Genomic DNA, 55,247 nt, shown 5'->3' on the forward strand with positions numbered 1-55,247 from the left:
CGCTCGGCCACGTGGCCGGCGCGGGGCGCGGAGATCACCGGGTTGGAGCCGAACAGCAGCAGCCCGCGCGGCCCCCCGGCGGTGCCGAGGGCGTCGAGCAGCTCGTAGGCCGAGCGCCCGGGGCCCGGGAGATCGTCCGGGTCGATCCCCCAGACCCGCGCGACGTGCTCGCGCGCGGCGGGATCGTCGATCTTCCGGTATCCCGGCAGCTGGTCGGCCTTCTGGCCGTGCTCGCGACCGCCCTGGCCGTTGCCCTGGCCGGTCACGCATCCGTAGCCGGATCCGGGACGGCCGGGCAGCCCGAGGGCGAGCGCCAGGTTGATGAACGCGGTCACCGTGTCGGTGCCCTTCGCGTGCTGCTCGACGCCGCGCCCGGTGAGGATCACCGCCCGCCGCGCGTTGCCGAGGATCGCCACGGCCCGGCGCATCTGGGAGACCGGGACCCCGGTGATCCGCTCCACCCGCTCGGGCCACCAGGCCGCGACCGAGGTGCGGACCGCGTCGAAGCCGTTCGTGCGCTCGGCCACATACGCCTCGTCCGCGTGCCCTTCGGCGATCGCCAGGTGGAGCAGGCCGAGGGCGAGCGCCAGGTCCGTGCCGGGGGTGGGCTGCAGGTGCAGGTCCGCCTGGCGGGCGGTGGCGGTGAGGCGGGGGTCGGTGACGATGAGGCTGCCGCCGTTCTGGCGCATCGCGGCCAGGTGACGGACGAACGGGGGCATGGTCTCGGCCATGTTGCCGCCCGCGAGGAGCACCGCGTCCGCCGCGGCGAGGTCGGTGATCGGGAAGGGCAGGCCGCGGTCCATGCCGAAGGCCCGGTTGCTCGCGGCGGCGGCCGACGACATGCAGAACCGGCCGTTGTAGTCGATCTGGCTGGTCCGCAGCACCATCCGGGCGAACTTGCCCAGCAGGTAGGCCTTCTCGTTGGTGAGCCCGCCCCCGCCGAACACGGCCACGCCGTCGGGGCCGTGTTCCGCCTGCAGGGCGCGGATCCGGGCGGCGACGAAGTCGAGCGCCTCGTCCCAGCTCGCGGGCTCGCCGTGCAGGAGCGGGGTGGTGAGCCGGCGCCCGCCGGTGAGCAGCTCACCGGCGGTCCAGCCCTTCTGGCAGAGGCCACCGGCGTTGGCCGGGACGTCCTCCCGGGGAGTGATCGTCACCGTCCGGTCCGCGCCCTCCTCCGGGGCCCCTGCGGCGACGTTCATGCCGCACTGCAGTGCGCAGTACGGGCAGTGCGTCGCCGCCGGCGCCTTCACAGGCGCGGGAGCGGAAAGTGAGATCGGCATGCGTCCGATGGTGCTTTCAAGCGGTTTCACCGCTGGGTCCCTTCTGTTACCGCTGTGCTACAAGCGGCCAACCGGGTTCACATTCGCTGTCAGACCGCGGTGAAGCCGGTGGCGCACCGGTGGGGTCGCCGGGCCGGGGCCGTCAAGCCGGAACCCACCGGGTCCGGGCGCGGGCCGCGCTCAGATCCGGGCGGCGGCCAGGCTCGGCACCGGGCCGACGGTCCGCAGGTAGCAGGCCCAGGTCAGCAGCGCGCACAGCGCGTAGAAGCCGGCGAAGGCGGCCAGCGCGGTGCCCGCTCCCCCGGTCGCCGCGATGGAGGTGCCGAAGCCTCGGTTGATGAAGAAGCCGCCGAACCCGCCGATCGCGGCGATGATCCCGACCGCGGCGGAGGCGTCCCGCTTGCCCACCGCCAGAGCGGCCTCGTAGGCGGGCGTGCCGGGGGCGACCCCGGCGGTGGCCTTGGCCCGGAAGATCGCCGGGATCATCCGGTAGGTGGAGCCGTTGCCGATGCCGGTGGTGCCGATCAGCAGCATGTACGCGGCGAAGAACAGGGTGAAGCTGCGCTGGGCCAGCCCCTGCCAGACCAGCAGCAGCGCGGCGGCCATCGCGCCGAAGTTGACCAGCGTCACCCGGGCCCCGCCGATCCGGTCGGCGAGCCAGCCGCCGGCCGGGCGGATCAGCGAGCCGACGAGCGGGCCGAGGAAGGCCAGCGTGATCAGGGAGGCCTGCTCGGGGAACTGGCTCTTGATCAGTAGCGGGAAGGCGGTGGAGTAGCCGATGAAGGAGCCGAAGGTGCCGATGTACAGCACCGCCATGATCCAGGTCTGGGCCCGTCCGGCGATCTTCAGCTGCTCGCGGGGGTTGGCCCTGGCCACGGTCAGGTTGTCCATGAAGAAGTAGGCGCCGACGGCGGCGGCCACGATGAACGGGATCCAGAACAGGCCCGCGGCGGCCAGCCCGAACGCGCCGATGACCAGCGGCATGAGGAGCTGGACGGAGCTGACGCCGATGTTGCCGCCCGCGGCGTTGAGGCCGAGCGCGGAGCCCTGCTTGGACTGCGGGTAGAAGTAGGTGATGTTCGCCATGCTGGAGGCGAAGTTCCCCCCGCCCAGGCCCGCGGTGGCCGCGATCACCAGGAACACCCAGTACGGCGTCGCGGGGTCGCCGACCGCCACGGCCAGCAGCACCGCCGGAACGAGCAGCATCAGGGCGCTGAACACCGTGAAGTTCCGGCCGCCGAACCTGCCCGGGCCGAACGTGTAGGGGATGCGCAGGGCCGAGCCGATCAGGTTGGGCAGGGACACGATCCAGAAGAGCTGGTCGGTGGAGAACTTGTAGTCGCCCATCTTGACGGTCACGATGCTCCACACCGTCCAGAGCGTGAACCCGAGGTGCTCCGCGAAGATCGAGAAGATCAGGTTCCGCCGGGCGACCTTCTTGCCGTCGCTCTCCCAGAAGCCGGGGTCATCGGGTCGCCACTCGCTGATCCAGCGCTTCGCCATCGTTCCTCCTGCAACGGTTTCCGGGGGTCGTCCGGAAATGTAGGAGGCGGGCATTACGCACGTTCACGCATCGTGATGGTGCGGAGTTACGTGGGCCTAACCGATGTAATCAGCGATGAACACGTCGCACAGGCGCAACATCGCCGAAACATGACCGCATTCCTGGGCGGGATTGAAGGCAGGCGACAATGGGAATCATGCGCACACAACTACATCACCTCGGGGAGTGCGCGTGACCGTCCAGACGATCCGCCTGTTCGACGACCCCTCGCTACGCACCGTGGCCGAGCCCGTGACCGTCTTCGACCGCGAGCTGCGCAGGCTGGTCAAGTCCCTGCAGATCACCATGCGGGCCGCCGCCGGCCGCGCGGGCCTGGCGGCCCCCCAGATCGGCGTCCCGCTCCGGGCCGTCGTCTACGAGTTCGACGGCAAGTCCGGTCACCTGATCAATCCCCGGCTGGAGTTGTCCGAGCGCAGGGTCGTGGCCGACGAGGCCTGCCTGTCCGCGCCGGGCCTGTGGTGGCCGCTGGAGCGCTCGTACATGGTGACCGCCCGGGGCCGCGACATGTTCGGCAAGCCCGTCACCGTCCGCGCCCTCGGCACGCTGGCCCGGGTCCTGCAGCACGAGGTCGATCACCTCGACGGCGTGCTTTTCGCCGACCGCCTGCCCGAGGAGGAACGCGAGCGCTTCCTGCGGGCGGCCGGGACAAAAAATTTGTCCTGCCAGCCGTCCGGAAGATAGTGTGGTCGGGTTGTTGCCGGCGGGCCCGAAAAGGTCCTGGCGTCTGCGCGACGGGAGGCTCACGCCTCCCGGGTCCACGCGCTCAAGGCGCCACGGCGGCGGACGTTACGGCTTTCTCCGGTTGGTTCCGCGGATGCGTAGTAGGGTCCGCAGTGCAGCCCCGCATCTCCGACCTGGTGGTGCGGTGAGGCTCCCAATGAGGAGAAACAGTCTTGTCTGAAGGCACCGTCAAGTGGTTCAACGCCGAAAAGGGCTTCGGCTTCATCTCTCCGGATGACGGCAGCGCCGATGTGTTCGTGCACTTCTCGGCCATCAACTCCAGCGGCTACCGCAGCCTGGAGGAGAACCAGCGGGTCAGCTTCGTCACCACCCAGGGCCAGAAGGGCCCGCAGGCTGAGCAGGTCCAGCCTCTCTGACACGGTCAGATGCCTGATCTGAGCCCGCACCGCTCCGGCGGTGCGGGCTCAGTCCTTTTCCGGGGCTCTCGCCTTCCCGGGACTCTTGCGGGACGCCCTCCGGTCAGAGCTCGACGCCGAGCAGGGCGTCGGCGACGTCCTTGACCAGGGCGGGAGCCTGCGGGTCGGTGCCGCCCGACGACAGCGCCCGCTCGGCCCAGGCGTCGATGACGGCCAGGGCCCCGGGGGCGTCCAGGTCGTCGGACATCCGGGCGCGGACCTCCCGCAGCACGGCCTCCGCGCCGGGGCCGGTCTCCAGGCCGGTCGCCGAGCGCCAGCGCGCCAGCCGCACCTCGGCGGAGGCCAGCTGGCCGGGGGCCCACTCCCAGTCGGCCCGGTAGTGGCGGGCGAGCAGGGCCAGCCGGATGGCCATGGGGTCGGCCTCCTGGCGGAGCCGGGAGACGAAGACCAGGTTGCCCTTGGACTTCGACATCTTCTCGCCGTCGAGGGCGACCATGCCGGCGTGCACGTAGGCCTTGGCGAAGGGCCACTCGCCGGTGGCGACGTGCCCCTCGTGGGCTCCGCACTCGTGGTGCGGGAAGATCAGGTCGGAGCCGCCGCCGGCGACGTCGAACCCGCTGCCGAGGTTGGCCAGCGCGATCGCGGTGCACTCGACGTGCCAGCCGGGCCGGCCCTGGCCGAACGGCGAGGGCCAGGACGGCTCGCCGGAACGCTCGGCGCGCCAGAGCAGCCAGTCGAGCGGGTGCTTCTTGCCCGCCCTCCCGGGGTCGCCGCCGCGCTCACCGAACAGGGCGAGCATGTGCTCCTCGGAGTATCCGGAGACCGCGCCGAACTTGGGGGCCGCGGCGACGTCGAAGTAGAGGTCGCCGTCGAGCTCGTAGGTGGCGCCCTTGTCGCGCAGGCGCCCGATCAGCTCGGCGACCTGGTCGATCACCTCGGTGACCCCGACGTACTCGCGCGGCGGGAGGATCCGCAGCGCCTCCATGTCGGTCCGGAACAGCTCGATCTCGCGCTCGGCCAGCTCCCGCCAGTCCTGCCCGGTCTGCTCGGCACGCTCCAGCAGCGGGTCGTCGACGTCGGTGGCGTTCTGGGTGAAGTGAACCTCGTGGCCGGCGTCCCGCCAGACCCGGCCGACCAGGTCGAAGGCGAGGTAGGTGTTGGCGTGGCCCAGATGGGTGGCGTCGTAGGGGGTGATGCCGCAGACGTATATCCGCGCGGTGGAGCCGGGCTGGGTGGGGACGACCTCTCCGGCGGCGGTGTCGAACAGCCGCAGCGGAGTACCGGCACCAGGGAGCCGAGGGACCTTCGGCGCAGACCACGATCTCATGTGACGAGCCTATCCAGCAGACAGACCGCTCGGATCACCCCGGGGCGGTCGATATGAGGGCATTCACCACAACCTCCGGACCGGCCCCCGTCATTCCGGCGGGAGACGGCCGGGGAAGGACCCCGCGTCAGCGGGGCAGGACGCGGTGGAAGGAGCCCGGGTCGCGGGGGGCGCCGGTGAAGTCGTAGCGGATCCCCGACGGGGTCAGGGCCAGCATGGTGACCGACAGGGAGGCGAAGACCCTCCCGTCGGGGAGTTCCCTGCGGATGACCATCGCCCGCGGGTCCTCGGGCGGCAGTCCCGCCCCGGTGGCCAGGAACGCCCACTCCTCCCAGGGGCCCTCGACCGTCAGGGGACGCGCGGCCTCGGCGAACAGGGGGCGGAAGAACGCCACCCGTTCGTTCTCCTCGCCTTCCTCCCAGCCGCTGTTGACGATCATGTGGGTGCCGGGCGGGAACTCCGTCACCCGCAGGCCGGAGCCGTCCCAGCTCCACATGCGCGCTCCCCCGGCCTCGCCCAGGACGAGATGGAAGGGGTCGTAGCGGCTCAGGTCCAGATCGGGCAGGCGGCCCTGGGCCGCCGCCAGCAGCGGCAGATCGCCCCGGGAACGGCGGCGCCGCTCGTCGGCGAGCACGCCGTGGCCGTTGAGCAGCGCCCCGGCCCGCCCGGAGGCCGGGTCGACCGCCAGCCACGTCCCGCCCGCCTGCAGGTCGCGCCCGCCGACCAGGCCGGGCCAGTGCTCGTCCGGGGGGACCCACGGGCGGCCGGTGAACTCGTCGCGGACGCCGACCATGATCAGGGGTATCGCGGCGTCCGGTTCGACGCTGAGGGCAACCGTGCACATGCCCGGCAGGGTACGCCCGGCCCGCGAGCGCCTCGCGGGAGGGGGCGCTCCCGGCGGCGGAGGGCGATCGGGGACGGGCGGGGATCGCGAGTCAGGGGTGTGATCGGGGATCGGGGGTCAGATCAGGGGCCGAAGGTGACCAGGGGCCGAGGTCGGATCGGGATCCGGGGGTGATCGGGGGCCGGTGTCAGATGGGGGGCCAGGGGATGGCGGGCCAGTCCTGGGAGGGACGGGGATGCAGGCCGGTGTCGAGGAGCCGGCGGACCCGCGCCCAGGTCGCCTCGACCTCGGCCAGGGTGACGAGCTCCCGCAGGCGGCGGCCGAGGCGGCCGTGCTCCAGATCGCGTTCGAGGCGGGCCAGGACGTTCATGGCCTCTCTGGGCAGGGGCTTGCCCCGCCACTGCCACAGCACGGTGCGGAGTTTGTCCTCCGCGGAGAAGCAGACGCCGTGGTCGACTCCGTAGACGTGGCCGTCGGCGAGCGGGAGGAGGTGGCCGCCCTTGCGGTCGGCGTTGTTCACCACGGCGTCGAAGACGGCCATCCGCCGCAGGGCGGGCTGGCGGCTGCGGATCAGGGCCATCAGATCGGCCTCGGGGTCGGCGTCGATCCACAGCTGGCACATCCCGGGACCGAAGGGGCCGTCCCGGTAGACCGTCGGCGGGACGATCCGCCAGCCGGTCGCGACCGAGACCTCGAAGGCGGCGACCTCGCGGGCGGCGAGGGTGCCGTCGGGGAAGTCCCAGAGCGGACGTTCTCCCCGCACCGGCTTGTAGACGCAGGCCGCCGCGAGCCCGCCCAGCCGGACCGAGCAGTAGAGGGTCATGTTCGTCGCCTCGACCAGCCTGCCCGCGACCTCGATGTGGCCCTCACTGAGCAGCCGCAGGGCAGCCTGGTCGTCCAGTCCCGTCGCGGGGACCGCACTCAGCGTCGGATCGCTTTCCGCGCTCATTCGCCTCCTTCAGCAGATGAAGCGCTCCTACCCCGGTAACCGTTGAGCCGCACGCAGATGTGCCCCTCGGCGTCGAGCGGTTGCCCGCACAGCGGGCACGGAGGGCGCCCGGCCGCGACGAGGGCCAGGGCACGCCTGCTGAAGGCCCTGGCCGCCGCGGGGCTGATGCGGACCCTCAGCACCGCGCGCTCGGTGAGGGCCGGGGACTCGAACAGGTCGTCCGCCTCCGGAGCGATCTCCTCCGCCTCGATCACCACCTGGGAGGTGATGTCGTCCCAGGCGAGCGCCATCGTGCCGACCCGGAAGTCCTCGCTGATCGGCGTCTCGAGGGGAGCGGTGTCGGCGGGCCCCACGGGGACGGCGGGAACCTCGGCGCCGCCGCTGCGCACCACCTCGTCGAGCAGGTCGTCGAGACGGTCCGCGAGCGCGGCCACCTGGAACTTCTCCAGTCCGACGGTGGTGAGGCGGCCCTGCCCCCGCGCCTGCAGGAAGAAGGTCCGTGCCCCCGGCTGCCCCACGGCACCGGCGACGAACCTCTCGGGTGAGTCGTAGTCGAACACCGGCATGTCCCGACCTTACGTGGTCCCGGATCCGCCGCCGACAGCGGCGTCGCTCCCGGTGAGGTTTTCTCCCCCGTCCGCGTCCTCCGAACCCTCCGCAGGCCTCAGACCGGTAACGTCTCCGCCCATGTCGTTGAGCCTGAGGACGAAGGGGCGCATGGGGGTGTAGCGAATGACGGTGAGCGAGGCGGGATCAGCCGCTATGCGCTGAAAATGATCCAAATGGATCCCCATCGCGTCGGCCACGAGCGCCTTGATGAGATCCCCGTGGGTGCAGACGAGATAGACGGCCCGCGGCCCCAGGCGGTCGTTCCACTCGCGGACGGCGGTCACCGCGCGGTGCTGCACCGAGGACAGGGATTCTCCCCCGGGGAACGTCACCGCGCTCGGATGGTTCTGGACGACGGGCCAGAGGGGGTCCTTCGCCAGATCGGCGAGCCGGCGGCCGGTCCAGTCGCCGTAGCGGCACTCCCCGAAGCGGTCGTCGGTCAGCGGCTCCGCGTCGCGGCCCTCGGCGATCGCCGCGGCGGTCTCCCGGCAGCGTTCCAGCGGGCTCGAGATGATCGCGTCCAGCCTCAGCGGCGCCAGCCGCGCGGCGAGGGCTTTCGCCTGGGCCCGTCCCGCCTCGTTGAGATGGACACCGGGGGTCCAACCGGCCAGCACCGGACCGGTGAGCGGGGTCAGACCATGTCGTGCCAGGAGAAGCGTCGTCACGGCACCAAGTCTTGCAGTGGTCACTCCCTCATTTTTAACCTCCCTGACGGTAATCTGGCCGGATCATGGAGCATCGCTATGTCGGCCGGAGCGGCCTGTCGGTGTCCCGCCTCGGGCTGGGGACGATGACCTGGGGACGCGACACCGGCGCCGAGGAGGCCGCGGCGCAGCTTCGCGCCTTCGCCGAAGCCGGCGGCACCCTCATCGACACCGCCGACGTCTACACGGCCGGGGAGGCCGAGCGGCTGCTGGGGCGGCTGATCCGCGACACGGTCCCGCGCTCGGAGCTGGTGCTGTCGACCAAGGCCGTGCTCACCCCGGCCGGACGGCGGCCGCGCGACGCCTCCAGGAAGCACCTGATATCCGCCATCGACGCCTCCCTGTCCCGCCTCGGGGTCAACGAGGTGGACCTGTGGCAGTTGCACGCCTTCGACCCGGACGTCCCGATCGAGGAGACCATGGCCGCGGTGGACGCCATCGTGTCCTCCGGCCGGGCGGCCTACGCCGGGGTCTGCGACTACACCGGCTGGCAGCTCGCCGCGGCGGCCGTCGGCCAGCTGGCGGTCCCCGGCCGGACGCCGCTCGTCGCCGCCCAGGTCGAGTACTCCCTGCTGGCCCGGGAGCCCGAGCGCGACCTGCTGCCCGCGGCCGAGCACGTCGGCGCCGGGGTGCTGGCCTGGTCGCCGCTGGGCCGGGGAGTGCTCACCGGTAAATACCGCACGGGCATCCCCGCCGACTCCCGGGCCGCGACCCCGCACTTCACCGACTTCGTCACGCCCTACCTGGACGAGCGGTGCCGCCGGGTCGTGGAGTCGGTGACGACCGCGGCCGAGGGCCTCGGCGTCTCACCGCTCTCGGTGGCGCTGTCGTGGGTCCGGGACCAGCCGGGGGTGGCGGCGGCCATCGTGGGGGCACGCACCCGCGGCCAGCTGGCCGGGATCCTCGAGACCGAAGACCTGACGCTGCCGGTGGCGATCCGGGAGGCCCTCGACGACGTGTCGGCGGACTGATCCGCCGGTTCGGAATGAGCGGCGGAGCCCGGTGAATGAGAGCGGATTGTAATGGCCACGTGTGGATCTGCACCTAATAAGAGCAGACCATATGGTCAGAAGGAATAAGAATTTTTCTCACGTGTCACTAGTCGATACCGAATCGCAACTTTCTGTGGAAAAGCCTGGCCTTCACACAAAACTGTCATTCAGGTGACAGGAGGGGTCAGCCGGGTAGCGGCGCGGTTCCGTCATTGATGTGCGGAGGGGGAAAGGTGCGATCTGTGATCTCAGCCGGCGCGCTGGCACTGGCCCTGGGGGGAGGCGTCCCCGCTGCGGGGGCCGCGGGCGCGGCCCAGCTGGACGACTGCCGGCAGGGGAACGGGCTGCTGGGCGGGATCACCAGCGAGGTCTGCAAGGCCGTGGACACCGTCACCGACGCCGTGGACGAGCTGACCTCCGATTCCCTGAGCCCGGTGACGGAGAGCGTGGACGACGCCGCGGACACGACGCTGGGAGGCGTCGGCGAGGCCGTCCCCACCAAGAAGCCGAGCGCCACCGCGGCCCCCTCCGCGACGTCCTCGCCCCGTTCCACCGCCACCGAGGAGTCCCGGAAGAAGGGCCTGCTGCCCACGGTCCTCAGCACCTGCCTCCCCCTGGTCGCCTCGCCCGAGTGCGGCGCCGAGGAGGCGCCGGCGGCCCAGAAGCCGCGGCCGTCCGCCTCGCCCCGTCCCTCCCGGAGCGCCGACCCCGGGAAAGACGCCGGGCGGAGCGGTTCGGAGGAGGACGAGAACCCGGTGGCGGCCCCGCCCTCCGAACCTCCGCACCGGCCGGAGACCCGGATGCACACCACGGAGGTCAGCGACCCGGTGATCCCCGAGCCGGCCGTGGTCGACATCGAGGCGCCCCGGCTGGACCCGCTCTGGCCGGGGCCGCTCCTGGAGGAGGTCCAGCGGCGGCTGCCGGGCAGGCAGACCGTCACGGCGACCCGCCGGTCCGACCCGCTGGGCACCGCCCTCACCACCACCCTGCTGGTGGCGGCGATCCTCGCCGTGCGCATGATGTACGCCAAACGGGGCACCGAGGAGTCGATCCCGCTCGAACCGGTCCGGGTGGGCCGGCACCGCACGGCGTAGCGGCAGGCCGGCGCCGTACGGAATGAACCGTACGGAACGGGCGCCGTACGGGACGGCGGCCCGGAGCGCCCGGGCCGCCCGGGCGTCAGGCGCCGATGGCGTGCACACCGCCGTCGACGTGCACGATCTCCCCGGTCGTGGCCGGGAACCAGTCCGACATCAGCGCGAGGCAGGCCTTGGCCGCGGGCACGGTGTCGGCCAGGTCCCAGCCGAGCGGCGCCTTCTCCGGCCAGCTGTCCTCGAACTCCTGGAAGCCGGGGATGCTCTTGGCCGCCATCGTGCGCAGCGGGCCGGCCGCCACCAGGTTCACCCGGATGCCGTGCTTGCCGAGATCGCGGGCCAGATAGCGGGCGCAGGACTCCAGGCCCGCCTTGGCCACGCCCATCCAGTCGTAGACCGGCCAGGCCTTGGTCGCGTCGAAGTCGAGGCCGACGACCGCGCCGCCCTCCTTCATCAGGGGCAGGCAGGCGACGGCCAGCGACTTGAACGAGTAGGTCGAGATGTGCAGGGCGGTGGCGACGTCCTCCCACGGCGTGTTCAGGAAGTTGCCGCCGAGGCAGCTCTGCGGGGCGAAGCCGATGGAGTGCACCACGCCGTCGAGGCCGTCCAGGTGCTCGCCGACCCGGTCGGCCAGCGAGTCCAGGTGGGCGGTGTCCTGCACGTCCAGTTCGATCACCGGAGGCGGCTCGGGGAGCCGCTTGGCGATGCGCTCGACCAGGCTGAGCCGGCCGTAGCCGGTCAGCACGACCGTGGCGCCCTCCTCCTGGGCCAGCTTGGCCACCGAGAAGGCGATCGAGGCGTCGGTCAGGACACCGGTGACCAGGAGTCGCTTGCCTTCGAGAATTCCCATCATGCTCCCTGGAGTGTGTCCGCCGGGGGAACCGCCTCCCCGGTGCGGTCTTGCGTGTGGGACGGCCGGGACACGGCCGCCGCCTTCCTCATGACGTCACGACGTCACGACGTCGTCCTCATGGTCCCGCCGCCTTCCTCGCGGCGGCGGGACGGGTTCCCGCCGGGACGCTCAGTGCCCCATGCCCAGGCCGCCGTCCACCGGGATCACGGCGCCGGTGATGTAGGCGGCGTCCGGGCCCGCCACGAACGCGACCACCTTCGCGATCTCCTCGGGGGCGGCCTGCCGGCCCAGCGGGATGTTCTTGCGGATCTGCTCCTGGTAGGCCTCGTCCAGCGCGGCCGTCATGTCCGTCTCCACGAAACCGGGGGCGACGACGTTCACGGTGATGCCGCGCGAGCCCAGCTCGCGGGCCGCCGAGCGGGCGAAGCCGATCATGCCGGCCTTGGAGGCGGCGTAGTTGGTCTGCCCGGCCGAGCCGAGCATCGCCACCACCGAGGAGATGAGCACGATCCGGCCGCGCTTGAGCCGCAGCATGCCGCGCGTGGCGCGCTTGGCCACCCGGTAGGCGCCGGTCAGGTTGGCGTCGATGACGTCGGTGAAGGTCTCCTCCTTCATCATCGGCAGCAGCGTGTCCTTGGTGATGCCGGCGTTGGCCACGAGCACCTCGACCGGGCCGTGCTCGGCCTCGACCTTTTCGAACGCGGCGTCGACGTCGGCCGTGCTGGTCACATCGCAGCGCACGCCGAACAGGCCCTCGGGGGGCTCGCCGGATCGGTAGGTCACGGCGACGGCGTCACCGGCCTGGGCGAGTTCGCGGGCGATCGCGAGGCCGATGCCGCGATTGCCGCCGGTTACGAGAACAGAACGGGACATGGAGCCGACGCTATCGGCTACCCGGCGGTACACGTCTTGTCCGTGAGGGACAAGATCACAGGGTTAGGATCGTTGACATGCGCCAGATCGATTCCGACTTCCTCGCCCTGCCCATGAGGCGGATGGCGGACGCGGCCCTGCAGCGTGCCCGAGACCTCGGTGCCGAGCATGCCGATTTCCGGCTGGAGCGCGTCCGCGCCGAGACCCTGCGTCTGTCGGACGCCAGGCTGGAGGGCTCCATCGACGCCGACGACCTCGGCTACGCCGTACGGGTCGTCAAGGACGGCACCTGGGGCTTCGCCGCCGGCATCGAGCTCACCCCCGAGGCGGCCGCGCGCGTGGCCGAGCAGGCCGTGGAGGTCGCCGTCGTCTCCGCGGCGGTCAACCGCGAGCGCATCGAGCTCGCGCCCGAGCCGGTCCACTCCGACGTCACCTGGGTGTCGTCCTACGAGGTCGACCCGTTCGACGTGCCGCTGCCCGACAAGGTCGCGCTGCTGGCCGACTGGTCGGCGGGCCTGCTGAAGGACCCGCGCGTGGACCACGTCCAGGCCTCGCTGATGCAGGTCAAGGAGCAGAAGTTCTACGCCGACACGGCCGGCACCTCCACCACCCAGCAGCGGGTGCGCCTGCACCCGGAGCTGGAGGTCATGCGGGTGGAGGTCGGGCTCTACGACTCGATGCGCACGATCGCCCCGCCGGTCGGCCGCGGGTACGAATACCTCACCGGCACCGGCTGGGACTTCCCCGCCGAGCTCGCGACCCTGCCCGAGCTGCTGGCGGAGAAGCTCAAGGCCCCCTCCGTCGAGGCGGGCGTCTACGATCTGGTCGTCGACCCGTCCAACCTCTGGCTGACGATCCACGAGTCGATCGGGCACGCCACCGAGCTGGACCGCGCCCTCGGCTACGAGGCGGCCTACGCCGGGACCAGCTTCGCCACCTTCGACCAGCTGGGCAGCCTGGTGTACGGCTCGCCGGCGATGAACGTGACCGGCGACCGCACGGTCGAGCACGGCCTGGCCACCATCGGCTACGACGACGAGGGCGTGGCCACCCGGGAGTTCGACATCGTCTCCGGCGGCATCCTGACCGGCTACCAGCTCGACCGGCGCATGGCCCTGATGAAGGGCCTGGGCGCGTCCAACGGCTGCGCCTTCGCCGACTCCCCCGGGCACATGCCGATCCAGCGCATGGCCAACGTCTCGCTCCGGCCCGCCCCCGACGGCCCCTCCACCGAGGGGCTCATCTCCGGCGTGGAGCGCGGCGTCTACATCGTGGGCGACAAGAGCTGGTCCATCGACATGCAGCGCTACAACTTCCAGTTCACCGGCCAGCGGTTCTACCGCATCGAGAACGGCCGCCTGGCCGGGCAGCTGCGCGACGTCGCCTACCAGGCGACCACGACCGACTTCTGGCGCTCGATGGAAGCCGTCGGCGGCCCCCGGACCTACGTGCTGGGCGGCGCGTTCAACTGCGGCAAGGGCCAGCCCGGCCAGGTCGCCCCGGTCAGCCACGGCTGCCCGTCGGCGCTCTTCCGCGGCGTCCGCGTCCTCAACACCGTTCAGGAGGGTGGGAAGTAGTGAGCGAGCGAACCGACGAGCACGGCACTCCGGCGGATGCCGCGACGAGCCTCCAGGCGGGAAGTGGAATGAGTCCTCAGGAGATGGTCGAGAAGGCCCTGGCGCTCTCGACGGCCGACGACACCATCGTCATCGTGGACGAGACGTCCAGCGCCAACCTGCGTTTCGCGGGCAACACCCTGACCACCAACGGCGTCACCCGGTCCTCCCAGCTGACGGTGATCTCGATCGCCGGGCGGAGCGTGGGCGTGGTCTCGCGGGCCGCGGTCCGCCCCGACCAGCTGGCCGACGTGGTGGCCGCGGCCGACCGCGCGGCCGAGGACGCGCAGCCGTCCGAGGACGCTCGCCCGCTGGTCGACGGGGCGGTCTCCGCCGACTGGGACGCCCCGGCCGAGCCCACCGCGATCGGCGTCTTCGGCTCCTTCGCCCCCGCGCTGGGCGAGGCCTTCGCCGCCGCCGAGGCGGGCGGGCGCAAGCTGTACGGCTTCGCCGAGCACATCGTCACCACGACCTTCGTGGGCACCTCCGCCGGGGCCCGGCTCCGGCACACCCAGCCCACCGGCCGCCTGGAGCTCAACGCCAAGTCCCCCGACATGAAGCGCTCGGCGTGGACCGGCGTGGCCACGCGCGACTTCACGGATGTGGACGTGACGGCGCTGGACGCCTCGCTGGCCCGGCGGCTGGAGTGGGCCAAGAACCGGATCGACCTGCCCGCGGGCCGCTACGAGACGCTGCTCCCGCCGTCCGCGGTGGCCGACCTGATGATCTACACGTACTGGACGGCCGGCGCCCGGGACGCCCTGGACGGCCGTACGGTCTTCTCCAAGCCCGGCGGCGGCACCCGCGTCGGGGAGGTCCTCTCCCCCGTCCCGCTCCGGCTCTACAGCGACCCGGCCCATCCCGGCATCGAGACGACGCCGTTCGTGGTCGCGCACGCCTCCAGCCGGCAGAGCTCGGTGTTCGACAACGGCATGCGGCTGTCCTCCACCGACTGGATCGCCGAGGGCACGCTGGCGCGCCTGCTCCAGACCCGGCACTCGGCCGAGCTGACGGCGATGCCCGTGACCCCGGCGATCGACAACCTGATCCTGGAGGGGCCGGACGGCGGCAGGTCGCTGGAGGAGATGATCGCCTCCACCGAGCGGGGCCTGCTGCTCACCTGCCTGTGGTACATCCGCGAGGTCGATCCGCAGACCCTGCTGCTGACCGGCCTGACCCGGGACGGCGTCTACCTGGTGGAGAACGGCGAGGTCGTCGGGGAGGTCAACAACTTCCGCTTCAACGAGAGCCCGGTCGACCTGCTCGGCCGCATCGCCGAGGTCGGGGCGAGCGAGCAGACGCTCCCCCGCGAGTGGAACGACTACTTCACCCGCACGGTCATGCCCGCCCTGCGGGTGCCGGACTTCAACATGTCGACGGTCAGCCAGGCGAGCTGACGGCGCCGGCGGTCGGCCGGGTGGGCTGACGACCGGCCGCCGGGGCGTCGCGGACGTCCCGGCGGCCCGCCGTACGGGAACGGCCCGTGCCGGGGAAGGCGCGGGCCGTTCGCATGCGAGGCGCGTTCGCATTCGGTTACCTGATCGTCACATCCCCCGGGGTTGACGGGACCTGGGACGGAGCGAAATATCACGGCCAAGTGCTTATGGTCCGGCCTCAGACCATTGGCCGGACAACGCCCGGAGGTAACAGCGTGGCCGAGAACAGACGGCATGTCCACGGAGCCGACTACGAGCGGGTGTCCACCGACTATCTGGCCAGACGGCAACTCCAGCGGGGCGCGGCCGGATGGGTGCTGCTGGCCGGCCTCGGCGTCGCCTACGTCATCTCCGGCGACTTCGCGGGCTGGAACTTCGGCCTCGCCGAGGGCGGCTGGGGCGGCCTGCTCATCGCCACGATCCTGATGGCGATCATGTACACCTGCATGGTGTTCGGGCTCGCCGAGATGTCCTCCAGCATCCCGGTCACCGGGGCGGGGTACGGCTTCGCGCGGCGCGCCCTCGGCCCGCTGGGCGGGTTCGCCACCGGAATGGCGATCCTGATCGAGTACGCCGTCGCCCCGGCCGCCATCGCGGTCTTCATCGGCGGTTACGTGGAGGCGCTGGGCCTGTTCGGGCTCGCCAGCGGATGGCCCGTGTTCCTCGCGGCCTACGCCGTGTTCGTCGGCTTCCACCTGTGGGGCGTCGGCGAGGCGCTCAGGGTGATGTTCGTGATCACCGGCATCGCGATGGTGGCCCTGATCGCCTTCGTCGTCGGGATGATCCCGCAGTTCGACGCGGGCAAGCTCCTCGACATCCCGGCCACCGGGGCGTTCGGCGCCAGTTCCTTCCTGCCCTTCGGGATCTTCGGGGTCTGGAGCGCGCTGGTCTACGCGATCTGGTTCTTCCTCGCGATCGAGGGGGTGCCGCTGGCCGCGGAGGAGGCGCGGGACCCGCGGAGGGACCTGCCCAAGGGGATCATCGCCGGCATGATGGTCCTGCTGGTCACCGCCACGCTGATCCTGCTCACCGCCCCGGGCGGCGCGGGCTCGCGGGCGATCGCGGATTCGGACAACCCGCTCCCGGAGTCGCTCCGGCTGGCCTACGGCGGCGACACATTCCTGGCCGACTTCGTCAACTACGTCGGCCTGGCCGGTCTGATCGCGAGCTTCTTCTCCATCATCTACGCCTACTCCCGGCAGCTGTTCGCCCTGTCCCGGGCGGGCTACCTGCCCCGCTGGCTCTCGGTGACCAACCGGCGGCACACGCCGTACCTCGCGCTGATCGTGCCCGGCACCATCGGCTTCCTGCTCGCCGCGTTCACCCAGGCCGGGAACCTGATGATCCAGGTCGCGGTGTTCGGCGCGACCGTCTCGTACGTGCTGATGATGGTCTCGCACATCGTGCTGCGCAGGCGCGAGCCGGACATGGAGCGGCCCTACCGGACTCCCGGCGGCGTCGTGACCACCGGCGTGGCGCTGGTGCTGGCGCTCGCGGCGGTGGTGGCGACCTTCCTGGTGGACGTGACCGCCGCGCTCATCACGGCCGGGGTCTTCGTCGTCGCGCTGCTCTACTTCTGGTTCTACAGCCGCCACCGGCTGGTGGCCGACGCGCCCGAGGAGGAGTTCGAGGCGATCGCGCGGGCGGAGTCCGAGCTCTCCTGAGCGGGCGGCCTCGACCGCGTCAGCCCTTCCCGGCGAGCGGGATGGTGTGCACCCGCTCCCAGCGCTTGCCCGTCACCACCCGGGCGGTGCCGTCGGACAGGTCGTAGACGGCCGACCAGCGGGTGTGCCCCTGGGCCACCCGCTGGAGCAGGTTCATCCCGTCCTGCCAGGTCCGCGCCTTGGGGAGCCCCGCGTCGAGCTTGCCGTAGCGGGTCTCGGCCGTGCGCTCCGCCTTCTCGGTGCCGGTCATGGTGAAGTTGGTCAGCACGCGGTCCTCGATGACGTTCATCCGGCCGTCGGCGTACTCGACGACGGCCGACCTCCCGGTGGCGTCGGCGATCAGGTAGTGGAGCTGCGGGTCGGGGCCGAACCGGACGTCGTAGCGGCGCATGACGTCCAGCGCCTCGTCCACGGTGGCGGCCCGGTCGAGCATCAGCCGGATGATCCGCACGCTTCCGACGTCCGGCCGGTCGGCCGCCTCCGCCGGAAGCTTCCCGTCGGGGGTCTGCGCCATCCCGACGGCCAGCCCCTTCTCGTTGACCCCGTCGAAGGGTGTGAGCACGGCGTGGGCCATCCGGCGGCGGGTCCGGGGGTCGGCCGGGTCGGGCGGGGCCGCGCTGCCGAGCACGTAGAACAGGTCCACCATGGAGACCGAGGCGTAGCCGCCGGGCGGGTCGGCGTGCACGGCCATCGCCGGGTGGGGGTCCCAGTCGAAGTTCCGGCCGAACAGGGGCCGGTCGCCCGGCCCGGTCGCGGGCAGGAAGAACAGAGAGCACGCCCAGTCGCCGGCCGGGGCGGCCAGCGACTCCTCGGTGACCGGAGCCTCCGGGTCGTAGGAGCCGTGGAAGGTCATCTCGTACAGCGGGAGGTCGTCCAGGCGGCGCATGCTCTCGATCGTCCGGCGGATGTCGGCGGCGCTCTGCGTGAGCGCCTGCCGCTCCGGCGCGGGACTCCCGGCCGGCGCGCTCCGCGCCGGAGCGGCCTCACGCGCTCCGGGTGAGGAGCAACCTCCGGCCAGCAGCGCGGCCACCGTCACCGGCACGGCCCATACATTCCGGCGATAACCACCCATGCGGCACAGTCTGCCGTCCGGGCGGCGCGCCGTACAGACCGGAGATCGTCTACCGGCCGGACGGCGCGCCGGTCCGGGTCAGGAGTCGTCCTCCAGCCGGAAGCCGACCTTCAGTCCGACCTGGAAGTGGGCTATCTCGCCGTCGACGATGTGGCCGCGGACCTCCGTCACCTCGAACCAGTCGAGATGGCGCAGGGTCTGGGAGGCACGCCGGATGCCGTTGCGGATGGCCGCTTCGAGGCCCTCCCCCGACGTGCCGACAATCTCTGTCACCCGATACGTTCGATCCGTCACCTTCCTCCCTTACCCGAAAGCCATGATCATATGACCGCTCGCGCCCGATCAATCCGAGGTCTACGGTGGAAAGCGTGAGGGGATGGCACAGGAGCCCGGAGGTCCATCAGGTCACCGACGCCCGGCCCTCGCTGAGCGAGGACATCGGCCGCCGGGAGAGGAACTACCTGATCAAAATGGGGATCAGGCTGATCTGCCTGGTCCTCGCCTTCACCGTGCCCGCCCCCCTGCCCGTGAAGATCCTTCTCTTCGCCGGCGCCATCTTTTTGCCGTACGTTGCCGTGATCGGAGCCAACGCCCCGCGGCCCACCCCTCCGGCCGACCCCGACATGACCGGATCGGGACAGAACGAGATTCCACGGCACCGACGCGAGATCGGGTCGTGACTAAGTCTTGACGCATCTCAGGGGTTGGAGGTGTACGCTTTAGCCAAGTGCCCTGGTCCCCCGTCGGGGCACTGGTGCCGGCGTTCCGGGCCCCCGTCGGAACGCCGATGAAGCGGCGCCGGGTGGTTTGCCCCCGTAACCACCCGGCGTCGCCCTTTTCTCTTCCTTTTCTCCGTGAGGTTGACCTACCGGCCTCCCCCGGATTTACCTGCCGGTGTTAAATCCCTTACCGCCGTCACGCGTCGCCCATCGTCTCGGTGGTCGCCCGCTCCCAGTTCCCGGCCATCCGGACCAGCCGCTCCACCGCGTCGGGCGGAGCCGTCCCCGCCCCCTGGGCCAGGCCCAGCAGGTAGGCCGTCAGCGGCGCGGCCGGGCGGGCCACGCCGTGCGCGACCTCCTTCGTCAGGTCGAGCAGCATGTCACGGTCGATCTTCTCCGGATCGACGCCCAGTTCCTCGCAGACCAGCGCGGTCCACTCCGCCAGCACGTTCAACTCCCGCTCCTCACATGCTCCAGATCGTCAAGCGTGTCGCAATCGAACCACGGTTCTCCGGCGAGGCGGAGCGGGACCGGGTCCAGCGGGGCGAGCAGGCCGCGCAACGACTGTCCCTCGTAGCCGGCGAGCGCCTCGGCGAGCGCCGCCGTGCGCCAGGCCCCGGCCAGCCACTGCAGCCGCCCCTCGTCGTCCACGAGCACCGCGCCGCCCGGCCCGCCGCGCTCGCCGGGCATGAGGTCCGTACGACCCGCGCCCGCCGCGCCGAGCAGCGCCGAGACGTGTTCGGCCGTCAGGAGCGGCAGATCGGCGGCGAGCAGCGCCACCCACGGTGCGGTGACCTCCGCGATCCCGGCCCGCAGCGCCGGGATCGGCCCGCCGCCCGGCGGATCCTCCCGCCGGAAGACCGCCCGGCCGAGCCCGGGGCGCGGGGGGCCCACCACGATGAGACGCGCGGCGTCCGCCACGGCCGCCGCGACCCTCTCGATCATCGGCAGCCCGCCGACCACCACGCCGGGCTTGTCCCTCCCGCCGAGCCGGGACGCCCGGCCGCCGGCGAGGACCAGCGCGTCGTAGCCGTTCATGGACCCGAGGCTAACCGAGGGGAGGCGCGCCCGCTCACGGCAGGGGTTCGGGAGACGCCTCCCCGGGGATCGCCTGGGCCCGGCCCACCATCGTCAGCAGGCGCTCCACGTGGGACGGCATGCCGTGCAGGTGCGCCCGGCACGGCGGCGCGTGCCGGGAGGCCGCCAGGACGCGCAATCCGGAGACGTCGATGAAGGTCACCTGGCCGATGTCGATGACCAGGCCGTCGCATTCCCGGCCCTCCTCGGCCAGGATCCGGGACAGCGCGGCGCTGTTGACGGCGTCGACCTGCCCGCTGATCTTCAGCGTGCAGCCGGCGAACCCGCCGCACCGGGCGATCCGGAGGCGCTGGTCCTGGTAGAGCACCAGTTCCCCGGGGGTGGAGTCACCGGACTCGAACGACCGGTTGCCGGGGAGCTCCATCTCTCTGTCCACCGGCGTCACTCCCCGGGAGACCTCGGCAGCGGAACGGCGTGAAAGACAGTGGTCATGGCGTCCCTGTCACCCCTGCTCCCTTGTCGTAGAGGCCGGGTCACCACCCTCCCAACGGTAACCCCGAACAACAATACCTGAAATACTCTTCGTGAAAGATTTCCGGAGACACGAACATCCACGCGTTTCGGCTCTCGGGATGAACCGGCGGCCACGGACTTCTAGGGTGAGATCATGGACAGCTCTGGCGCCAACCGGCCGCACACCCGCTGGACGTTCCTCACCAACCACGCGCGGGTGCTGCTGATGGTCGCCCGGGACCCGCGGGCACGGCTGCGCGACGTGGCCGCCGGCATCGGGATCACCGAACGGGCCGCGCAGGCGATCGTCTCCGATCTGGAGGAGGCCGGTTATCTCACCCGCACCCGGGTGGGACGGCGCAACCACTACAGCATCGACCCCACCCGGCGGTTCCGGCATCCGGCCGAGGCCGGGGTCCGCATCGAGAGCCTGCTCGACATCTTCACCCACCGGGAGAACACGCCCTCGGCCGATCCGGACGGCGCCGGGCAGGATCACGCCCAGCGGGGCCGACGGGAACACCCCTGACCGCCGGCGCTCGCCGGACCGGAGGGATCCGCGATCAGCCGCCGATGGCGGACATCGGGCGGGCCGGCTGCAGGAACGCGGGGTCGTCGATGCCGTGCCCGGCCTTCTTCGTCCGGACCGCCGCCGTCCAGCGCTCGGCGAGCTCGTCGTCGGAGGCTCCCGAGCGCATCGCCGCCCGCAGATCGGACTCCTCGGTGGCGAACAGGCAGTTGCGGATCTGGCCGTCGGCGGTGAGCCGCACCCGGTCACAGGCGCCGCAGAACGGCCGGGTCACCGAGCCGATCACGCCGACCCGGGCCGGGCCGCCGTCGACGAGGAACAGCTCGGCGGGGGCGCTGCCGCGCTCGACCGGGTCGTCCTCGGTGAGGTCGAAGGACTCCTTCAGCATCGCGAGGATCTCGTCGGCGGTGATCATGTTCTCCCGGCGCCAGCCGTGCTGCGCGTCCAGGGGCATCTGCTCGATGAAGCGGAGCTCGTATCCCCGCTCCAGGCAGTAGCGGAGCAGCGGGGCGGCCTCGTGCTCGTTGATCCCGCGCATGAGCACCGCGTTGACCTTGACCGGCCGGAGCCCGGCGGCCTCGGCCGCGGCCAGGCCGGCCAGGACGTCCGCCAGCCGGTCGCGGTGGGCGAGCTTGACGAACGTCTCGCGGTCGAGGGTGTCGAGCGAGACGTTGACACGGTGCAGTCCGGCCTCGGCGAGCGGGGCGGCCAGCCGGGCCAGCCCGATGCCGTTGGTGGTCAGCGAGACCTGCGGCGTGGGCGTGAGGGCGACCGTACGGGCCACGATCTCCACCAGCTCCCGGCGGAGCAGCGGCTCGCCGCCGGTGTAGCGGACCTCGGTGATGCCCAGGCGCTCCACCCCGATGGCCACCAGCCGGACGATCTCCTCGGCGGTCAGCAGGTCCGGCTTGGGCAGCCAGTCGAGGCCCTCCGGGGGCATGCAATATGAACAGCGCAGATTGCACCGGTCCGTGAGGGACACCCGCAGATCGGTCGCCACCCGCCCGAACGAGTCCTGCAACACGAGGCGTCCCCTCCATCCATCACGGCCGAACAGGGAGCCAGCCTAAGGCCGCCTCCCTGTCTTGCCCAAACATACGTTCCATCCGCTGACAACAGCCGTCCCCGGCGGATGATTCCTCGGAGGATCATCCGAATCCGGGTCTCCCCACTCGGGAGCGCCGCCTACTCCGGACGGCCGAGCGCGGCGGCCGGCACCGGGATGGCCGGGAAGGGGTTGTCCGGCAGCAGGATCACCCGCCGCGCCCGGTCCGGCTGCATGGCGGCGTCCAGGTGCAGCAGCGCGGCGCCGACGCCGGCCGCGCCGACCATGTAGCCGGTGTCGGCCGAGACCTCGCCCGGGCGGAGCCGGCGGTAGGCCTGGTACCAGCGCATGCCCCGGCCGTCGGGGTCGGTCGCGTGGCCGATGAGGCTCCCGGCGAGGGTGCCGGCGAACTCCAGATACCGCTCCCGCCCGGTCGCCGCCCACAGCCCGACGAACAGCTCCAGCAGCCCGGCGGTGCCGCAGCACTGGCAGGCCGTGTTCCACAGCCCGGGCGCGCTCCGCTGCGGGACGCCGGAGCGCACGATGCCGTGCGCCATCCGCTCGGCCCAGTCCAGGTCGCCCGGGTCCCCCGCGGCCCGGTACAGCTCGTAGAACATCCGCGCCACCCCGGCCGAGCCCGAGCAGAAGCCCAGATAGTGCAGGCTCCTGGCCTGCGGGACGTGATGCGGGACGACCGCGCACCCGCCGGTGACGACGCTGACCTCGCGGACGAAGCCGGCCCCCCGGCGCGCGGCGTCCAGGAAGCGCCGCTCGCCGGTGACCCCGTGCAGGCGCGCCAGCAGCAGGGCGGTGCCCGCCGTGCCGGACAGGAAGCCCGGGGTGACCGCGTCGGCGGGCAGATCGGGGCAGTCGCCGAAGCGGTGGCCGGGCACGGCCAGCCCGGCGATGCGCTCGCCGGCCTCCAGCGCCACCTGCTCGTAGACGGGCACGCCGAATGCGGCGGCGGCCCGCAGCAGCACGAGCACGATGCCGCCGTCACCGCGCTGCGCGGGGTCCGCGGACCAGCCGAGGCCGCCGCCGACCGGGCGCACGGCGCGGACGATCCGGTCGGCGGCCGCCAGGGCCTCCGCCTCGAATCTCTCCTCGCCCAGCGCCCACCCCGCCTCGGTGAGCGCGACGACCGTGCCGGCCAGGCCGTGGTAGAGGGACGGGTCCGCCTGATCCCGCCAGGTCGCGGCGAGGTAGCGGGCCCCCGCGCGGGCGTCCTCCAGGTACGCCTCATGGCCGGTCGCCGCGGCGAGCTCCAGGAAGAACAGCACGATGCCCGCCGCCCCGGAGTAGAGCGAGGCGGGCTCCGCGGTCACGGCCGACCTGCCCCGGGGGTCGGGATTGGCCCGCCAGTGCCGCCCGCGCCCGTCGTCGACGGCCGCCGATCGAATCCAGCGGCCCGCCGCGACGGCAGCGGTCAGGGGCGTCTCGGCGCGCTCGCTCGACGCGCGAATCCAGTCCAGACCCATGCCCGAAGTATCCCACACAATTAGTAGGTAAATAGGGTTTTCTGGGAACCCTCCTCCTCACAAGGTCCCGCCGCGTCGCCCGCCTGTCGAGCCCCGCCGGCGACCCGAACGGGGCCCGCGCCGGCGCGCGCCTTCACGGCGCACCGCCGTCGAGAGGGAGGACAGGGCCGAGCGCCTCGATCAGCCGGTCCGGAACCGGCACCGTCCCCGAACCGTCGGGGGCGAACGCGACGTACACCGCGGAGCCGGTGGCGGTCAGCTCACCGTCGCGGCGGAAGGCGAAGTCCAGCGTGAAGCTCTTCTTGCCGATCCGCGCCGTGCTGATCAGGACCTCGGGGCGGTCCTCGCCCCGGATGGGCGACTTCCAGTCGATGTCGACGTGCGCGATGTGCACGTCGATGCCCAGCTCCTTCCAGCGGGAGTACGACACGCCGCGATGGGCGAAGAAGCCGTCCACCGCCTCGTCCACGTACGCCAGATACCACATGTTGAACATGACGCCCTGGCCGTCGATCTCGTAGAAACGCGGCGTGAAGCGCTGCGCGTACACATCACCGGGAGCCGGCGTCGCCGTTGTTCCGTCCGCCATTCGGGTTCCTGTTCCGAGTTCCTGGTGATCGACGTGATCACCGTGATCGCCCTGATCGCCGCCACCAAGGAAAAGCCTTTCCGGGGCGGAAGTCCATACCGCGGGCGGCGTCGGACTACCTGCGGCGGGCTCCCGTACGGTCCTCGTCCAGGACGCTCCGGTAGACGGCCAGCGTCTCCTCGACGGTCCGGTCCCAGTTCAGCTGTTTCCGGACGAACCGCTCCCCCTCGGCCGCGAGCGACTCCCGCGCCGCCGGGTCCGACATGAGCTCGATCACAGTCCCGGCGATGTCGTCCGGATCGTCCCCGCGGACGAAGCGCACCGCCGGGCGGGCCGGGTCGCCCAGGAAGATCCGGGAGAAGCCGTGGCCGAGGATCGTCGGCTTCCCCATGGCCATCGCCTCGGTCGCCACCAGGCCGAACGGCTCGAAGAGCGAGGGGAAGACGCAGGCGTCGGCCATCTCGTAGTAGTCCAGCAGTTCCTCGCCGCCGACCCACCCTCCGGAGGTGCGGACGTGCCCGGACAGCCCCGCCCCGGCGGCGATCCGCCGTACACCGTCCTCGTCGCCCTCGCCGACGATCACCAGGCGCAGCCCGGGCGCCCCGGCGACGATCCGCGGCATGGCCTCCAGCAGCGGGTAGATCCCCTTCTGCCGTTCGATCCTGCCGACGAACAGCAGGACCGGGTCACCGGCTCCGATGCCCAGCCGGGCGCGCAGGCCGCCGGCCCGCTCCCGCAGCGCCTCCCCGTCCGGCCCGCCTCCGGCGAGCAGCCGCTCGAACGTGCCGCCCAGGCAGACCACCTCGATCGACGAACGGTCCCAGCCGGCGGCGGCGAGCCGGTCGCGCACCTCCGGGGTGGGGACCACGACCCGGCGGGCGACCCGTGCCAGCCACCGCTCCACGACGGCGAGCAGTCCCTTCGCCCCCGCGGTGCCGTTGCGGCGGTCGACGCCGTACTCGGTGGTGTGCACGTGGAAGACGACGGGGAGCCGCAGCAGGTGGTGGCAGAGCAGGCCGGACAGGAAGTTGGTGGAGTCGTGCACCGCCACCAGGTCGGGACGCCCGCTCCGGCCGGCGGAGAACAGCCGCAGGAAATACCGCCAGTTGCTGACCACGACGTTCAGCGTGAGCAGGGCGAAGTCGAGCCTGCGGGTGCGGTTGAGCCGCCGCCGGCGGCTGATCGCGCCGAACAGCCGGTTCCGGGGACGGTGGACGGCGATGCCCCCGGCGCGTTCGGAGACCGGCAGGCGGCCGTCGTTGAGCGTGAAGACGCTCAGGCGGTGCCCCTCGGCCATCCGCGGGGCGATCTCGGCGATGTAGCGGCCCAGTCCCGCGGTGATGTTCGGCGGGAACTGGGTGATGATGTGGGCGATCCTCATCGGCTGACCTCCGGATGGCGGGTGCTCGGCGCCCCCGCCCGGTACGCGCGGGCGGAGACGACGACCACGGCCGCGGCGAGAACGAGATTGGACAGGATGAACGCCACCAGCCCGCCGACCAGGCCCTGCCAGGCGATGAGGACGACCTGGCAGGCGAGGACGGGCGCCGCCGCGGCGGACAGGGCGGTGATGAGCACCTTGGCGCCCCGCACCCCGTCCATCGACAGCGCCGCCGAGTAGACGTTGAAGACCGTGTGGGCGCCGATGCCCAGGGCCGACAGGGCCATGAGGCCGAAGGAGTACGGATACTCGTCCCGCAGCAGGAGGAAGAACACCGCGCTCGCCGTGAACGACAGCACGGCCGTCGCCGCGAAGACGGCCGGGGACAGCCTCCCGATGCGGCGCAGCGCCGTGGAGGTGTCCATGACGGCCAGGGTCGGGAGCAGCACCAGGCCGATGCCGTCGGCGAGCACCACCCCCAGGAGGCGCTTGGGGAAGTTGTTGTAGATCGAGTAGACCCCCACCTCGGCGGGCTCCGCCCAGTGGTTGAGGAAGATCACGTCCACGCCGAACAGCACGGCGGTGAGGGCGCCGAGAGCGGTGAGGTAGGCGCCGTGCCGGTACAGCGAGCGGGCCAGCGCGCGCGACCACAGGCGCGGGTCGATCCGGTAGCCGACCGCCGAGACGAGGGCGAACAGCAGGTTCGTGCCGATCAGCGCCAGCAGGTACCAGTCGACGTCCTCGACGCCGAGCACGAGCAGGAAGTAGGCCGAGCCGCCCAGGTAGACGAGGGCGACGGCGACCTTCAGCCCGGAGGTGAGGGCGTACCTCCGCAGGCCCCTCAGGAAGCTCTCGGTGAGGTAGTTCACCGCCATCGCCAGGGAGAGGGCCAGCGCGAGGCAGAGGGTGCGCAGATCCACGCCCAGAACCGCGGTCAGGACGGGGGCGGCCAGCAGCCCCGCCAGAGCCAGGACGGCGCCCAGCACGAGGGTGGACAGCAGCGCCGTGGTGATCAGAGCCCGGTGCTCCTCGGGCCGGGACCGCGGGAGCTCCTGGTACATGACGAAGTGCAGGCTCATCACCATGCCGACGGTGACGATCAGCGCGATCGACAGGACCAGGGTGAAGCGCCCGAACTCGGCGGCGCTGACCCCCCAGGCCACCAGCAGCGTGGTCGAGGCGGAGATCCCGCTGGCGATCGCGTTGACCGCCATCGGGGCCGCGACGGCCCAGCGGCGCTCCGGGGCCGCGCCGGCCCGGTGACGCCTGCCGATGCGGAAGGTCACCGCGCCGCCTCGGCGTAGGCGGCCAGCGTCCGCTCGGCCGTACGGGACCAGCTGTAGCGCTCCCGCACGTACGCGGCGCCGCGGGCGGCGATCCGCGCGGCCCCCGCCGGGTCGTCGAGGCAGCGCGACAGGGCGTCGGCCAACTCCTCGGGACGGTCGTGCGCGCACCGCACCGCCCCGTCCCCCACGACCTCGGGAGAGTAGCCCGGGCCGACGAGCACCGGCCGGGCCAGCGCCATGGCCTCCACCGCGACCAGCCCGAACGGCTCGTACACGGACGGGAAGACGCACACGTCGGCGGCGAGGAAGTGCGCGAACAGCTCGGCCGAGTCGAGGAACCGGTAGTCGGCCGCCACGTGCTCGCCGGCGCCGACCTCGCCGATCAGCCGCGCGACGACCGCGTTGTCGTCGGTCTGCGGCAGCTGGGCGCCGATGATCACGACCCGCAGGTCGCCGTACCGCTTCACCAGGTCCGGCACCGCCCGGATCAGGGTCTGCACGCCCTTGTGCGCGGACAGGCGGCCGGCGAAGACGACCAGCCGGCCCTCGCCGCCCGGCAGGTAGCGGCCGCGCACCCGCGAGGCGACGCGCGCGCGCTCGTCATCGGGCAGCGCGGCCAGCCGCAGCAGCTCCGGCTCCTCGAAACCGTGCGGCAGGACCCGGAGCCGCTCCTTCGGCCAGCCGCGGGCCGCGAGATCGTCGCGGACGCTCACGCTCGGCACGATGATCAGATCGGCCAGGCGGGCCTGCGCCGTCTCCAGCGCGTCGAGACAGGCCGCGTGCAGGGAGCGCCTCCCGGACCGGGCGGCCTCCGGGTCGGCGTTGAGCTCGCGGGTGTGCACGTGGAAGACCACCGGAAGGCGGCCCAGCAGCCGGCACACGATGCCGGCCGGGGCTCCCATCCAGTCGTGCACGGCGACGACCGTTCCGGCCCGCCCGGCCCGGGACCGCCCCGCCTCGGCGCGCAGGACGCGGCCCGCGACGCGCGCGTTGAAGGCGAGCAGCCCGGCGATCCTGGCCGCCCGCCGGAGCACGCTCGGCGTGCGCGAGTCCCTGGCGTGGTCGCTGCTCGCCGTCGTCAGCCGGTGCAGTGTGACGTCGCCCCGACGTTCGATCCGGGGTGAGCGGCCCTTGCGGGCCGTGCCGTACACCGTGACGGGGACCCCGCCGCGGCTCAGGGCCGCCATCATGCGCTCGGCGTAGCGGCCGAGCCCGCCCACGACGTCCGGGGGGATCTCCGAGCAGACGATGTGAACCCGGCGGAGCGGCCCGGGATCGGGGGTCAGCTCGCGCATCGCGAATACGCCCTCCGGGTGAACTCCAGATCGGCGGGGGTGTTGATGCCCAGGGCCTCGGTGGGGTCGGCGACCGGCACCACCGTGGTCCGCCAGCCGTGCTCCCGCGACAGGTACGGCAGGAACGGCAGGAAGTTGACCTCCCCGGTGACCGACCCGAGGCGGGCCTCGGCCAGGTAGCGGGTCCAGGCCCGCGGCAGCCCCTCCGCGCTGAGGCAGAAGACGCCGACGTCGCTGAGTCCTCCGGGGTCGCACTCGTCCCCCTCCCTGGACATGCGCACCCGCAGCAGGGTCGAGGAGGCCGCGTCGTAGTCGTACTGGACGTAGGGGTCGGGCAGCGGGACCAGCGGGAGGACCAGTCCCGGCTCTCCCCCGGACACGCTTTCACGATGGGCCCGCACCACCTCGCCGACCGTCCGTGACGACAGGTTCGCCTGGTCGCCCCAGACGACCAGGATCGCGTCGTGGCCCGCCCAGTACGGCACCGCGGCCCCGAAGACGGCGTCGCCCATGCCCGTCGGCTCGGCCTGGACGCTGACGGAGACCTCTGCCCGCTCGATCGCCTCGGCGGCCAGCCGCCGGAAGGGGGCCTCCCCCTCCGGGGAGAGCACCACGTGGATGTGCTCCGCCCACGGCGTGAGGCGACGGCGCAGCAGGTCCCAGACCGTGACGCCCTCGGCTATCTCCAGCATGATCTTCGGGATGCCGAGGCCGAGCCTGGACCCCTGTCCCGCCGCGGGGATCACCGCGCAGACACGTTCGTCACCCAATGGGGTTCGCCTCCATGCCGAGAGTCTCCGTGCCGGACTGCGTGCCGGGCTGTATGTCAAGCTGCGTGCCAGGCTGCGTGCCGAGAAGGGACACGACCTCGTCCAGATCCCGCACCCGCACCGCCCCGGCCACCGGGACGTCCCCGTGCACCTGGAGCGTGAGCAGTCCCGCGCCGACGGCGGAGGCCACCCCGTGGGCGGAGTCCTCCAGCGCGACGGCGTCGGCGGGATCGACGGACCAGATCTGGCACGCCCGCCGGTAGAAGCCCGGATCGGGCTTGCTGCACGGCACGTCGTCGGCGGTCAGCACGCCGCGGAAGTACCCGGTCAACGCGGAGGCCGCCAGGACCCGGGTGACCGAGTCGCGGCTCCCGCCGGTGACGAGGTAGGCCGCGCACCCCCGGTCGGCCAGGAGCGTCAGCAGCCGGTGCGCGCCGGGCAGGACCGCCACGGCCCCGTCCCTGACGTACGCGCGGTACAGGTGCTGTTTGCGCCCGGCCACCCGCTCGACGAGGGCCGGCGGCACGCCCAGGTCCTCCACCACCTGCCGGGTGCTCGCCCCCATGTGGGCGCCGTAGTCGAAGGAGCCGAGCGCCTCCGGCGAGATCTCGGCGAGCGCGGCGCGGAAGGCGGCCTCGTGGGCGGGGGCGGAGTCGACGAGCGTGCCGTCCAGATCGCACAGCCAGGCACGCCGCCCGGCGAGCGCCGCGGCCGTGCGGCGTGCGGTCGCGCTCATCCGGTCCCCAGCAGGGAGGTCTCGCCGACGATGCGGGCCAGTGCGGCCACCGTGCGGGTCCCGGAGTGCACGCCGGGCCGCCGCGGGTCCTCCAGGTCGGCCGTGACCCATCGCGGCCCCGTCCCGGCGCTCCCGGCGGGACCCTCCGGCGCGGCGGACCCCGTCCCCGCGGACCCGGCGTGGCAGAGGACGTGGGTGACCATGCGCCGCTCGTTGCGGGGATCGCCGAGGTAGCGCAGGGTCCGGTTCACCAGGGCGCGGGCGTCGAGTCCCTGGACGTCGTGGTCGTCCTCGATGTTGACCACGAACACCTTGGCGGCGGCGCGGCTGACGGCGATCGCGTCGGCGATCCCGGGGGTGAGGTAGCTGGGCAGCAGCGACGAGTGCGGCGTGCCGGGCCCGTACACGATCAGGTCGGCGTGCGCGACGGCGTCCCCGGCCTCGGGATTGAGGGAGATCTCGGCGCCGCCGCGGGCCAGGACGCGCCGCCGGTGCTCGTCGGGGAGCGCTTCCAGTACGGCCCGCCGCCGCGGGGTGACCGGCCTGTCGAGGAGGAACAGGTCGGAGATGGCCACCGCGTCCTGCGGGGCGACGATGTCGGCCTCGTCCGCCAGGAGCCGGCCGTCCTGTTTGAGCGCCACGAGGAAGGCGTTCTCGCCGCCCGTCACGTTGACGAGCCGCGCCGGCGACTCGAACGCCTCGGCGCAGGAGCGGATCGCGGCGTTGAAGTCGCGGCCCAGCCGCAGGTAGGCGCCCGCGAACACGAGGTTGCCGAGCGCGCAGTCCCCGAGTTCGAGTCCGGGCCGGTCGTCGAGCGCCTCCGTCAGGACGGAGAGGTCGCGCGCCACCGCGGCCCTCGTGCGCGGTGGCAGCATCCCGTACGCCGTCCCGCGGGCCAGCCCGTCCGCGAGGCGGTCGAGATCCTTGCGGGTGGCCCGTGCGGGCAGCCGGTGGTCGAGCACGCCCTTCAGCGCCTCCTGGCGCGGGTCGCCTCCGTGGAGGTGCAGCAGGAGGTTCTTGCGGAAGTCGGAGGGGCCGAGCATCCCGGGCAGGTAGCGGCGGAGCGCCCCGGTGGACTGCCCGTTGTCGTATCCGTTGATCAGCACGGACAGGTCGAGGTCCGGCACGCCCAGGAGGCCGCGGGCGATGCTGGCCCCGCCCCGCCCGCCGCTGAACAGGACCACCGAGGCCCGGTCGAGGTACGGCGCGATCATCGGGCCTCCAGCGGCAGGTCGGCGCGCTCGCCGGAGAGGGCGGACGCGGCGGGGGGCGCGGTGGAGGACCGGGCGGAGGACCGGGTGGGGGGCACGGCGGGAGACGCGGCAGGGGACGCGGCGGGAGACCCGGTGGGGGGCGCCGCGGGGGGCCGCAGCACGCCCCGGCGGAGCAGCCAGTGCCGGTATCCGAGGTAGCCCACGAACAGGGCCCGGTCGCGCGCCCCTCGCCAGAACCGCCATCCCCGGCTGCCGCCGCCGCGCTCCCTGTGCTCGATCGGAACCTCGATCCAGTCGTGTCCGAGCTCGACGACCCGGGCGGTGATCTCGGTCGAGCAGTTCATCCCGCCGGACTCCAGCGGCAGGGCGCGGAAGAGCGGGCCGTACACCACCTTGAAGATCGAGTTGAAGTCGCGGTACCGGGTGCCGTGGAGCAGGTTCCCCACGGCGCCGCTGAGCGCCGACCCCCACCGGTACGGCAGGCCGTCCGCCTTCCTGATCCTGGCCCCGGAGAAGGCCGTCCCCTCGCCGCGGCGGATGCGGTCGAGGAACCCGTCCAGGTTGGCGATGGGGAACTGGCCGTCGGAGTCGAGCAGCGCGACCCAGTCGAGGCGGGTCGCGGCGATCGCGGCGGCGATCGCCGCGCCCGCGCCGCGGTTGCGCGTGAAGCCCACCACGACGAGCCCGGGGCACTCCCGGCTCAGTTCCTCCAGGATCGCGCGGGTGGCGTCGGTGCTGCCGTCGTCGCAGACGACGATCTCCCACGCGCCGATCACCGGGTGCCCTTCCAGGTACTCGCGCCACTCCCCCACCGACGCCGCGATGTTCTCGGCCTCGTTGAAGGCGGGCGCCGCGACCGAGACGTCGACCGTCCGGGACGCGGCGGAGACGTGCGGCATGTGCTCGCCTCCCGTGGTCATCGCGGGCCGCCGGACGGTGCGACGCCGAGCAGGCGATCGATCCACCGGTCTACTGGGAGCGCTCCCACAGCGATGATGAGGGGAACGTGGACCAGAGTGAACAAGACGGTCGCCCCGTAGGAGATCGGCCCGCCCGTGAAGATCGAAATGTGCGGCGCGTCGATGACCGGGGGCAGCTCGACCGGGTTGACGAGGTACCACATCAGGTCGAGGAAACCGGAGAACACGATGACGATGCCGTTCACCGCGATCTTCAGGCAGTTGCCCGGGGTCCCGCCGCCCAGCCGGTGGGCGGCCGCGACGGTGAGCACGATCCCGGGGTAGAGCAGCAGGTAGACATGCGTGTAGAAGCTGTCACCCTCGGCGCGTGCGACGTCCCCGTAGTAGAAGTAGCTGATCCGCGGGATGACGTACCCGGTGAAGAACACGAAGGGGACGTACAGCAGCCAGTGCAGGCGCGGGGACGACCAGGGGAAGAAGGCGATCGCCGCGCACAGGCAGGCGAACGCGACCAGCTTGACGCCGAGCTCCCACACCGCCTCTATCTCCCTGCCGTGCGGTGTGGCCAGCCAGACGAACGCCGCTCCGGCGCCGCCGACGGCCAGGGCGACCCACCACAGGTGCCGCGCCCACGCCCGTTCCGACCTCAGGACGGCGCCCCGGGGAGGCTGCGGATGCCCGATGACCGGGGCGCCGCCGTCGAGGAGTCCAGGGGAAGACGGAGTTCCCCTCTCTACTGCCATGGCTTCAGCACCTTTCTTCCGTTGCCGGCGCTCCGGCGCCCGTTCGGGTCCGGCACGTGGGACCCGCCGGGGCCCGGGGAGGTCGCGCTCGCGGTGCACGGCGGGCGAGGCGCCGGGGGAGGCTGAGACGGGGGGTGTTCGGCGTCGGGTTCTCCCAGGAGGGACCGACTGATGAGTGAGGCACGGGGAGCGCAGAGCGAAGACGCGTCCCGCCCGCATTCCCCGAGAAAGTTGCTGCAAAGGATCATAGTGCTTTCAGTAACTTTCAGAAAGACCCAACAATCCGCCGTGCTGCCGGAATGTATCTTTCCGCAACTCCACCGTGATGTCTCCCGAACGAGGGCGACTCTCCCAAATCGGGCGACTCTTACAGATAACGGCGAAAAAGTGTCAAGGTGGAATGTGGAACCACCCGCCTCCGGGTCCGCTCCGGGCCCGCTCCGCCGACGTGGCGGGAACGCGACGGGCGACGACGCGAGACCCCCGTCCCGATCTCCTCACCAGGTGAGGAGCCCGACGACCCCGCTCGGGCTCACGATAAGTTGACGGCCATGACAACGCGTATCGCTGATATCGCGGCCCACTCCGGGGTCAGCGAGGCAACCGTGAGCCGTGTTCTGAACGGCAAACCGGGCGTCTCACCGGCCAGCCGTCAGGCCGTTCTCAGCGCCCTCGACGTGCTCGGCTACGAGCGCCCCGCCCGGCTCCGCCAGCAGCGGGCCGGGCTCGTCGGCCTGATCGTGCCCGAGCTCTCCAACCCCGTCTTCCCGGCGTTCGCCGGAATCGTCGAGGGCGCACTGGCGATGCGCGGCTACGCCGCCGTTCTCTGCACGCAGGCGCCCGGGGGCATGCGCGAAGACGACTACATCGAGTTGCTGATGGAGCGGGGAGTGAGCGGAATCATCTTCGTCAGCGGCCTGCACGCCGACTCCACGTCCGACCGCACCCGCTACGTCCGGCTCGTCGAGAGCAGGCTGCCGATCGTCATGATCAACGGCTACCGTGCGGACATCGAGGCCCCGTACATCTCCAACGACGACGTGACGGCGATGGAGATGGCCGTCGACCACCTGGCCGCGCTGGGCCACCGGCGCATCGGCCTGGCCGTCGGCCAGGACCGCTTCGTCCCCTCGATCCGCAAGACGGAGGGGTTCCGCCGCGGCGTCTCCCGCCACTTCGACGACGACCTGCCCGACGGACTGGTCGTGAACACGCTGTTCACGATCGAGGGCGGCCAGGCGGCCGCCCAGCTGCTGCTGGAGCAGGGGTGCACCGCGATCTGCTGCGGCAGCGACATCATGGCGATCGGCGTGATCAGGGCCGTCCGCCAGCGCGGGCTCCGCGTCCCCCAGGACATCTCCGTGGTCGGCTTCGACGACTCGCTGTTCACCCCGTACCTCGACCCGCCCCTCACCACGATCCGGCAGCCCGTGCGGGAGATGAGCCTCGCCGCGGTGAGCGCCCTCCTGGACGAGATCGGCGGCACCAAGGGCCCGCGCACCGAGCTGCTCTACCGCCCCGAGCTCGTGGTGCGCGGGAGCACGGCCCCGGCCCCGCTGTCCCTGTCCACGGCGGCCGGCGCCTGACCTTCCGGGAACGCCCGCGTTCCGGAAAACCCTCGGGGACCGGCGCCTCCCGGGGACCGGCGCCTCCGCGGGGCCCTGCCGTACCACGCGTCCGCCGGGATCCCTCGGGGTTCACACGGGAACACGTCCGGCATACGCTCCGACCGGACACGTTCCCGGCGGGCGGAGCGCCCGGGGGAGGGCGCGGGCGGAGGCATCGTGACGATCGTGAGCGAGCTGGACCTGCCGGTCTTCGACTACTCGGCGCCCGACCTGACCGGAGAGGTCTACCACCGGCGGCTGGCCGAGGTGGCCGGGCGGGGCTGGCTGGCCCAGGGGCCGCTGTCGTACGTGGTGCTGGACCGGGAGTCCGGCGAGTTCTTCCTGCGCTCGCGGGCCACGGCGTTCCCCGGCAGGCAGATCGCCGAGCTGTTCGGCGTCACCGCGGGCCGGCTGTGGGAGCAGATCGACGCGAACATCCTCAACCAGAGCGGCGAGCGCCACCGGCGGCTGCGGGCGCTGGTGGGCCCGGCCTTCACCCCGCGGGCGGCGGACCGCTGGCGCCCGGCCATGCGGGAGTTCCTCACGCTGCTCTGGGACGGACTGCGGCAGGACGGGAAAGCGCAGGGCGAGAAGGCACGGAATGGGGAGACGCGGAACGAGAAGGCGGGCGGGGAGGCGGGTGGGGAGACGGCCTCGTGCGAGTTCGTCGAGGCCGTGGCCAGGCCGTACCCCGCGCTGACCGTCGCCGCGGTGCTCGGCGCGCCGGCGGCGGACGCCCCGCGGCTGCACGAGTGGTCCAACTGGGTGCAGCGGCAGTTCGACATCCGCTCGCTGGCCACCGAGCTGCCCCGCATCGAGCGGGCCGTGGCCGAGGTGTACGACTACGTCGAGGAGCTGCTCGCCGAACGCCGCGTCGCGCCGGGCGACGACCTGGTCAGCGCGCTGCTGGCCGCCGAGGAGGAGGGCGAGCGGCTCTCCCACGCCGAGTGCGTCAACCTGGTGCTGAACGTGCTGGCCGGCGGGGTGGACACCACCCAGGCGCAGCTGGCGCACGCGCTGCGGCTGTTCGCCGGGCACCCCGGCCAGTGGGAGCTGCTGGCCGCCGACCCCGGGCTGGCCGGGCGGGCGGTGCAGGAGGTGCTGCGCTTCGAGCCGATCACCCCGTTCACCGCGCGGGTCTGCCTGGAGCAGGTCGAGTACCGGGGGGTGGTCTTCCCGGCCGGGTCGATCGTGGCGGTCTGCGCCGAGCGCGGCAATCGCGAGATCGAGGCGGGCGAGGCGTTCGACATCACCGCCGAGCGCGACGCCCGGCTGCTGACCTTCGGCGCCGGGGCCCACTACTGCCTGGGCGCGAACCTGGCCCGGGCCGAGCTGGAGGAGGCGCTGGCGTTCCTGGCCCCGCGCATGCCGGATCTGACCCCGGACGGCCCGCCCCGGTTCGGCGGCGTGGAGGGCATCTACGGCCTGGAGGCCCTGCCCCTGCGCTGGTCCTCCCCTACGGCCCCCGTATGACCGGACCGGCGCGACCGCAGGCGCTCACGTTTTCCGTGTCGGACATAAGGGCATAAATCACCCGGTCCGAGCGGCTGCCGACAGCGGTCCCGCTGCGGCGAAGAAGGCGGCTCCCCTCCCACCCGGACTCGAGATCATGACGTGAAAGGGCGGGCAGCCATGCAGCACGACGAATTCATCGGACGGGTCCAGGCCCGGGCCCAGCTGCCGAGCCGGGGCGCGGCCGAACGGGCCTGCCGGGCGACCCTGGAGACCCTCGGGGAGCGCGTCCCCGAGGGACTGGCGGACAATCTCGCCTCCCAGCTCCCCTACGAGATCGGCGAGAACCTCCGGCGTACGGAGGTCTACGACGGAGTCGGCACGGGAGAGGGCTTCGGCCGGGACGAATTCATCCGGCGCGTCGCGGACCGGGCCGGCGTCGACGGGCTCGAGGCCGCCCAGCTGGCACGCGTGGTCCTGGAGGTCACCGACGAGGCCACCAGCGGATTGATCATGAACGTCGTCCGCGAGAGCCTCCCATCCGACCTGCGCACCCTGGTCACCGCAGGCACCCGGCACTCCACCGGCTGAACCGGGAACACGTCCGGGGACACGACCGCCCCCACCTCCGGAACCGACCGCCCCGGCTCCCGTCTTCGACAGCGGCCCGCATCGCGGGATGAACCATCCCGCACAGAACCTTCACACGTCCTCCCCGATTCCGCCGTACGGCGGTGCTTGGCTTGCCCCATGGGACAGGAACGACATGCGGGCCGGCGTCTTGAGCCGGTCCCTCCGGAACAGATGCGGCAGGGAGAGAATGCGGCGGCTGCCCCGTCGAACGGCTCACGGGAGCCGTCCCTCCACTCGTTCCGGGAAGACATGCATGCCTGGAAGCGATTCCGCAGGCGGCGAATCCGCCGTTCGGTGACCGCCCTTACACCATTCCTTCTGCTCTACGCCCTGTTCACGGCACCACAGTGGATCCACGACCACCGGTTGAACGGCCTCGCCGACCGGTTCCTGAACCATCCCCTCCCTCCGGAAACCGATGTCGCCGACGACGAGGTGCAGTCGTCAGTAGCGCTGCGCGGCAACGGCAACCACTGCGACTACCGCCTGAGATTCAATCTGCGGTCGAAACTCCCGGTGAGCGAGATCGAGAGCCACTACGAATCCGCCGCCATCGGCGTCGAGGGCGGCAAGGTCTCAGTCACCGTCTGGACGCCTTCGGACGCTCCGCCCTTCCCTCTCACCTTCGACGACCGGTTGGTCATCGTCGAAGTGCAGGACATCCTGCATGACCCCGGCTGGGACCCCCGGTGCCACTGACGGATGCCCCCTCGCCGACGACCCCGGCTGCAGAGGGTAACCACAGATGGACATCCTTCGGCCCCACCGACGTGCTGCGCCATCGGGTCAGCACCGCTTCGGTCATGGGCGACGCCCCGGGCATCCTGGCCGCAGCCCCCGCCTGGGCGTCCCCGTGGTGGTCCTGCCCTTCGTCAACACCGCATTCACTTCCCGTGTCCCGTTCCGCCGCAGCATCGAGCAGCTCGGCGCCGAAGGTGTGCGCGTCCCGCTCGGTCCTGGCGAGTTCGAGCTGGGATACAACACAGGATTCGCCTCCGCCGGAGGTGAGGGACCACTTTCCGGCTTCCGCGAATGGCTGATCATGAGACTGGGCACGGAGAGCAGCCTCGGACGGGAAGGGCTCGTGCTTCAGCTCATCCTGTCGGAGGCGTCCTTCTCCTCGCCCTCTCCCGACGCTGACGCCCAGGCGGTTGCCGCTCTCTTCGAACTGCTCGACCGGTTCATGGAGGAGTGCGCCACAGAAGGGGACGCAGCCAACATCATCGAGAAGTACCACGCTTGGCACCAATCCTGGCTCGATACCGTGCGATCCTCTCACCGCAGACACCAGCCTTGAGCACTGCCGAATTGTTCTTATGAGATATCAAGGGCGGCGCTACGCGCCGCCACGCGACCCGGGCTTGCGGGCCACAGGAGAATGGATGCCGAGCACAAAGTAGGCGAAACTCGCAACATGGCGAGACTAAGTCCTGGCTCTTCAGAGGAACTGACCGCCCCCGACGGCCGCACCTGGCAAGTGCGGAGACGCAAGCTTGACCCCAGGACTGTCCGGAGCCTGATGCGCCACCACGATGTTCCGGTCCTGCTGGGCGAATCCGGCGGCTTCGACTTGCGCTGGATCCCAGACGGGGAGCGGAGTGCTCTGTCAGAGCTGGTACTCCGGAACTACGCACTCCCGACCGAGCCTGCGGCCTCTGACACCGTGTACATGGGCCACGAGTTCGGCGATGAAGCCGGACAACGTCTGCTCTACATCGAGGAATGGTGCTAAGGCTCGCGGACATCCGTCGGCCGCTCCGCTCCCCGCAGACAAGCGAAAGCCGCCACGGACTACCGGACTCGAACCGGCTCATCCCTGCAAAGGGTGTTAGCGCGAAGCCAGTAACGAACTTTCCCATTCGTCTTTGCCCGTGGCGGCACCCGAAGGATAAGCCACCGAAAACAGTGGCTGGAAAGCCTGCCTCCGGCGGGGGCAGATCAAGTACGCCGGAAGGGGCTGATAGGGCTGGTCATGGTGGTGGTGGCGGCCGGAGATGGCAGGATGACGTGCCGGACGCCGGTTCCCGGGAGGAAGACATGCGGCAGCGACTCAATCTGATTCTGCTTGGTGTGCGCGATGTCGCCGCCTCGGTCGCGTTCTACCGGGAACTGGGCTGGCGAAGGTCCACGGCAGGCTCGGACGAGTTCGCGTTGTTCGAGTTGGGTGGGGTCGCGGTCGCGTTTCAGTCCCGGGAAGCCTTCGCGGCCGACGCCGGTCTACCCGACCGTCAGCCGGGCGGCTTCGCCGGATTCGCCCTGGCATATGTGGCCCGCAGCGCCGAGGAGGTGTACCAGGTCATGGCCAAGGCCGCCGAGTTGGGCGCCACCGTCACCCGCCCGGCCGGCCCGAATTCCTGGGGACACAGCGGATACTTCGCCGATCCCGACGGCCACCTGTTCGAGGTGCTCTACGAAGACGGTTGGATCTTCGACGAACACGACGATCTGGTGCTCTGACCGCCTGCCCTTGAGGGCGGATCGGGAACGCCGGAAAGAGGTGACGGAAGTCGGCGCACCGGGCAGAACCCGGGTTCCGCCCGGTCACCCTGTGGCGTTATCCCAAGTCAGCGCCACCATATCGAAACCCTTGCCGATTCGCTCTCGTGGATGATCCGGCAGTAGGCTGCCGAAACCCGCTCTCGACGAGCAGCGCAACGGGCCGCGTCACTCTTGGCCCCTTTCCGGCGCACTTGGTCTGCCTCCCTTCGGAGCACGGTCGAGGCCGGAGGGCGCGACGGCGATGGCGTCGATCTCGACTCGGACAGCGGGATGGAACAGTGCGGTGACGCCGATCAGTGCACTGGCGGGCGGTGCTGCGGGGTCGATCCACCGATCGCGGACAGCCCGGATGGTCTCCAGGGAGCGGTCGGGGAGGTCGCGGACATACAGGGTGATCCGGGCCAGGTGGGCGGTGGTGGCACCGGCACGTCGCAGAGCGTCGGCCACATGGGCGAAAGCGGCGTCGAGTTCCGACGCGAAGTCGTCGGGCACCTCTCCGTGGACGTCCATGGCGGTCTGCCCGGAGACGAATAAGAGGTCGCCCCGGATGTGAACGGCGTCGGAGATGCCAGGGATGGTGGTGCTGGGCGTGCGGGTGAGGATTGTTCCACCAGCGGCGGGAGGCGGCGGGAGGTGCATGGTGTCTCTCCGGTGAGATGGGTGATGGATGGGGCGGTGACGGCATGCGCCGTCCGGAGTGCTGATGCGTTTCTGCGATGGATGAGATGAGTGGGGGCGGCGGGGGTGGTTTCCGCGTCGCCGCCCCCCGATCTGGCCCGGGCTCTGGCCCGGGTCCCGCTCTGCATGGGGTCCTCGCCCGGACGCCCGGGACCCCTGGAGTGATTTCCGACAGGTGTCAGCGCCTCGCGAGCGCGTACGGAGCGTCCGGTTGCGGGCCGGTGCCCTCATGCGCGGCGATCCAGCGGTCGTGCAGCCACATCTCGGTGCCCCGGCGGCCCGCGCCGCCGTCCCAGCGCACATCCCGCTCGTAGGCGAGGACCGTTCCCCGGTCTCCGACGATGACCCAGGTGTACAGGCCGTTAGGATGCCGGGTCTTGACCTTCGTACCGGTCACAACCCGCTTGCGCCCCGCCTTGTCGCGGATCTCTTCATCATGCTGGTCCACCCACTGCACATCGAGCCCGGCGGCATGCTCGGCCGCGAAACCACGGAGCCAGTCGAAGGCAGCCCGTTCCGCCCGGTCGGCCTGCGGTCGCGGTCGGCCCGCGGTCGCGGCCGTCAGCCGTGTGTAGCCCAGCAGGGTGCCTTTGTCGTCGACGACGACGGTGAGGTGTTCACCGCCGAGGGTGCGGGTGGTTCCCGGCTCGTAGCGCACAACGGTCACCGGACGCTCGTCGTGCCGCTCCCGGCGCGTGTGCACCGGTCGCCAGCCCTCGGGCACGGCCAGGCCCGCGTGCTTCAGTGCCCGCTCGGCTCGCTCCACGGAAATCTCCCGGGGTTTGATGTCAACGTCGATACCGGTGGTGCGGATGGTCGGTGCGACGGGTGGTCCGCCATCGGCAGCAGAGACGCCCGCAACAGTGAGCGCGGCCAGGAGCGCGCCCGTCCCGACGGTGAGCAGAGCCTTCGGCATGCCGCTCGCGGCGGACGTGAAGCGTTTCATCACCGTGCCTCCCGGGTGGCGCGGCTGCGGAGAGCGATGAACGCGGCACCACAGGTCGACAGCGCGACCCCGCCGGCGGCCACAGCCGCCGGCAGCACCACGGGTGCCCGCCCCACGGCCCGCCCCACGGCCGGCCGCGCGGCGTAGCCGGCGCTGAAGGCGGTGGCCGTCCACCCGGTCACCTCAGCTGTACTCAGCCGCCCCCCGCCGGTCCGGCCGAGCATGAGCAGGGTGGTCGACAGTCGGCCGATGACCGGTGAACTCGCCGTACCCAGCACTCTGACGGTCCCCGGGGAGGCGACCTCGGGGACGGCGGGCGGAGCCGATGCCGCGCCCGCGAGATTTGTCTCGATCATGCCGTCATGAAACCAACCAACTAGTTGGATGTCAATCCTTCACCCTTTCGGGCCCACAGGAGAGAACTGGCGTGTACTTCTCTGACACTTCGCCGAGGAGCAAAGGTCTGCACCGGTCTACGATGCGGCACTGACCAGGAAGAAACTGCTCGAGGCCGCCCGGCAGGAGTTCGCCGAGCCGGGGCTGGCCGGGGCGCGCGTCGATCGCATCGCCGCCCGGGCCGGCGTCGGCAAGGAGCGCCTGCACGGCCGCTTCAGCAGCAAGGAGGCACTCTTCGCCGCAGTGATCAGCATCGCGATGGATGAGCTCTCCGGGCCGGTGGCCCGGCCGCTGGATGACATCGCGACCCGGGTCGGCCCGGTGTACGACTTCCACCGTGAAAGGAGTCCCACCCTCGGACGGCCACCCGGACACCCGGCGCGCGGATGCTTCGGCGCCCTACGGGCCGACGGGCTTTTCGAACCAGTGATGGACGTAGGGCTCGGCGTTGAACGCGTCCACCTCCCGGTATCCAGCACTGCGGTAGATCCCGATCGCCCCGGTCAGGACGCGGTTGGTCTCCAGGCGAAGCGTCCGCACGCCGCACTCTGAAGCCGCCATCGAATCTGCGCGCTTGGAGCGGGCCGGCATTCTCACCCTCGCCGACAGGGGCTACCAAGGTGCCGAAGGGTCGATCGTCACGCCGTGCAAAGGCCGGAGCAAGCCCGTCGCGCAGCAACAGGCAACCATTCCCACGCCCGGCTACGCGATCCCGGCGAGCGCGCCAACGCCCAGCTCAAGAGCTGGCGCACTCTCCGCTGGAGCCCCACAGTGAGGCCGGGCACCTGTGCAAGGCCATCGCCGTCCTGCAGGACTACGAGATCACCCGAGAATGAGAAAGGTTCAGTGCTCACTCACTTGGGCCGACGCTGTCTGGGCCGATACTGAGCGACGCGTTCTGCCGCCATACGTTCCCGTCGTTCTTGATCCGCGATCTCACGAGGAGTCGGCAGTCGCCGCTTCTCATGTCTGATGGCCAATCGGATCGTCCAATAGAGGAAGAAGAACAGCAGCGCGGCCAGAACAACCCATACGGCCCATACCATCAGCACGAGCAAAATATCGACGATCTGCATCCGATCCTCCGCATAGGGGGAACCAGCATGCCTAATCTTGCAACCTGCGTCCATCGACGTCCACCGTGCTGGACATGATCGCCGCCTCCGTGCTCATGGAATGGGCACGAGAGAGTGGCCGTGAGTCGCTCGGTGAAGTCTTATTCATATGCTCCCTGCTCTTCCAGATCGCATTCCTCTTCGGTGTGGTTCGGCTTCTCCTGCGTGACTTGCGGCGGGGCAGTGGTTTCTTCGCGCCTCGGCGGCGGAGGGAGCCGCGAAACCTTTCCGAACCGCCGGGCTATTAGCAGGCCGTTAAGGGCGGTCAACAGCGGTCAGTCACGGTAACTCACGGGGAGTTCTCCGCCCAGCTCGCGGTCCGTAGGGTCCGAGATCGGACCGATTTGCAAGCAGGGTGTCAGGAATTCGGGTCTTCCTATCTAGTCAACGGCTCAGGGTGCCGGGACACTCACCTTTCGAGAGCGTCTGACGGCGGCGTTTCGGTGAGCCAGGATGACCATTCCCACGATCAAGGCCGCTCCTCCGGAGAGCACGGCGAGCGCCGCCATGGCGGTCTCGCCGTCCGGATCGCCGACACCGGAGGGCCGGCCGTCGAGCCATCGCATGACGACCAACCCCAGAGCCACGACCAGAGCTCCGAAGGTGAGGGTGATCCCTCCCAGGACAAAGCCCGGAGGCGCGGGCCGAGGGCGTTTGCGCCAGGGACTGATCTCCCAGGCACAGATGGTCAACGCGATGGGAACTGAGAAGAACTGGCCAACGTCGAGGCCGATGAGTGTGGCCAGGGCCAGGTGCTCGAACTCATCGCCGCTCTGGATCCACAGGAGAGGAAGCGGGGCGACCCCGATGAGGAGTCCGAGGGCGAGGGCTCGAATGATCCACATGCCCGGCATGCTCTCAGATGGGGAGGGGACGAGTCGCGTGCGGAAGGAGAGTCAGGGAAGGGGCCACCCCTGATGAGAGCTGCATTCCATCTCCAGAATGCAGCCCTCTTGAAAACCGCTACCAACGCTGGCTGGCGCGGCACGGCGTCGGCGGTCTCAGCCGCGAGAGGGCTGCTTCTCAGGGCAGTCGGCCTCCTCCCACGTAGCGGTCAGGTCTCGACAGACCACCATCACCGTTCCCGGCCGGAGGGCGATCTCATGGCTGCATCCATCCGGATGCGGCAGGATCTCGTCGAGGATCACCACACTGCGCGGCTCGATCCCGGAGGGTGCGGCGATGTCGAGTCTGTAGTCCGACACGCCTTCGTAGCGGATGACGAGGTCCTCTTCGTGCTTCCAGCAGTTGTGCCGGAACGCGAGTTCCATGAAGTGCTCTCCCCCGGTCCCGCCGAACGAGATCTGTTCCAGCTTGAGGTCCTTCACACACCGAGGGCCGTAGAAGTCGTAGTGCAGGGGATCCGTCGCGAACACACGGGCACCCGCCGGCAGTGCGTCGGCGAACTCGGGAAGCCGTTCCAGGTAGGTGAGCGGGCTGGTGACGCCATGGATGACACCACCGGCGGGCAGGGGCATCGAGGCGTTGAGGTCGACGTACTTCATGTGTCGGCCACCTCCGGAAGCATGCGGATGCGACCATCGCGGAACGTGCACGGAATGATCTCCATCTCACTCACCGTGCCATGGTCTGTAGTCGCCGGCCACCGCATTACGGAGCCATCGACTGCCGCTCCACTTCTCATCCGACGGTCACGGGTTCGGGCGCTACAGGGAGCGCGATCACATGGGCTTCGTCCGGTTCCCGTACTCTGCGCAGAGCGAGGTCAAGGCACATTCAGGGCACATGACGTCGCGATCACACGCGAAACGACGAGACCTGCGCCGCAGGTCGGCGGGGGTTCCGCTGGTGCGGCGCAGGCTCTCAGGTCAGGTCAGCCCTTGATGCAGATGAGCTGGCGCAGGTGGGCGACGACCTCGACCAGGTCGGACTGGGCCGCCATGACCGACTCGATGTCCTTGTAGGCGGCGGGGATCTCGTCGATCACCCCGGTGTCCTTGCGGCACTCGACGCCCGCGGTCTGGGCCTTGAAGTCGTCCAGGCTGAAGGTCTTCCTCGCCTTGTTCCGGCTCATCCGGCGACCCGCGCCGTGCGAGGCGGAGTTGAACGCCGCCGCGTTCCCCAGGCCCTTCACGATGTAGGTTCCGGTCGCCATCGAACCGGGGATGATGCCGAACTCGCCCGAGCCCGCGCGGATCGCGCCCTTGCGGGTGACGAGCACGTCCACGCCGTCGTACCGCTCCTCGGCCACGTAGTTGTGGTGGCAGGAGATCGGCTTGTCGAACGTGATGTTCGGCAGGTGGCGCTGGAGCACGTCGCAGACCAGGGCCATCATGACCGCCCGGTTGCGGCGCGCGTAGTCCTGCGCCCAGAACAGGTCGCGCCGGTAGGCGTCCATCTGCGGCGTGCCCCCGAGGAACACCGCGAGGTCGCGGTCCGGCAGATCCTGGTTGTGCGGCAGGCCCCGCGCCACCTCGATGTGGCGGTCGGCCAGTTCCTTGCCGATGTTGCGCGACCCGGAGTGCAGCACCACCCAGACCACGCCCTCGTCGTCGGCGCAGACCTCCAGGAAGTGGTTGCCGCCGCCGAGGGTGCCCATCTGCACCTCGGCCTTCTCCCGCTTTCCGCGTACGGACGGGTCCAGCTCGTCGAAGCCCTTCCAGAACTCCGCCCAGCCGGTGCCCTTGAGCCCGTGCAGCTTCGCCGGGTCGACCGGCAGCTTGTGGTGCCCGAATCCGACCGGGACCGCCTGCTCCAGCTTGGAGCGCAGGTAGCGCAGGTTGTCGGGCAGGTTCTCGACCTTGTAGGAGGTCTTCACCGCGGTCATGCCGCAGCCGATGTCCACGCCCACCGCCGCCGGCGAGACCGCGTCCCGCATGGCGATGACCGAGCCGACCGTGGCGCCCTTGCCGTGGTGCACGTCCGGCATCACCGCGACGCCGTGCACCCAGGGCATCCCGGCCACGTTGCGCAGCTGCTGCATGACGTTCGTCTCGACCTCGTCGGGGTCGGCCCACATGCGGATTGGCGCCCGGCCACCCATCACCTCGTTGTACGTCATCCCTGCGTCGCCTCCCTCCGGTCGATCAGTTGCGAACGCGCTCAATGACGCCAGAAACCCCACAGACCTCGCAACCGAATTACGTACCCCCAGTCCAGGTGAACAGCCACGACGTCGCAGACCTTCCCGTACGGCGCGCGCCGCCCGCCCCCTCCCTCAGGCCGGCGCGCCCGCGCTCGGACACTCAGCCGAAAGGGGCACCCTCCTGAAACGGACGATCACCCGAAACGGACGATCACCTCTCGGTTCACAGATCCGCCTGCAATGACAGGGACATGGGCACGAACCCGTGCGCCCGATAGAAACGGATGGCGTCGGAATTGGCGGCGTACGCCGACACGGTGGCCCGATTGGCGCCCTTTTCCCCGGCCCATGCGAGAAACCGGTCGACGAGCTGCGCGCCCACTCCCCGGCTCCGCCATTCCTCGGCCACCCGCATGCTCACGAGCTCGGCCGCCACCACCCCCGGGCGCAGCGCGTCGGGCTCTTTCATCTGGCCGGTGAGGTGCCCGATCACCGGCCCGTCAGGCGTTGCGAGACGCGCCAGGAGCGCCAGGCACGCGGGGCCGGTGGCCATCATGGTGTAGTAGTCCCGGCCGTCCCGCTCAGGCCATTCCACGTCCATGAACGGATCTCGCCTGCCGCCGTCCTCCCGGAACAGCGCACCGGCGGAAACCATCAGGGCGGGAACGTCTCCGGCGGTCGCGGTGACGATGATGATGTCCATGACATCAGAGACTATTGACCGCCATTAATCATGTAAATTTTTAATCCGCGTAAATCAATTGCCTCCCGAACCGACAAAACCCGGCCGGGCGGGCCGGGTCCGCGGCCCGCGCCACGCCGCAGCCGGTGAGGGCCGCGCCGTGGCGGATCGGTGGAACCGGCCGGTGGAGCGGGTCAGCGGAGAGGGGCCCCGAACTGCCCGGCCGCCTGCGGGGTGGCCGGGCGCTGGAGGGTCAGGTTGGAGTCGGGGTCGAGGCCCCCGAAGCCGATGATCGGGTCCCTGCCGTAGACGACGTTGACCTGACCGTGGTCGGCGCCGGTGGCGCCGCTGACGTCCTCCCCCGGCACCCCGGCCGCCAGATCGGCTTCGCCGTTGTCGTCGTAGTCACCCGCGGCCAGGCCCGCGCCGAACCGGTCGCCCTGCTCGGCGTTGGCCCCCAGGGAGATCTGCACGAAGAACTGCTGGTGGTCCACCCCGAGCGCGGGATCGTCGGGGGAGTTCTGGCCGTCGTTCTCGCCGTACAGGACGTTGACCCCGCCGACGTCGGCGCGGTTGTCCACCTCGCGGTCCTCCTCGGGCACCCCGATGGCCAGGTCGTCCTGGTTGTCGCTGTTGAAGTCCCCGGCCGCCAGCACCGCGCCGAAGCGGTCGCCCGGGTCGGACGTCTCCGAGACGCCGGCCGAGTTCTGGCTCCACAGCTGGGTGCGGGCGATGTTCAGCCCGCCGGAGGCTCCGTAGAGGACGTGGACCATTCCCGAGCCGCCGTTCTCGCCGGGGGCGCCGATGGCCAGGTCGTCGGGGCCGCCGTCGAAGTCGCCGACCGTCAGCGCGGCGCCGACGGCGTCCTCGGCCTCCCGTCCTCCGGGCAGCGTGCCCTGGGCCCACAGCTGGTCGTCGGCGCCGGTCAGCGGGATGGAGCCGGCGCCGTAGAAGACGTTCACCTCGCCGCCGGGGTCGACGCTGCCCGGCTGGTCGGCCGGGGCTCCCACGGCCAGGTCGTCGAAGCTGTCGCCGTCGAAGTTGCCCGTCGCCACGGCGGCCCCGAACCGGTCGAAGGCGGCCGCGGCGCCCTCGACCAGGCTCTCGTCCTGGTGCAGCCGGCGCACGCTGTCCAGCGCGCCGCCCTCGAAGTGCAGCACGTCGACCGCGCCGGCGTCGACCACGGCGAGGTCCTCCCCCGGGCCGCCCACCGCGAGGTCGGAGCCGGAGCGGCCGACCCGTCCGACCGCGAGCGCCGCGCCCCACTGGTCCCCGGCCTCGACCTCGGCCAGCCCCAGCTGCGCGTTGACCGGGTCCAGGGTGATCGCGGCGTTGAGGTTGAGCAGGGCGCCCGTGCCGCCGGTCAGGATGTGGACCATCCCGGAGTCGGCCCGGTCGCCGGCGATCTCGTCGTCGTCCTCGAAGGGGACGCCGATCACCAGTTCCGATCCGGCCCCGAACAGGAAGTCCCCCACGGTCAGGGAGGCGCCGAAGCGGTCTCCCGGCTCGGCGGCGCTGCCGAGGTTCCCGGAGTTCTGGGTGATGGTCTGCACCCCGCCGGAGCCCGGGCCGTCCGGGCCCCCGTAGAAGACCCGTACCACTCCGGCGTCCGGGACGCCTCCCAGGTCCTCCAGCGGGGAGGCCACGACGAGGTCGGCGAACCCGTCGAAGTCGAAGTCGCCGACGCCGCGGAGGGCGTCGGCCCCGGCCGGGGCGGGGACGAGGAGCGCGGACAACGCGAGAGACGCGGCCGCGAGCGCGGCCACGCGTCGGGCAGAGAACATGCGTGCCTCCGATGGCAGATGTCCCGGGCCCCGCGCCATCCCACCAACCGGCCGGGACCGCTTCCAGGTCCTTGTCCGCACACCGGGCGAGGGGAAATCCCTTGTGGAATTCCCCGGCCCTTCTCGCGCCGGGAAACCGCGCACGCCGGACGCCCGCCGTACCGGCCGGACCGGACCTGGGTATCCCAGTAATCGACCGGCGGGGAGGGAATTACCCTTCGACCATGCCCGAGCGGCCTCGTCCTGACCTCCGGACGGGTCTCCGAACCGGAGACCCGGCAGCCGGAGATCGGGGAGTCAGAGATCTGAGACTCGGAGCTCTGAGACTCGGAGACCGGCTGATCAGGAGGCGGTGATCCCGGTGCCCCGGGCGAGCAGGAGGACGACGTCGAGCGCCGCCACGGCGATGGCCGCGGCGAACGGGGCGCGGGGTGAGCGGCGGCCCAGGGACAGGCCCGCGAGGGCGAGCGCGCAGGCCGCGGCCAGGGCGGCCCAGCCGCCCGCGGCGGGCGGTCCCGGAGGGGCGAGGACGAGCAGGCCGGTCGCCAGGAGGAGCGGGAGCGGGGCGAGCGCGCGGACCCGGCCGGGGCCGAGCCGCTGCGGCCAGCCGCGGACCCCGGTGGCGAGGTCGTCGGAGATGTCGGGCAGCACGTTCGCCAGGTGCGCTCCGCAGCCGAGCAGTGCCCCGGCCAGGACCGCCCACCACGCGGGCCACGGCTGTCCCGGCAGGCCGAGCGTGACGAACGCGGGCAGCGAGCCGAAACCCACCGCGTAGGGGATCCAGGACAGGACGGTCGCCTTCAGGCCGAGGTCGTAGGCCCACGCGGCGGCGACACCGGTCAGGTGGACGGCCCCGGCCGCCGGGCCGGAGGCGAAGGAGAGCGGCGCGCAGAGCACCAGGGCGGTGATCGCGGCGATCCGCACCGCCCGCACGCTCACCGCGCCGCCGACGATCGGCTTGTCCGCCCGTCCCGCCGTACGGTCCCGCCCGGCGTCCACCGCGTCGTTGCACCAGCCGACGGAGAGCTGCCCGGTGAGCACGGCGGCGGCCACCAGGGCGCACCCCGCCGCGTCGCGCCCGCTCGCCACGGCCAGGGCGGTCGTCAGGACGGTGACCGCGGCGGTCGGCCCGGGATGGCAGGCCCGCACCAGCCCGAGGATCACCCTCACGGCGGGGTGGGTACCGGGGGAATGCCCGCTCGTCGTCACGGACCCGATCCTAGATCGTCGTACGGCGGCGCCGGGGGTCTCGGTGCGACGCCTCGCCCTTCCGTCGCCGCACCGAGACCCCCGGCGCCGTCAAGGAGCGCGGGGAGCGACGGAGATCGGTGACGGGTATGGCCGGGGCGAGGGGAGACGGGGATGCTGGGGAGTGCACGGGGCCGGGAAGGCATGAGGCCGGACCGGATGGGCACAGAGCGGGTGTTCTGCCGTCCTTGATCAGGGAGTGTCCAGATGAGCCGTATCGCCGCGGTCCGGGGGGCGCTCCCGCCCAACCGCCACACCCAGGGCGAGATCGCGGACGCGTTCGCCCGGATGTGCCTGCCCGAGGGGACCGACCGGGCGTTGCTCGACCGGCTGTACGCGAGCGCCCGGGTCAGGCACCGGCACCTGAGCCTGCCGCTCGACCGGTACGGCAAGCTCGACGGCTTCGGGGCGGCCAACGACGCCTTCATCGAGGTCGGCCTCGAACTGGCGGCGGAGGCCGTCGGGAGCGCGCTGGAGGCGGCCGGGCTGACGCCGTACGACGTGGACATGATCATGTGCACGTCCGTGACGGGCGTCGCCGCGCCCTCGCTGGAGGCCCGGCTGGCCGGGCGGATCGGGCTGCGTCCCGATGTGAAGCGGGTGCCGGTGTTCGGGCTGGGGTGCGTCGCGGGGGCCGCCGGGATCGCCCGCGTCCACGACTACCTGCGCGGCTGGCCGGATCACGTGGCCGTGCTGCTCTCGGTCGAACTGTGCTCCCTGACCCTGCAGCGTGAGGACGCCTCCGTCGCCAACATGGTGGCGGGGGCGCTGTTCGGCGACGGCGCCGCCGCGGTGGTGATGCGCGGCGAGGAGTGGCGCCCGCGGGCGCCGGACTCGCCCGGGACCCCGCGATCGCCCGGGACGCCGCGATCGCCTGAGGCGCCGGGACAGGCCGAAACTCCGGGACCGGTCGTGGTGGCCACCCGCAGTCACCTGTATCCCGGCTCCGGCCAGATGATGGGCTGGGAGGTGAGCGACACCGGCTTCCGGGTGGTGCTCGACGCGGGCGTCCCCGACGTCGTACGCACCTATCTCGCCGACGACGTGCACGGTTTCCTCGCCGACCACGGTCTGACCGCCGGCGACGTCACGGCCTGGGTCTGCCATCCCGGCGGCCCGAAGGTGCTGGAGGCGGTCGCCGAGACGCTGGAGCTGCCGCCGGGCGCGCTGGACGTCACCTGGCGCTCGCTGGCCGAGGTCGGCAACCTCTCCTCCTCGTCGGTGCTGCACGTCCTGCGGGACACCCTCGATCTCCGGCCGCCGCCGGGGACGCCGGGCCTGATCATCGCGATGGGCCCCGGCTTCTGTTCCGAGCTCGTACTGCTGCGCTGGTAGGAGGCCGCCATGCCGTGGTATCCGCTGCTCGTCCTTCTGATCGGCGTGGAGCGCCTGGCCGAGCTGGTCGTCTCCCGCCGCAACATGCGCTGGAGCCTGGCCCGCGGCGGGGTGGTCGCCGGGCGCGGGCACTACCCGTGGATGGTGGCCCTGCACACGGGCCTGCTGGCGGGCTGCCTGGCCGAGGTGTACCTGGCGGGACGCCCCTTCCTCCCGGCGCTGGGCTGGCCGATGCTCATCCTCGTGGCCGCCTCCCAGGCGCTGCGCTGGTGGTGCATCACCACGCTGGGGCCGCAGTGGAACACCGAGGTGGTCGTGGTCCCCGGCCTGCCGCGGGTGGAGTCGGGACCCTACCGGCTCCGCTGGCTCCGCCATCCCAACTACGTCGCGGTCGTCGTCGAGGGCGCGGCGCTGCCCCTGGTGCACAGCGCGTGGATCACCGCGGCGGTCTTCACCGCCTGCAACGCCGTGCTGATGGCGGTACGGATCCGGTGCGAGAACGCCGCGCTGGCCGCGCTCGCCCCGCCCGCGGAGGGAACGGGCGACCGGACGGCGGATCCGGCGGCCGGGACCGCGCCCGGCGACCGGACGGCGGATCCGGCGGCCGGGACCGCGCCCGGCGACCGGACGGCGGATCCGGCCCCCGGGGCGGGGGCCGGCGGCTCCGCCGACGATCAGGCTCTGGCGTGATCGACGTTCTGGTCGCCGGGGGCGGTCCGGCGGGGCTGGCCACGGCCATTCACGCGGCGGCGGCCGGGATGGAGGCGGTCGTGGTCGAGCCGAGGCCCGGGCCGGTGGACAAGGCGTGCGGCGAGGGCCTGATGCCCACCGGGGCCGCCGTGCTGCGGTCGATGGGCGTCGAGCCGGACGGCTGGCCGCTGCGCGGCATCCGCTACCTCGACGGCCGGCACGAGGCGCAGGCCGCCTTCCCCGGCGGCCGCGGGCTGGGCGTGCGCCGTACCGCGCTGCACGCCGCGCTGTCGCGGCGCGCGGCCGAGCTGGGCGTGCGGGTCGTCCCCGGGAAGGTCACCGAGGTACGGCAGGGCCCCGACGGCGTCCGGGCGGCCGGGTTCCGGGCCCGCTGGCTGGTGGCCGCCGACGGTCTGCACTCGCCGGTGCGGGCCATGCTCGGACTGGACCTGCCCGGCCGCGGGCAGCGCCGGTACGGCCTGCGGCAACACTACCCGGTCGCCCCCTGGACGGACTTCGTCGAGGTCCACTGGGCCGCGGACGGGGAGGCGTACGTGACGCCGGTGGCCGGGGACATGGTGGGCGTGGCGGTGCTGACCTCCCGGCGTGGCGGCTACCCGGAGCGGCTGGCGGCGTTCCCCTCGCTCCTGGACCGGCTGAGCGGGCCGCCCGTGACCCGGGTGCGCGGCGCCGGCCCGCTGCGCCAGCGGGTCCGCACCCGGGTCGCGGGGCGGGTGCTGCTGGTCGGCGACGCCGCGGGGTACGTCGACGCGCTCACCGGCGAGGGGGTCGCGCTGGCGCTGCTGTCGGCGCGCTCCCTGGTCCGCTGCCTGCGCGCGGGCGCCCCGCAGGCGTACGAGACCGCCTGGCTCAGGTTGTCGCGGCGCCACCGGCTGCTCACCGGGGCGCTCCTGTCCGCCCGGCGGCACCCGGCGGCGGCCCGGCTGATCGTTCCGGCGGCGCACCGCCTGCCCGCGGTGTTCGCGGCGGCGGTGCGTGCGCTCGCCTGATTCGCGGCGGCGGTGCGTGCGCTCCCCTGAGGTGCGCCTCCCGGACGCTCCCCCGAGGCGTGCCTCCCGGAGCCCGCGGAGCCCGGCGTCCGTTTCCCGGACTCGGGGTGTGCTCGCCGGATCCGGACGCGTGTTCCCCGGAACGGCCTCAGCTCGCCCGGTGGACCGCGCTCAGCGCGGGGGCGTAATGATCCGTCCCGGAGAAACGTGCCCGCCACTGCCCGCGCCGGTGCCCCCGTACCTTCTCGGCGAAGATCCCCTGGCGGTCCGTGGTGGTGGTCGCCACCGTCGTCCAGTCCTCCCGGGCCCCGGCCCGGTGCAGGATCTCCACGGGCCGGTCGGCGAAGGGCGCGTAGTCCAGGTACCCCTGCGGGTCGACCCGGTTCAGCACGCCGCTGACGCGTACCGCCCGACCTTTCCTCTCCGCCTCGACGGCGCTGAACACGGTCTCGCGCTTCAGCCAGAACTCGGCGTGCCGGGTGACCGTCGTCCCCTCCGTTCCCCGGGCGGTGGCGACGATGGTCCACAGGCCGGCGGGGTACCAGCGGTTCAGCCGGGTCTCGGGCAGGAACCGCCAGGTCTCCCAGCCCTCGCCGGCGTCGTCCTGCCCGAGCCGCCGCGGGGGTTCGGCGTCCGCCGGTCCCGACGGCGACGGCTCCGGGGACGGCGGCGCGACGGACGGCGGCGCGACGGACGGCGGCGCGAACACGGAAGACGGGACGACCGCGGCGGGTGACGGGATCGAGCCGGACGACGGGGCCGCGGAGAACGAGGACGCCGGATCTGACGGCGACCCGGTGGACGGCGACCCGGTGGACGGCGACCCGGTGGACGCCGGGGGCGCCACGGAAGGCCTGGGGGCGGACGGCTCCTGCGCCCTCGGCCTGGGGGCCGCACCGGGTTCGACCCGGATCGTCACGCCCTCGGATCCCGAGGCTCCGCGGGCGACCACATCGATCACCAGGCGCACGGCGCTGTCCGGGCGGACCACCGGTTCCGCGGGGCGGACGGTGATCGAGCGGATCACCGGGCCACCGGCCGCGGGTTGCGCCGCGGCCGCCGCGGGCACCGCGCAGGCCCCGGCCGCCATGGACGCGAGAAGAACTCTAACCCTCATGATCACGACGCTAGGAAGCGTTCGGTAATGGCCGTTGGACGACACCTGCCCGGTTGGGCAAAACACCGGGGGCGTCCGCTCCCGCACGGGGAACGGACGCCCTCAGGGTCTCCGGCCGACCGGCGCCGGAGCCGGTCGGCCCGGGGCCGTCAGCCCTCGTACATCGAGGCGATGACCTCGGCGTACTTGGCGTGGATGACGCGGCGCTTGAGCTTCAGGCTCGGGGTGAGCTCCTCGGTCTCGGCCGTCCACTCCACCGGGAGCAGGCGCCAGCGCTTGACCTGCTGGACCCGGGCGAGCTTGTCGTTGGCCGTCTCGACCGCCGCCTCCACGGCCTTGAGGACGTCGGGGTGCTCGGCGAGCTCGGCGAGGGTGGTGAACGCGATGCCGTTGGCCTGCGCCCAGCCGGGGGCGACCTCGCCGTCGAGGGTGAGGACGGCCACCGGGTACGGCCTGCCGTCGCCGAAGGCGAGGGCCTGCCCGATGATGGGGTGCTCCTTGAGGTAGCTCTCGATGTTGGCCGGGGAGATGTTCTCGCCGCCGGCGGTGATGATGAGCTCCTTCTTCCGGTCGACGATCTTGACGAAGCCGTCCTCGTCGATGGAGCCCACGTCCCCGGTGTGCAGCCAGCCGTCGGCGTCCAGAAGCTCCTCGGTGGCCTCCGGCCGGTTCAGGTAGCCCTTGGTGTTGAGCGGGCTGCGGGTGAGGATCTCGCCGTCCTCGGCGATGCGGACCTCGACGCCGGGCTCGGCGCGGCCGACGGTGCCGAGCTTGTAGTGCTCGGGGCTGTTGGCGGTGAAGGCGCCCGTCGTCTCGGTCATGCCGTACACGTCGAGGAGCTTCATGCCGAGGCCGGCGAAGAAGCGCTGCACCTCCAGCGGCATGGGGGCCGCGGCGGTGGCCAGCCAGCGGGCGTTGTCGAAGCCGATCATGGACCGGATGATCGCCAGGAGCGCGGCGTCGGCCTGCTCGTAGGCCTGCTGGACCTCCGGCGTCACGGTCTGGCCGTGCTGGCCGGCCTCGACGTAGGCGAGCCCGGCGGCCATGGCCTTGCGGACGTTCTCCTGCTGCTCCTCCGGCTGGGTCGCCAGCAGGGACTGCAGGCGGGCCATCATCTTCTCCCACACGCGGGGGACGCCGAAGAACAGGACCGGCTTGACCTTGCCGAGCGTCGCGCCCAGGTTCGCCAGGTCGGTGCAGAAGTGCACGTGGGAGATCTTGAACAGCGGCAGGTACAGGCTGAGCACCCGCTCGGCGATGTGCGCGTAGGTCAGATAGGAGATCTGGGTGCCGTGGGTGGGCAGCGAGGTCATCCGGTCGGTGGCGCCCACCTCGTAGAACACGTTGGCGTGGGTGAGCGGCACGCCCTTGGGGTTGCCGGTGGTCCCCGAGGTGTACAGGACCGTCAGCACGTCGTCGGCCTTGACCGCCCGCCAGCGGGCCTCGACGGCCTCCGGGTCCTCCGCCAGGCGCTCGGCGCCCAGGGCCAGGAAGTCGTCCCAGCTCATGTACCTGTCGCCGGCCGGTGCGCCCTCGAGCATGATGATCTTCGTGAGCCCGGGCAGCTCGCCGAGGATCGGCTCCCAGCGGGCCAGCTCGGCCGGGCCGCCCAGCACCGCGACCTTGGCGCCGACGTTGCTCGCGACGAAGGCGATCTGGTCGGGGGCGAAGGTGGAGTAGACCGAGCAGGGCACCGCCCCCGCGTGCACGGCGCCGAGGTCGGCGAGCACGTGCTCGCTGCGGTTGACCATCATCAGCGCGACGGCGTCTCCGGGCCCGGCGCCCAGGGCGGCGAACCCGGCCGCGATCTCCAGGACCCGCCGGCGAGCCTCGGCGTAGGTGATCGTGGTCCAGCCGTCCCCGTCCGGATCCGAGTAGGCCGGCGCCTCGGGATCGCTCTCCGCCGTCTGCTTCAGTTGCTCGCATACGGTACGGCCCGCGATCGTCTCCTGGATCGACATGCGTTCCGCAAGGACATCGGCCATGACGCGCCTCCAGAAAGTGCTTACTTGCACGATGGGATGCATCGCACCACACCGGGTCAGCGCAGACAAGACCCCCGCGGCAGGAATCGTTCCGGCACTCCCCCGGACGCCACCGGTATCCTGCTGCCCTCCCCTCCTCCGGGCCCGGGGCTCGCCATGCCGCGGGCCGGGACGGCTCGCCCGATATAGGGCCCATCATGGGATGATCCTCCCGTGAACCAGGTGCTCGATCTCGTCGGGATCTTCGTCTTCGCGCTCTCCGGCGCGCTCGTCGGCGTCCGCAGGAGACTGGACGCGGTCGGCATGGCCGTCCTGGCCGCGGTGACCGCGCTGGGCGGCGGGATCCTGCGGGATCTGATCCTCAACGTGCCGCCCGCGGCCTTCTCCAGCGTCGGCTACGTCGTCACTCCCCTGGCCGCCGCGGCCATCGTTTTCTTCTGGCACCCACAGGTGGAGCGGGTGATGCCCGTGGTGAACGTGTTCGACGCGGCCGGTCTGGGCCTGTTCTGCGCGGTCGGCACCGAGAAGGCGATGGACTACGGCCTGAGCCCGCTGCACGCGGCCCTGCTGGGGGTGACCACGGCGGTCGGCGGCGGCGTGCTGCGCGACATCCTGGCCGGGCAGACTCCCACGCTGCTGTACGACCGCCAGCTCTACGCGGTGCCCGCCATGCTCGGCTCCGGGGTGATGGCCGTGCTCTACGTGATGGACCTGCACGGCTGGCCCGCCACCCTGGCGGCGGCCGTCCTGGCCTTCGGGCTGCGGATCGCGGCGGTGCGCTTCCGGTTCCAGGC

57 protein-coding genes (2 of these 57 only partly in view) are annotated in these 55,247 nt (G+C 71.7%); 19 read left to right on the forward strand and 38 right to left on the reverse strand.

Features of this window, described 5'->3' with window-relative positions:
* Both Plo01_RS16825 and Plo01_RS16830 read right to left on the reverse strand, forming a co-directional pair.
* Positions 1-1,280 carry the 5' portion of a molybdopterin oxidoreductase family protein gene (locus Plo01_RS16825; RefSeq protein ID WP_203891522.1) on the reverse strand. It extends 841 nt beyond the left edge of the window, so only the first 1,280 of its 2,121 coding nucleotides appear in the window; its start codon is at positions 1,278-1,280; its stop codon lies beyond the left edge, outside the window.
* Between the two features lie 180 nt (positions 1,281-1,460).
* Positions 1,461-2,783: an MFS transporter gene (locus tag Plo01_RS16830; protein WP_203891523.1), complete on the reverse strand. Its 1,323-nt coding sequence runs from the start codon at positions 2,781-2,783 to the stop codon at positions 1,461-1,463.
* Between the two features lie 232 nt (positions 2,784-3,015).
* On the opposite strand from Plo01_RS16830, the gene def reads away from it, so the two are divergent.
* Both def and Plo01_RS16840 read left to right on the forward strand, forming a co-directional pair.
* The gene (gene def, locus Plo01_RS16835) at positions 3,016-3,525 is read left to right on the forward strand and encodes a peptide deformylase (protein ID WP_203891524.1); all 510 of its coding nucleotides are present in this window, start codon (positions 3,016-3,018) and stop codon (positions 3,523-3,525) included.
* 212 nt (positions 3,526-3,737) lie between these two features.
* Complete coding sequence (locus Plo01_RS16840; protein WP_203891525.1) at positions 3,738-3,941, forward strand: cold-shock protein; 204 nt, start codon at positions 3,738-3,740, stop codon at positions 3,939-3,941.
* Between the two features lie 103 nt (positions 3,942-4,044).
* Here Plo01_RS16840 and mshC read toward each other — a convergent pair whose 3' ends face one another.
* The 5 genes from mshC to Plo01_RS16865 all read right to left on the reverse strand — a co-directional run bounded on the left by mshC (position 4,045) and on the right by Plo01_RS16865 (position 8,335).
* Positions 4,045-5,268, reverse strand: a complete 1,224-nt coding sequence (gene mshC, locus Plo01_RS16845; protein ID WP_203891526.1) for a cysteine--1-D-myo-inosityl 2-amino-2-deoxy-alpha-D-glucopyranoside ligase — start codon at positions 5,266-5,268, stop codon at positions 4,045-4,047.
* A gap of 127 nt (positions 5,269-5,395) precedes the next feature.
* Positions 5,396-6,112, reverse strand: a complete 717-nt coding sequence (locus tag Plo01_RS16850; RefSeq protein ID WP_203891527.1) for an NRDE family protein — start codon at positions 6,110-6,112, stop codon at positions 5,396-5,398.
* Positions 6,113-6,299: 187 nt separating this feature from the next.
* Entirely contained in the window at positions 6,300-7,061 is a 762-nt protein-coding gene (locus tag Plo01_RS16855) for an SCO1664 family protein (RefSeq protein WP_203891528.1), read from the reverse strand.
* A complete protein-coding gene (locus Plo01_RS16860; RefSeq protein ID WP_203891529.1) occupies positions 7,058-7,627 on the reverse strand; it encodes a DUF3090 family protein in 570 nt (189 codons plus the stop codon). Before Plo01_RS16860 ends, Plo01_RS16855 begins: the two co-directional genes overlap by 4 nt.
* Before the next feature lie 9 nt (positions 7,628-7,636).
* Entirely contained in the window at positions 7,637-8,335 is a 699-nt protein-coding gene (locus Plo01_RS16865) for a histidine phosphatase family protein (RefSeq protein ID WP_203891530.1), read from the reverse strand.
* 65 nt (positions 8,336-8,400) lie between these two features.
* Between Plo01_RS16865 and Plo01_RS16870 the strand changes: the two genes are divergently transcribed.
* Both Plo01_RS16870 and Plo01_RS16875 read left to right on the forward strand, forming a co-directional pair.
* The gene (locus Plo01_RS16870; RefSeq protein ID WP_203891531.1) at positions 8,401-9,345 is read left to right on the forward strand and encodes an aldo/keto reductase; all 945 of its coding nucleotides are present in this window, start codon (positions 8,401-8,403) and stop codon (positions 9,343-9,345) included.
* A 263-nt stretch (positions 9,346-9,608) separates the two neighbouring features.
* Positions 9,609-10,460 carry a prolipoprotein diacylglyceryl transferase gene (locus Plo01_RS16875; RefSeq protein ID WP_203891532.1) on the forward strand — a complete coding sequence of 284 codons (852 nt, stop codon included), beginning with the start codon at positions 9,609-9,611 and terminating at the stop codon, positions 10,458-10,460.
* A gap of 85 nt (positions 10,461-10,545) precedes the next feature.
* On the opposite strand, the gene fabI is transcribed toward Plo01_RS16875, so the two are convergent.
* Together fabI and Plo01_RS16885 are read right to left on the reverse strand one after the other, a co-directional pair.
* Positions 10,546-11,310 (reverse strand): enoyl-ACP reductase FabI, encoded by a 765-nt coding sequence (fabI, locus tag Plo01_RS16880; RefSeq protein WP_203891533.1) that lies wholly within the window; start codon positions 11,308-11,310, stop codon positions 10,546-10,548.
* Positions 11,311-11,481: 171 nt separating this feature from the next.
* Positions 11,482-12,186 (reverse strand): beta-ketoacyl-ACP reductase, encoded by a 705-nt coding sequence (locus Plo01_RS16885; RefSeq protein WP_203891534.1) that lies wholly within the window; start codon positions 12,184-12,186, stop codon positions 11,482-11,484.
* Positions 12,187-12,263: 77 nt separating this feature from the next.
* Between Plo01_RS16885 and Plo01_RS16890 the strand changes: the two genes are divergently transcribed.
* The 3 genes from Plo01_RS16890 to eat all read left to right on the forward strand — a co-directional run bounded on the left by Plo01_RS16890 (position 12,264) and on the right by eat (position 16,902).
* Positions 12,264-13,763, forward strand: coding sequence for a TldD/PmbA family protein (locus tag Plo01_RS16890; RefSeq protein ID WP_203891535.1), 1,500 nt, complete (start codon positions 12,264-12,266; stop codon positions 13,761-13,763).
* Between the two features lie 68 nt (positions 13,764-13,831).
* Positions 13,832-15,199, forward strand: a complete 1,368-nt coding sequence (locus Plo01_RS16895) for a metallopeptidase TldD-related protein (protein WP_203891536.1) — start codon at positions 13,832-13,834, stop codon at positions 15,197-15,199.
* Positions 15,200-15,453: 254 nt separating this feature from the next.
* A complete protein-coding gene (eat, locus tag Plo01_RS16900; RefSeq protein WP_239316486.1) occupies positions 15,454-16,902 on the forward strand; it encodes an ethanolamine permease in 1,449 nt (482 codons plus the stop codon).
* A gap of 19 nt (positions 16,903-16,921) precedes the next feature.
* Here eat and Plo01_RS16905 read toward each other — a convergent pair whose 3' ends face one another.
* Positions 16,922-17,974 (reverse strand): linear amide C-N hydrolase, encoded by a 1,053-nt coding sequence (locus Plo01_RS16905; protein WP_203891537.1) that lies wholly within the window; start codon positions 17,972-17,974, stop codon positions 16,922-16,924.
* Between the two features lie 78 nt (positions 17,975-18,052).
* Positions 18,053-18,268 (reverse strand): dodecin, encoded by a 216-nt coding sequence (locus tag Plo01_RS16910; RefSeq protein WP_203891538.1) that lies wholly within the window; start codon positions 18,266-18,268, stop codon positions 18,053-18,055.
* 74 nt (positions 18,269-18,342) lie between these two features.
* On the opposite strand from Plo01_RS16910, the gene Plo01_RS16915 reads away from it, so the two are divergent.
* Positions 18,343-18,654: a DUF3099 domain-containing protein gene (locus tag Plo01_RS16915; RefSeq protein ID WP_203891539.1), complete on the forward strand. Its 312-nt coding sequence runs from the start codon at positions 18,343-18,345 to the stop codon at positions 18,652-18,654.
* A gap of 235 nt (positions 18,655-18,889) precedes the next feature.
* Here Plo01_RS16915 and Plo01_RS16920 read toward each other — a convergent pair whose 3' ends face one another.
* The 3 genes from Plo01_RS16920 to Plo01_RS16930 are packed head-to-tail and all read right to left on the reverse strand — an operon-like array spanning position 18,890 to position 20,167.
* Positions 18,890-19,141 (reverse strand): DUF6457 domain-containing protein, encoded by a 252-nt coding sequence (locus tag Plo01_RS16920; RefSeq protein WP_307837386.1) that lies wholly within the window; start codon positions 19,139-19,141, stop codon positions 18,890-18,892.
* A 2-nt stretch (positions 19,142-19,143) separates the two neighbouring features.
* On the reverse strand, positions 19,144-19,731 hold the full coding sequence (mobA, locus tag Plo01_RS16925) for a molybdenum cofactor guanylyltransferase (protein WP_203891541.1): 588 nt from the start codon (positions 19,729-19,731) through the stop codon (positions 19,144-19,146).
* Between the two features lie 34 nt (positions 19,732-19,765).
* Positions 19,766-20,167 carry an STAS domain-containing protein gene (locus tag Plo01_RS16930; RefSeq protein WP_203891542.1) on the reverse strand — a complete coding sequence of 134 codons (402 nt, stop codon included), beginning with the start codon at positions 20,165-20,167 and terminating at the stop codon, positions 19,766-19,768.
* 231 nt (positions 20,168-20,398) lie between these two features.
* Between Plo01_RS16930 and Plo01_RS16935 the strand changes: the two genes are divergently transcribed.
* The gene (locus Plo01_RS16935) at positions 20,399-20,773 is read left to right on the forward strand and encodes a helix-turn-helix transcriptional regulator (RefSeq protein WP_203891543.1); all 375 of its coding nucleotides are present in this window, start codon (positions 20,399-20,401) and stop codon (positions 20,771-20,773) included.
* Positions 20,774-20,807: 34 nt separating this feature from the next.
* Here Plo01_RS16935 and moaA read toward each other — a convergent pair whose 3' ends face one another.
* From moaA to Plo01_RS16990, 11 genes are all read right to left on the reverse strand, one after another.
* Positions 20,808-21,797, reverse strand: a complete 990-nt coding sequence (gene moaA, locus Plo01_RS16940; RefSeq protein WP_203891544.1) for a GTP 3',8-cyclase MoaA — start codon at positions 21,795-21,797, stop codon at positions 20,808-20,810.
* A gap of 161 nt (positions 21,798-21,958) precedes the next feature.
* Positions 21,959-23,296, reverse strand: coding sequence for a lanthionine synthetase LanC family protein (locus Plo01_RS16945; protein WP_203891545.1), 1,338 nt, complete (start codon positions 23,294-23,296; stop codon positions 21,959-21,961).
* A gap of 133 nt (positions 23,297-23,429) precedes the next feature.
* Entirely contained in the window at positions 23,430-23,885 is a 456-nt protein-coding gene (locus Plo01_RS16950; protein ID WP_203891546.1) for an acyl-CoA thioesterase, read from the reverse strand.
* Positions 23,886-24,000: 115 nt separating this feature from the next.
* Positions 24,001-25,266 carry a glycosyltransferase family 4 protein gene (locus Plo01_RS16955; RefSeq protein WP_203891547.1) on the reverse strand — a complete coding sequence of 422 codons (1,266 nt, stop codon included), beginning with the start codon at positions 25,264-25,266 and terminating at the stop codon, positions 24,001-24,003.
* The gene (locus Plo01_RS16960; protein ID WP_239316488.1) at positions 25,263-26,552 is read right to left on the reverse strand and encodes a lipopolysaccharide biosynthesis protein; all 1,290 of its coding nucleotides are present in this window, start codon (positions 26,550-26,552) and stop codon (positions 25,263-25,265) included. The genes Plo01_RS16955 and Plo01_RS16960 overlap by 4 nt, the downstream gene beginning before the upstream one ends.
* Positions 26,549-27,847: a glycosyltransferase family 4 protein gene (locus Plo01_RS16965; protein WP_203891548.1), complete on the reverse strand. Its 1,299-nt coding sequence runs from the start codon at positions 27,845-27,847 to the stop codon at positions 26,549-26,551. Before Plo01_RS16965 ends, Plo01_RS16960 begins: the two co-directional genes overlap by 4 nt.
* The gene (locus Plo01_RS16970) at positions 27,835-28,617 is read right to left on the reverse strand and encodes an NTP transferase domain-containing protein (protein ID WP_239316490.1); all 783 of its coding nucleotides are present in this window, start codon (positions 28,615-28,617) and stop codon (positions 27,835-27,837) included. Before Plo01_RS16970 ends, Plo01_RS16965 begins: the two co-directional genes overlap by 13 nt.
* The gene (locus tag Plo01_RS16975; protein WP_203891549.1) at positions 28,610-29,353 is read right to left on the reverse strand and encodes an HAD family hydrolase; all 744 of its coding nucleotides are present in this window, start codon (positions 29,351-29,353) and stop codon (positions 28,610-28,612) included. The genes Plo01_RS16970 and Plo01_RS16975 overlap by 8 nt, the downstream gene beginning before the upstream one ends.
* Positions 29,350-30,567: a 2-phospho-L-lactate transferase CofD family protein gene (locus Plo01_RS16980; RefSeq protein ID WP_203891550.1), complete on the reverse strand. Its 1,218-nt coding sequence runs from the start codon at positions 30,565-30,567 to the stop codon at positions 29,350-29,352. Before Plo01_RS16980 ends, Plo01_RS16975 begins: the two co-directional genes overlap by 4 nt.
* Entirely contained in the window at positions 30,564-31,487 is a 924-nt protein-coding gene (locus Plo01_RS16985; RefSeq protein ID WP_239316492.1) for a glycosyltransferase family 2 protein, read from the reverse strand. Before Plo01_RS16985 ends, Plo01_RS16980 begins: the two co-directional genes overlap by 4 nt.
* Positions 31,484-32,230: a hypothetical protein gene (locus Plo01_RS16990; protein ID WP_239316494.1), complete on the reverse strand. Its 747-nt coding sequence runs from the start codon at positions 32,228-32,230 to the stop codon at positions 31,484-31,486. Before Plo01_RS16990 ends, Plo01_RS16985 begins: the two co-directional genes overlap by 4 nt.
* Positions 32,231-32,781: 551 nt before the next feature.
* Here Plo01_RS16990 and Plo01_RS16995 point away from each other — a divergent pair.
* From Plo01_RS16995 to Plo01_RS17020, 6 genes are all read left to right on the forward strand, one after another.
* Positions 32,782-33,816 carry a LacI family DNA-binding transcriptional regulator gene (locus Plo01_RS16995; RefSeq protein WP_203891551.1) on the forward strand — a complete coding sequence of 345 codons (1,035 nt, stop codon included), beginning with the start codon at positions 32,782-32,784 and terminating at the stop codon, positions 33,814-33,816.
* Positions 33,817-34,014: 198 nt separating this feature from the next.
* Positions 34,015-35,310 carry a cytochrome P450 gene (locus tag Plo01_RS17000; protein WP_203891552.1) on the forward strand — a complete coding sequence of 432 codons (1,296 nt, stop codon included), beginning with the start codon at positions 34,015-34,017 and terminating at the stop codon, positions 35,308-35,310.
* Between the two features lie 159 nt (positions 35,311-35,469).
* Positions 35,470-35,880, forward strand: coding sequence for a DUF2267 domain-containing protein (locus tag Plo01_RS17005; protein ID WP_203891553.1), 411 nt, complete (start codon positions 35,470-35,472; stop codon positions 35,878-35,880).
* A 291-nt stretch (positions 35,881-36,171) separates the two neighbouring features.
* Entirely contained in the window at positions 36,172-36,621 is a 450-nt protein-coding gene (locus Plo01_RS17010) for a hypothetical protein (protein ID WP_203891554.1), read from the forward strand.
* A gap of 154 nt (positions 36,622-36,775) precedes the next feature.
* Positions 36,776-37,219 carry a hypothetical protein gene (locus tag Plo01_RS17015; RefSeq protein ID WP_203891555.1) on the forward strand — a complete coding sequence of 148 codons (444 nt, stop codon included), beginning with the start codon at positions 36,776-36,778 and terminating at the stop codon, positions 37,217-37,219.
* Positions 37,220-37,959: 740 nt separating this feature from the next.
* Positions 37,960-38,379, forward strand: a complete 420-nt coding sequence (locus Plo01_RS17020) for a VOC family protein (protein WP_203891556.1) — start codon at positions 37,960-37,962, stop codon at positions 38,377-38,379.
* A gap of 207 nt (positions 38,380-38,586) precedes the next feature.
* Here the strand turns inward: Plo01_RS17020 and Plo01_RS17025 are convergent, their stop codons facing one another.
* The 11 genes from Plo01_RS17025 to Plo01_RS17075 all read right to left on the reverse strand — a co-directional run bounded on the left by Plo01_RS17025 (position 38,587) and on the right by Plo01_RS17075 (position 48,238).
* Positions 38,587-39,060: a RidA family protein gene (locus tag Plo01_RS17025; protein WP_203891557.1), complete on the reverse strand. Its 474-nt coding sequence runs from the start codon at positions 39,058-39,060 to the stop codon at positions 38,587-38,589.
* A gap of 217 nt (positions 39,061-39,277) precedes the next feature.
* Positions 39,278-40,045, reverse strand: coding sequence for a hypothetical protein (locus Plo01_RS17030; protein WP_203891558.1), 768 nt, complete (start codon positions 40,043-40,045; stop codon positions 39,278-39,280).
* Entirely contained in the window at positions 40,045-40,401 is a 357-nt protein-coding gene (locus tag Plo01_RS17035) for a hypothetical protein (RefSeq protein WP_203891559.1), read from the reverse strand. Before Plo01_RS17035 ends, Plo01_RS17030 begins: the two co-directional genes overlap by 1 nt.
* 439 nt (positions 40,402-40,840) lie before the next feature.
* Positions 40,841-40,981 carry a hypothetical protein gene (locus Plo01_RS40300; RefSeq protein ID WP_239316496.1) on the reverse strand — a complete coding sequence of 47 codons (141 nt, stop codon included), beginning with the start codon at positions 40,979-40,981 and terminating at the stop codon, positions 40,841-40,843.
* A gap of 314 nt (positions 40,982-41,295) precedes the next feature.
* The gene (locus tag Plo01_RS17045) at positions 41,296-41,517 is read right to left on the reverse strand and encodes a hypothetical protein (RefSeq protein WP_203891560.1); all 222 of its coding nucleotides are present in this window, start codon (positions 41,515-41,517) and stop codon (positions 41,296-41,298) included.
* Between the two features lie 431 nt (positions 41,518-41,948).
* Positions 41,949-42,401: a hypothetical protein gene (locus tag Plo01_RS17050; RefSeq protein WP_203891561.1), complete on the reverse strand. Its 453-nt coding sequence runs from the start codon at positions 42,399-42,401 to the stop codon at positions 41,949-41,951.
* A gap of 156 nt (positions 42,402-42,557) precedes the next feature.
* Positions 42,558-43,061 (reverse strand): hypothetical protein, encoded by a 504-nt coding sequence (locus Plo01_RS17055; RefSeq protein WP_203891562.1) that lies wholly within the window; start codon positions 43,059-43,061, stop codon positions 42,558-42,560.
* A gap of 329 nt (positions 43,062-43,390) precedes the next feature.
* Complete coding sequence (locus Plo01_RS17060) at positions 43,391-44,578, reverse strand: RtcB family protein (protein WP_203891563.1); 1,188 nt, start codon at positions 44,576-44,578, stop codon at positions 43,391-43,393.
* Between the two features lie 247 nt (positions 44,579-44,825).
* The gene (locus Plo01_RS17065) at positions 44,826-45,305 is read right to left on the reverse strand and encodes a GNAT family N-acetyltransferase (RefSeq protein ID WP_203891564.1); all 480 of its coding nucleotides are present in this window, start codon (positions 45,303-45,305) and stop codon (positions 44,826-44,828) included.
* Between the two features lie 173 nt (positions 45,306-45,478).
* A complete protein-coding gene (locus Plo01_RS17070) occupies positions 45,479-47,068 on the reverse strand; it encodes an FG-GAP repeat protein (protein ID WP_203891565.1) in 1,590 nt (529 codons plus the stop codon).
* Between the two features lie 342 nt (positions 47,069-47,410).
* Positions 47,411-48,238, reverse strand: coding sequence for a UbiA family prenyltransferase (locus Plo01_RS17075; protein WP_239316498.1), 828 nt, complete (start codon positions 48,236-48,238; stop codon positions 47,411-47,413).
* Between the two features lie 285 nt (positions 48,239-48,523).
* Between Plo01_RS17075 and Plo01_RS17080 the strand changes: the two genes are divergently transcribed.
* From Plo01_RS17080 to Plo01_RS17090, 3 genes are read left to right on the forward strand one after another with little or no spacing between them, the layout of a single operon-like run.
* Complete coding sequence (locus Plo01_RS17080) at positions 48,524-49,651, forward strand: type III polyketide synthase (protein ID WP_203891566.1); 1,128 nt, start codon at positions 48,524-48,526, stop codon at positions 49,649-49,651.
* Between the two features lie 9 nt (positions 49,652-49,660).
* Positions 49,661-50,341, forward strand: a complete 681-nt coding sequence (locus Plo01_RS17085; RefSeq protein ID WP_203891567.1) for an isoprenylcysteine carboxyl methyltransferase family protein — start codon at positions 49,661-49,663, stop codon at positions 50,339-50,341.
* Complete coding sequence (locus Plo01_RS17090; RefSeq protein WP_203891568.1) at positions 50,338-51,351, forward strand: NAD(P)/FAD-dependent oxidoreductase; 1,014 nt, start codon at positions 50,338-50,340, stop codon at positions 51,349-51,351. The genes Plo01_RS17085 and Plo01_RS17090 overlap by 4 nt, the downstream gene beginning before the upstream one ends.
* 148 nt (positions 51,352-51,499) lie before the next feature.
* On the opposite strand, the gene Plo01_RS17095 is transcribed toward Plo01_RS17090, so the two are convergent.
* Positions 51,500-52,468 (reverse strand): hypothetical protein, encoded by a 969-nt coding sequence (locus Plo01_RS17095; protein WP_203891569.1) that lies wholly within the window; start codon positions 52,466-52,468, stop codon positions 51,500-51,502.
* 149 nt (positions 52,469-52,617) lie between these two features.
* On the reverse strand, positions 52,618-54,453 hold the full coding sequence (locus tag Plo01_RS17100) for an AMP-dependent synthetase/ligase (protein WP_203891570.1): 1,836 nt from the start codon (positions 54,451-54,453) through the stop codon (positions 52,618-52,620).
* A 213-nt stretch (positions 54,454-54,666) separates the two neighbouring features.
* Here Plo01_RS17100 and Plo01_RS17105 point away from each other — a divergent pair, with 213 nt between their 5' ends.
* Positions 54,667-55,247, forward strand: partial view of a trimeric intracellular cation channel family protein gene (locus tag Plo01_RS17105; RefSeq protein ID WP_203891571.1) — the 5' portion only. The gene runs 34 nt beyond the window's last position; only the first 581 of its 615 coding nucleotides appear in the window; it begins with the start codon at positions 54,667-54,669; the stop codon falls past the right edge of the window.

Source organism: Planobispora longispora (assembly GCF_016863135.1).
GTDB classification, from domain to species: Bacteria; Actinomycetota; Actinomycetes; order Streptosporangiales; family Streptosporangiaceae; genus Planobispora; species Planobispora longispora.

Coding starts and splice junctions, on each gene's coding strand:
- Plo01_RS16830 (WP_203891523.1), bottom strand. CDS start 2,783: ATGGCGAAGCGCTGGATCAGCGAGTGGCGACCCGATGACCCCGGCTTC.
- mshC (WP_203891526.1), bottom strand. CDS start 5,268: ATGAGATCGTGGTCTGCGCCGAAGGTCCCTCGGCTCCCTGGTGCCGGT.
- Plo01_RS16850 (WP_203891527.1), bottom strand. CDS start 6,112: ATGTGCACGGTTGCCCTCAGCGTCGAACCGGACGCCGCGATACCCCTG.
- Plo01_RS16855 (WP_203891528.1), bottom strand. CDS start 7,061: ATGAGCGCGGAAAGCGATCCGACGCTGAGTGCGGTCCCCGCGACGGGA.
- Plo01_RS16860 (WP_203891529.1), bottom strand. CDS start 7,627: ATGCCGGTGTTCGACTACGACTCACCCGAGAGGTTCGTCGCCGGTGCC.
- Plo01_RS16870 (WP_203891531.1), top strand. CDS start 8,401: ATGGAGCATCGCTATGTCGGCCGGAGCGGCCTGTCGGTGTCCCGCCTC.
- fabI (WP_203891533.1), bottom strand. CDS start 11,310: ATGGGAATTCTCGAAGGCAAGCGACTCCTGGTCACCGGTGTCCTGACC.
- Plo01_RS16885 (WP_203891534.1), bottom strand. CDS start 12,186: ATGTCCCGTTCTGTTCTCGTAACCGGCGGCAATCGCGGCATCGGCCTC.
- Plo01_RS16890 (WP_203891535.1), top strand. CDS start 12,264: ATGCGCCAGATCGATTCCGACTTCCTCGCCCTGCCCATGAGGCGGATG.
- Plo01_RS16895 (WP_203891536.1), top strand. CDS start 13,832: ATGAGTCCTCAGGAGATGGTCGAGAAGGCCCTGGCGCTCTCGACGGCC.
- Plo01_RS16905 (WP_203891537.1), bottom strand. CDS start 17,974: ATGGGTGGTTATCGCCGGAATGTATGGGCCGTGCCGGTGACGGTGGCC.
- mobA (WP_203891541.1), bottom strand. CDS start 19,731: ATGAACGGCTACGACGCGCTGGTCCTCGCCGGCGGCCGGGCGTCCCGG.
- Plo01_RS16935 (WP_203891543.1), top strand. CDS start 20,399: ATGGACAGCTCTGGCGCCAACCGGCCGCACACCCGCTGGACGTTCCTC.
- Plo01_RS16945 (WP_203891545.1), bottom strand. CDS start 23,296: ATGGGTCTGGACTGGATTCGCGCGTCGAGCGAGCGCGCCGAGACGCCC.
- Plo01_RS16950 (WP_203891546.1), bottom strand. CDS start 23,885: ATGGCGGACGGAACAACGGCGACGCCGGCTCCCGGTGATGTGTACGCG.
- Plo01_RS16955 (WP_203891547.1), bottom strand. CDS start 25,266: ATGAGGATCGCCCACATCATCACCCAGTTCCCGCCGAACATCACCGCG.
- Plo01_RS16965 (WP_203891548.1), bottom strand. CDS start 27,847: ATGCGCGAGCTGACCCCCGATCCCGGGCCGCTCCGCCGGGTTCACATC.
- Plo01_RS16975 (WP_203891549.1), bottom strand. CDS start 29,353: ATGAGCGCGACCGCACGCCGCACGGCCGCGGCGCTCGCCGGGCGGCGT.
- Plo01_RS16980 (WP_203891550.1), bottom strand. CDS start 30,567: ATGATCGCGCCGTACCTCGACCGGGCCTCGGTGGTCCTGTTCAGCGGC.
- Plo01_RS16985 (WP_239316492.1), bottom strand. CDS start 31,487: ATGACCACGGGAGGCGAGCACATGCCGCACGTCTCCGCCGCGTCCCGG.
- Plo01_RS16990 (WP_239316494.1), bottom strand. CDS start 32,230: ATGGCAGTAGAGAGGGGAACTCCGTCTTCCCCTGGACTCCTCGACGGC.
- Plo01_RS16995 (WP_203891551.1), top strand. CDS start 32,782: ATGACAACGCGTATCGCTGATATCGCGGCCCACTCCGGGGTCAGCGAG.
- Plo01_RS17005 (WP_203891553.1), top strand. CDS start 35,470: ATGCAGCACGACGAATTCATCGGACGGGTCCAGGCCCGGGCCCAGCTG.
- Plo01_RS17010 (WP_203891554.1), top strand. CDS start 36,172: ATGCATGCCTGGAAGCGATTCCGCAGGCGGCGAATCCGCCGTTCGGTG.
- Plo01_RS17020 (WP_203891556.1), top strand. CDS start 37,960: ATGCGGCAGCGACTCAATCTGATTCTGCTTGGTGTGCGCGATGTCGCC.
- Plo01_RS17025 (WP_203891557.1), bottom strand. CDS start 39,060: ATGCACCTCCCGCCGCCTCCCGCCGCTGGTGGAACAATCCTCACCCGC.
- Plo01_RS17030 (WP_203891558.1), bottom strand. CDS start 40,045: ATGAAACGCTTCACGTCCGCCGCGAGCGGCATGCCGAAGGCTCTGCTC.
- Plo01_RS17035 (WP_203891559.1), bottom strand. CDS start 40,401: ATGATCGAGACAAATCTCGCGGGCGCGGCATCGGCTCCGCCCGCCGTC.
- Plo01_RS17045 (WP_203891560.1), bottom strand. CDS start 41,517: ATGCAGATCGTCGATATTTTGCTCGTGCTGATGGTATGGGCCGTATGG.
- Plo01_RS17050 (WP_203891561.1), bottom strand. CDS start 42,401: ATGTGGATCATTCGAGCCCTCGCCCTCGGACTCCTCATCGGGGTCGCC.
- Plo01_RS17055 (WP_203891562.1), bottom strand. CDS start 43,061: ATGAAGTACGTCGACCTCAACGCCTCGATGCCCCTGCCCGCCGGTGGT.
- Plo01_RS17060 (WP_203891563.1), bottom strand. CDS start 44,578: ATGACGTACAACGAGGTGATGGGTGGCCGGGCGCCAATCCGCATGTGG.
- Plo01_RS17065 (WP_203891564.1), bottom strand. CDS start 45,305: ATGGACATCATCATCGTCACCGCGACCGCCGGAGACGTTCCCGCCCTG.
- Plo01_RS17070 (WP_203891565.1), bottom strand. CDS start 47,068: ATGTTCTCTGCCCGACGCGTGGCCGCGCTCGCGGCCGCGTCTCTCGCG.
- Plo01_RS17080 (WP_203891566.1), top strand. CDS start 48,524: ATGAGCCGTATCGCCGCGGTCCGGGGGGCGCTCCCGCCCAACCGCCAC.
- Plo01_RS17085 (WP_203891567.1), top strand. CDS start 49,661: ATGCCGTGGTATCCGCTGCTCGTCCTTCTGATCGGCGTGGAGCGCCTG.
- Plo01_RS17095 (WP_203891569.1), bottom strand. CDS start 52,468: ATGAGGGTTAGAGTTCTTCTCGCGTCCATGGCGGCCGGGGCCTGCGCG.
- Plo01_RS17100 (WP_203891570.1), bottom strand. CDS start 54,453: ATGGCCGATGTCCTTGCGGAACGCATGTCGATCCAGGAGACGATCGCG.